The organism is Promicromonospora sp. NPDC110617 (assembly GCF_055598465.1).
In genome coordinates this window covers 164,353-221,185 of sequence record NZ_JBVKBM010000004.1, presented here as the reverse complement: position 1 = coordinate 221,185, position 56,833 = coordinate 164,353, and the positions used below count along the sequence as shown (strand labels likewise).

Genomic DNA, 56,833 nt, shown 5'->3' with positions numbered 1-56,833 from the left:
TGGGGTCGATCGTCATGGACACACCCTCCACGGCGAGGAAGTCGCCGTAGTAGATGTTCAGGTCTTTCACGTCGATGCGCTGTGCCATCGGATCATTCCTTCGTGTGAGCTGCGGCTGAGGCGGGTCTGCGCGTCAGCGCAGCTTCGGGGAGAACCACCGGGTCACGAGGCGCCCGATGAGGTTGAGGAGCATGACGATGATGATCAGCAGGAGGGCGGCTGCCCAGGCCCGCTCGAAGTTGATGTTCACCAGGCAGTCGATCGCATCCTCGCGGCACGGCACCGGGCCCTGCCGGTACTGGCTGAAGATGTAGACCGGCAGTGTCATCATGCGCCCGTCGAACGGGTTGAAGTTGATCGAGTCCGACACGCCGGCGGTGATGAGGATCGGGGCGGTCTCGCCGATCACGCGGGCGATGGAGAGCAGCACACCCGTCGTGATGCCCGCGACCGAGGTGCGCAGCACGACCCGGACGACGGTGAGCCACTTGGGGACCCCCAGCGCGTAGGACGCCTCCCGCAGCTCGTTCGGGACGAGCTTGAGCATCTCCTCGCACGAGCGCACCACCACGGGGATCATCAGCACGCTCAGCGCGACCGCGGCGATGATGCCGAGCTTGGCGCCCGGGCCCAGGAAGATGGTGAACAGGGCGAACGCGAACAGGCCCGCGACGATGGACGGGATGCCCGTCATGACGTCCACGAAGAACGTCGTGGCCCGGGCCAGCGCGCCGCGCCCGTACTCGACGAGGTAGATCGCCACCAGCAGGCCGATCGGCACCGAGATGACCGTGGCGGTCAGCGTGATCATCAGCGTGCCGATGGCGGCGTGGTACGCACCGCCCATGTCCATGCCGCCGAAGACGCCGCGCATCGACGTGAAGAGGAAGTCACCGTTGAACCGCTCGATGCCGTTCACGAGCACGGTCCACAGGAGGGACACCAGCGGGATGACGGCGAGCGTGAAGGCACCGTAGATGAGCACCGTCATGATGCGGTCGGTGCGCTTGCGGCCGGTGTCGGCGGCGGTCAGCAGGGCACGGGTGCGCTCGACGGCGTCGGTGGTGCCCACGGTCGAGGTCGTGGCGCTCATCAGTTGGCTCCCGAGAATTCCTTGCGCCGCGCGACGATCGCGCGGGCGCCCATGTTGACCAGCATGGTGATGACGAACAGCGCGAGGCCGGTGGCGATGAGCACGTTCACCGCGAGCCCGCTGGCCTCGGCGAACCGCGACGCGATGAACGCCGCGATGGTCTGCTGCTGGCCCGAGTCGAAGATCTGGAACGAGTAGAGGATGCCGGGCGACAGGATCATCAGGACCGCCATCGTCTCGCCGAGCGCGCGGCCGAGGCCGAGCATCGCGGCGGAGATCACGCCCGAGCGGCCGAAGGGCAGCACAGCGGTGCGGATCATCTCCCAGCGCGTGGCGCCCAGGGCGAGCGCTGCCTCCTCGTGCAGCGTCGGGGTCTGCAGGAAGACCTCGCGGGAGACCGCGGTGATGATCGGCAGGACCATCACGGCGAGCACCACGGACGCCGTCGCGAGCGACCGGCCCGTGTTCGTCACGTTCACGGTCCAGAACGGCAGGAAGTCGAGCACACCCGCGATCCACACCCACACGTCGCTGATGATCGGGGCCAGCGTGCGTCCGCCCCAGAGACCGAAGACCACCGACGGGATGGCGGCGAGGAGGTCGATCACGTAGCCGATCACCGAGGCCGCGCGGCGCGGCGCGTAGTGCGAGATGAACAGCGCGATCCCGATGGCGACCGGCGTCGCGAGCAGCAGCGCCATGGCCGCGGCCAGCAGCGTGCCGAACACGAGGGGGCCGACCAGGTCCCAGAGCGAGTTCATCCCCGCGGGCAGACCGCCCTTGCCGCTGAGCTCCTCGGGCGAGGCCATCAGCGCGGGCAGGCCGCGCGCGATGAGAAACACCGCGACGGCCGCCAGGACCAGCAGCAGGAACGCGCCGGACCCGGTGGTGATCCAGCGGAACACCCGGCTGAAGCCGCGTTCGGTGTCGCCGTGGTTGCGCCGTCTGGCCGGCGGCTTCAGCCGGCCGGGCTGGGCGTCCGGCGGACTGTCGGTGGTGGTCACAAGAGCTCCTCGATGCTCATCGCTCGTGGTGGGGGGATCGGGATCAGTGACTGACATGGCTGTGCCGGCGACCGGACCTGCGACGCCGTCGGCGCCGTTCGGTCCGGCCGCCGGCCGGTACTCATGTGCTTCGTCAGCCGACCGTGATCGACTCGATCGCGGCGGCGACCTGCTCGGCGGTGGCCGCCGAGATGGGCGCGTTGCCCGCGGCGTCGGCCGCGGCCTGCTGGCCCGCCTCGGAGGCCTGGTAGGCCAGGAAGGCCTTGACGAAGTTGCCCTGCGCCTCGTCGGCGTAGTTCGTGCAGGCGATGGCGTACGACACGAGCACCAGCGGGTAGGTGGCCGGGTCGGTCAGCGTGCGGTCGACCTCGATGGCGAAGTCGTGCTCGGCACGGCCCTCGACGCGCGGGGAGGCGTCCACCGTGGCGGCGGCACCCTCGGCCGAGAACGGCACGAACTCCTCGCCGACCTTGATCGCGGCGGTGCCCAGGGTGCCGACCTTGGAGGCGTCGGCGTAGGTGACGGCGCCCTCGGTGTCGGTCACGACACCGACCACACCGGACGTGCCCTCGGCGGAGTCGCCGCCCTTGAGCGGCCAGACACCGTCGGGCTCGTCGGTCCAGGCCTCGGGGGCCGTCGCCGAGAGGTACTCGGTGAAGTTCTCGGTCGTGCCCGAGTCGTCGAGGCGGTGCACCGGCGTGATGTCGGTGTCCGGGAGGTCGGCGTCGGGGTTGTCGGCCGCGATCGCGTCGTCGTTCCACTTCTTGATCTCGCCGTTGAAGATGTTGGCGATGACCTCGGAGGAGAGGTTCAGCGAGTCGACACCGGGGAGGTTGAAGGCCACGGCGATCGGGCTCACGTAGATCGGCAGGTCGATCGCGCCGTCGGGGCCGCAGACCTCGGCCGAGGCGGTGAGCTCCTCGTCGTCGAGCGCGGAGTCCGAGCCGGCCCACTGCACGCCGCCCGCGAGGAACTGCTCACGGCCCGCGCCGGAACCGGCGGGGTCGTAGTTGATCGTGACGTCCGGGTTCGAGCTCTGGAAGCCGGCGACCCAGGCCTCCATCGCGGACTCCTGGGACGACGCCCCGGCGCCGGCGAAGTCGCCGGAGATGGCCTCGCCACCCTCGGTCTCCGTGGTCTCGGCGCCGGTCGTCGGGTCAGACCCGCAGGCTGCGAGGCTCAGCGCGAGCGCGCCCACCATGACAGCGGAGCCAACGCGGGGGAATCGGCTGATCTTCACGTGTCTTTCCATCCTGTTCAAGTCGTACGCGCGGCGAGCGCCGCGGCGTCAGTGGGGACGCTAGGGAGCGGGAATGACCTGATCCCCAGAGTTAGGTAAACGGAGGGTGAACAAGCCATCACAGAGGGGGTGATCCCCGCCACGATCACCATGGCATGACCTCACCCGGTCCACCCACGGTGCGTCCATGGGTCATCCGCCCGCCTGGTCCTCTGGGCGGTCCCGGGTCAGGTAGATGGCCTTCGCGGCCTCGGCGATCCAGGCCTGGACGTCGGGCGAGATCGCGGCGTTGCCCGCCGCCTCGGCCGCGCGCTGCTGTCCCTCGGCCGACGCGACGTACGCGACGAACTCCTTGACGAAGCTGCCCTTCGCCTTGTCCTCGTACCGCGAGCACACGACGAGGTAGGACACGAGCACCAGCGGGTAGGCGAACGACTTGTCGATGGTCCGGTCGAGGGCGAAGGCGAGGTCGTGCTCGTAGCGGTTCTCGATCCGCGGCGAGATGTCGACGACGGCGGCCGCGGCGTCCGCGCTGTAGGGCACGTACTCGTCGCCCACCTGGATGGCGGCGCGCCCGAGGTCGGACGTGCGCGAGGCGTCGGCGTAGGTGATGCCGCCCGGCGTGGAGCGGACCGTGTCCGTGACGCCGCCCGTCCCCTCGGCCGCGAAGCCCTCCGGGAGCGGCCAGAGGCCGTCGGGCGGGTACGGCCAGGCGCCGGGCGCCGTCGCGTGCAGGTAGTCGGTGAAGTTCTCGGTGGTGCCCGAGTCGTCGGACCGGTGCACCGGGGTGATCTCCAGCGCGGGCAGCTGCACGTCCGGGTTGGCCGCGACGATCGCCGGGTCGTCCCACCGGGTGACCTGGCCGGTGAAGATCCGCGCGATGAGGTCCGAGGAGAGGTTGAGCTGGTCCACGCCCTCGACGTTGAAGGCCACGGCGATCGGGCTGATGTAGACCGGCAGGTCGATCGCGTTGCCGCCGTCACAGGCCGGGCCGGAAGCCGCCATCTCCTCGTCGCTCAGCGCGACGTCGGAGGCGCCGAAGGCCGTGTTCCCCGCGAGGAAGGACTCCCGCCCGTCGCCCGACCCGATGGGGTCGTAGCTGACCGCGGCGTCGGGGTGTTGCTCCTGGAACCCGGAGATCCAGGCCTCCATCGCCGACTCCTGGGACGACGCGCCGGCGCCGGCGAACGTGCCGGCGACGACGACCTTCGCCTCGGCGGTGGCCGTCGGCTCCGGCTCGCCGCCGAGGCCGGGCAGCCCGACCGCGGCGCAGCCCGCGAACGGCAGCACGAGGGCGCCGGCGGTGGCAGCGGAGACGAGGCGGGTGTATGGGGAGGTGCTCACGGATCGCGAAACTACTCAGGAGCGCGGTCCCGCGAGCAAACGCCGGGTGAACGGAAGGTGACCGGCGTTCACGTTTCACCCGTGAGGTGCGCCACTTCCAGGGCGCACCTCACCAGGGCTCACCCCTCGTCGTCGGCCAGCTTGTAGCCCAGGCCGCGCACCGTGAGCAGGTACTTCGGGGTGCCCGGGTCGGGCTCGATCTTCGAGCGGATGCGCTTCACGTGGACGTCGAGCGTCTTGGTGTCGCCCACGTAGTCGGCGCCCCAGACGCGGTCGATGAGCTGGCCGCGGGTCAGCACCCGGCCGGCGTTGCGCATCAGGAGCTCGAGCAGGTCGAACTCCTTGAGCGGCAGGGCCACGCTCTCCCCGGAGACGGCCACGGTGTGCCGCTCCACGTCCATCCGGACCGGGCCCACCTCCAGCACGCCGTCCTCGTCCTGCTCCGTGGAGTCGGTGGGCTGCCGGCGCCGCAGCACGGCCCGCACCCGGGCCAGCAGCTCCCGGTAGGAGTACGGCTTGGTCACGTAGTCGTCGGCGCCGAGCTCCAGGCCCACCACCTTGTCGATCTCGGAGTCCTTCGCGGTCAGCATGATGACCGGCACGTCGCCGCGGGCGCGGAGCTCCCGGCACACCTCGGTGCCCGACAGGCCGGGCAGCATGAGGTCGAGCAGCACCAGGTCCGCCCCCTCCGCGTCGTACGCGGCGAGCGCCGAGTTGCCGTCGGCGGCCTCGACCACCTCGAACCCCTCACGGGTCAGCTGGTACGTCAGCGGGTCCCGGTACGACTCCTCGTCCTCGACCACCAGGATGCGCGTCACGCACCTACCTCCTCGTTCTTCGTGGCCGCGGTGTCCGGGGCCTTGTGCTGGTCCTGCTCGTCGTGCTGGTCGTGCTGGTTCGGGTCCTGCTCCTCGCCCTCGCGGACGACGTCCGCCAGGGAGGGCGGGGTGACGCGGCCCGTGCGGCCGGCGCTCACGGGCCGGTCCGCGGACGGGATCCGCAGCGTGAAGGTCGAGCCCCGTCCGGGCTCGGACCACATCTGGACGTCGCCGCCGTGGTCGGCCGCGACATGCTTGACGATACTGAGCCCCAGGCCGGTCCCGCCGGTGTCGCGCGAGCGTGCCGGGTCCACGCGGTAGAAGCGCTCGAAGACGCGGTCCTGCGCGTCCTCGGCGATGCCGACGCCCTGGTCCACCACGGCGATCTCGACCAGGCCGCCCCGTTCGTTGACCCCGACACCCACCCGGCTGGCGGGTCCGGAGTAGGCGACGGCGTTGTCGACCAGGTTGCGGACCGCGGTGACCAGGAGGTTGTGGTCGCCGTAGACCTCGGTGTCCAGGTCGCCGCCCATGGTGATCGCGATGTTCTTGGCCTGGGCCGTGGTCCGCGCCCGGTCGACCGCCTCCTCCACGACCTCGCGGATCGGGACCGGAGTCAGCTTGGGCACCGCGCCGGCGCCCTGCAGCCGGGACAGCTCGATGATCTCCTGCACCAGCGCGGACAGCCGCACGGCCTCGCGCTGCATGCGCTCGGTGAACCGGCGCACCGCGACGGGGTCGTCGGCGGCGTCGGCCACCGTCTCCGCGAGCAGCGCCAGCGCGCCGACCGGGGTCTTCAGCTCGTGGGAGACGTTGACCACGAAGTCGCGGCGGATCGCCTCGACGCGGCGGGCCTCCGTGCGGTCCTCGGCGAGCACCAGCACCCGGTCCAGGCCGAGCGGCGCCACACGCACCTGCAGCAGCACCGTGCCCTGGCCCACCGGGCCGCGGGGCAGCTCCAGCTCCTGCTCGCGGATCACGCCGTCGCGCCGCACCAGGGCGACCAGGTCCGTGATGGCGGCGTGCACCAGGGCGTCGTTGCGCACCACGCCGAGGGCGTAGGCCGGCGGCGACGCGCGGATCACCTCGTCCTCGCCGTCGAGGACGACGGCGGCGGAGCGCAGCACGGAGAGCACACGAACGAGGCCCGCGTCGAGCTCGTCGGGTTCGGTCGGGGGCAGGGCGTGCTGATGCCGTTCGGAGACGCGGAACGCCACGGTGGCGACCACGCCGACGATCACGCCGAGAATTCCGGCGACCAGCACCGGTACCCCGGAGATGATTCCGTCCACGCCTCCAGGGTAGGTCGACGTTTCAACCGCTGACGGACGTGGGCGGGCGGTCGGAGGATCGCGTCGCCTACTGTTCATGTCGGGGAGGAAGAGCGTTAACCTCCCAGTACATCGCGCCGTCGAACCTGGGTGGGTGCGGGCGGTAGCTGTGCCGTGCGCCGTTCCGGGACGTGTCCGGGCGGCCGGCCCGGCCGCGCGTCGGCCCCTGCCCGCCCTCCACGGCGGCGCGACAGCGGACGCGAACCGTCCGCGCGCCCCGAGTGCGAGAGGAAACCGATGCGACAGATCTTCGAAGCCGAGCTCCAGCAGGTCGGCGAGGACCTGACCGAGATGAGCAGGCTCGTCGAGTCCGCCATCACCCGCGCAGGAACGGCGCTGCTGGAGGCCGACCTCCAGCTCGCGCAGGAGGTGATCGCCTCCGACAAGACCATCGACGCCATCGAGGACTCGCTCGACGAGCGGTGCGTGCACCTGCTCGCGCAGCAGGCCCCGGTCGCGACCGACCTGCGCGTGGTCGTCAGCGCGCTGCGCATGAGCGCCTCGCTGGAGCGGATGGGCGACCTCGCCCGCCACGTCGCCCAGGTGGCGCGTGGGCGCTACCCGGCCCAGGCGATCGTCCCCGAGGCCCGCGACACCTTCGCCAAGATGCACGACGCCGCCGTCCGGGTGGCGCAGCGCACCACGAAGCTGCTCGCCACGCGCGACCTGACCGTGGCCGAGGCGATCGAGCGCGACGACGACATCATCGACGAGCTGCACCAGGAGACGTTCAACACGCTCCTGGCGCCCGGCTGGCAGGGCACCGTGCAGGAGGCCGTCGACGTCACCCTGGTGGGCCGCTACTACGAGCGGTTCGGCGACCACGGCGTGTCGGTCGCCCGCCGCGTGACCTTCCTGGTCACGGGCGACTTCCCGGAGGAGTGACCCACTCACCCCCAACACAACTCGTTGAGTGCTGGGTATTTGCGCTTCTGAGCCTGTCAGAAGCGCAAATACCCAGCACTCAACGGTTTGGGGGTCAGCGGCCCTGGTTGGCGACCGCGGCGATCGCGTCCTTCGCGGCCTCCGGGTCCAGGTACGTGCCGCCCGGCTTGACCGGCGCGAGGGTCTCCTCGTCCAGCTCGTAGACCAGCGGGATGCCCGTCGGGATGTTCAGCCCGGCGATGGCCTCGTCCGAGACGCCGTCGAGGTGCTTGACGAGGGCACGCAGGGAGTTGCCGTGCGCGGCGACCAGCACGGTCTTGCCGGCCTTGAGGTCGGGCACGATCTCGCTCTCCCAGTACGGCAGGGCGCGGTCGAGCACGAGCTTCAGCGCCTCCGTGCGGACGACGGGGGCGTCCGCGTAGCGCGGGTCCGCGTCCTGGCTGAACTCGGAGCCCAGCTCGATCTCCGGCGGCGGGACGTCGTACGAGCGGCGCCAGAGCATGAACTGCTCCTCGCCGAACTCCTCGAGCGTCTGCTTCTTGTCCTTGCCCTGCAGCGCGCCGTAGTGGCGCTCGTTCAGGCGCCAGCTCCGCTTGACCGGGATCCAGTGGCGGTCGGCGACGTCGAGCGCCAGGTTCGCCGTCATGATGGCGCGGCGCAGCAGCGACGTGTGCAGGACGTCCGGGTTCACCCCGGCCTCCTTGAGGAGGGCGCCACCGCGCTTGGCCTCCTCGACGCCCTTCTCGGAGAGGGCGACATCCACCCAGCCGGTGAACAGGTTCTTGGCGTTCCACTCGCTCTCGCCGTGGCGGAGCAGCACGAGGGTGTAGGTCATGGGCTCCATCCTGCCGCACTTTTCCGGGGCCGATGTTGCCGCCGGTCCCGTGGTCTCAGAGCGTGGACGGGCCCCGGCCGCAGGCCCGGCGGGCCTCGGCGTGGTGCTTGCGGGCCCGCTCGTACACGTCCAGCATCTCGTCGGCGGCACGGTCCCAGCCGAACCGGGTCGCCGAGCCCCGGGCGCCGACGGCCAGGCGTGCGCGCAGCTCGTCGTCGTCCAGAAGGCTCTTGAGGACCAGCGCCCAGGTCTCGGGCTCGTGGTCGGGCACGAGGACACCGGAGACGCCGTCCTGGACCACCGTGCGCAGGCCGCCCACGGCCGCGGCGACGACCGGCGTGCCCGACGCCTGGGCCTCGGCCGCGACCAGCCCGAACGACTCGCTGTGCGACGGCACGGCCACCAGGTCGGCGGCGCGGAAGTAGTCGGCGAGCGTCTCCTGCGGCACCGGGGGCCGCACTCGCACATGGGCGGCCACGCCCTCCTGGTAGGCGAGCGCCTCGAGCTCGCGGACGGCGGTGGGCCGCCCGGACGCGCCGCCCAGCACCACGAGCAGCGGCGGCTGCCCGTCGCCCTCCGACCAGACCCGCTCCCCCAGCGCCCGGACCAGCACGTCCGGCCCCTTGAGGAGCTGCACCCGGCCCGCGAACAGCACGATCTTGCGGTCCGTCGGCAGTGCGAGCCGCTCCCGCAGCTCGGCCCGCTGCCGGGCGCACGCGACGGGGTCGTCGGCGTCGTGCGGCGGCGCGAACACCCCGAGGTCCACACCCGGCTGCACCACGCGCACCAGGGCGGGATCGGCCTGGTAGTCGCGCACGAGGTCGGCGGCCTCCTGGTCCGTGTTCGCGACCAGCGCGTCGGACTCGGCGACCACCTGCTCCTCGCCGATGATCCGGCCCTGCGGCTCGGGGGCGTCCCCCGGCGCGAGGGAGGCGTTCTTGACGCGCGCCATGGTGTGCATGGTGTGCACCAGCGGCACGTCCCAGCGCTCCGCCGCGACCCAGCCCACCTGGCCGGAGAGCCAGTAGTGCGTGTGCAGCACGTCGTACCAGCCCTCGGGGCGGTGCGCCTCGGCGCGCAGCACGCCCGCGGCGAAGGCGCACAGCTGCCCCGGCAGGTCGTTCTTGTCGAGGCCCTCGTACGGCCCGGCGGCCACGTGCACCACGCGGACGCCGGGTTCGGCGTCGGTCACCTTGGGCTGGGCCGACGTCGTCGCCCGGGTGTAGATCTCCACCTGCGCGCCCCGGCGGGCCAGCGCCTTCGACAGCTCCAGCACGTACACGTTCATGCCGCCGGCGTCGCCCGTCCCGGGCTGCTCCAGCGGCGACGTGTGCACGGAGACCATCGCGATCCGGAGCGGACGGGGGGCGTCCGGCTCCACGAGACCGGGCGGCAGGCTGTCGCGCATCACGCCTCCAGGACGCACGCGGGCACGGGCAGCTCCAGTCGGTCGGTGATCTCGCCCTGGCCCGACGCGCGGTCGAGCCGGACGGCGACGAGCTCGTCCGTGTTCTGCGCGGCCACGACCACGACCTCGCCGTCGGCCAGGACCGCGTGGTGGCGCGGCCAGGCGCCTGCGCCGAGCTCGACGTCGGCGACGTTCTCGATGGTCAGGTGGCCGACGGCGCGGCTGTCCTGCGCCGCGTCGGAGGCGACGTCCGCCGCGCGCACCCGGAGCACCGCCAGGACGTCCGGGCCCCGGACACCCACGTGCACGAGGTCGCCGGCGACGGTGATGTGCGAGGGGTACCCGGGGGCGCCGTCGGGCAGGGTGCGGGCGGTGATCGCCACCGAGCCGACGGGCTCCAGGCGTCCCGGGCCCGACGGGACCAGCACGTGCAGGCGGCAGTCCAGCTCGCCGGCGAGCAGGATCGTGCCGTCGGGCAGCTCGACCAGGTGGCGGGGTCCCGTGCCCGGCGGCAGGACGGCGGCGATCTCGCCCTCGGCCGGTCCGGAACCGTCCAGCGGGTAGGTGCGCAGCTCGTCGGTGCCGAGGTCGGCCACGAGCACGCGGTCGTCGCCCCACGGGTGCACGAAGTGGGCGTGCGAACCCTCCTGGCGGTCCGTCACCGGGCCCGTCCCGTCGTGCGGGAAGGTGCGGGCCTCGCCCGGCACCCCGGAGTCGGTCAGGGGTACGACGGCGGCGACGCCGTCGACGTAGTTGGCGACCCAGGCCGCGGAGCCGGTGGCGACGACGTGGCAGGGACTCGCGCCGCCCGAGGCGGCCGTGCCCGCGAGGGCGAGCGAGCCGCCGTCGGACACGTGGAACGACGTGAGCAGGCCCGGCTCGGTCTCGCCGACCGCCAGGAGCGTGCGCCCCGACGGGTCGAGGGCGAGGAACGAGGGCGAGGCGACCGGGGCGGCGAGCATGGCGCCCGCGAACCGTCCGGCCGCGTCGATCTCGGCGCGCCAGACGCCCTCACCGGTGCCTGGCTCGGACCCGGCCGTCGGATAGGTGCCGATCCACAGGGCGGTGGTGGGGTTGCTCATGCGAGCAGCCTAATGACGTCCGACGGGTGCTCCGGCCAGGAAAGCACGGCGCCCCGGCCGCCCCTCGTCGAGGGGTGCCGGGGCGCGATGTGCCGTCGTGAGTACGTCGGCGTCAGCCGTTCGCCTTCGCGTAGGCGTCCTGCACCTCGGCCGAGATACGCCCACGGTCGCTGACCGTGTAGCCGTTGGCCTTGGCCCATTCACGCACCGCTGCGGTGTCGCTTCCGGAACGGGACCGGCGCGTGGTGGCGGTCCGCGCGACCGCGGACTTCACCTTGCGAGCGTGGCCGACCCACGAAGCGAGCGAATCACGCAGCTGGGCCGCGTGCTCGGCATTGAGGTCGATCTCGTAGGAGACGCCGTCGAGGCCGAAGTTCACGGTCTCGTCGGCGGCACCGCCATCGATGTCGTCTTCGAGAACAAGCTGAACCTTCTGAACCATACGGGTACTTCCCTTCCGCGCCACAAATTCCGGGGTTAGTTCGCGAGCATGCCGCACTCAATATTGACATGTCAATAATGAGCATGTGACACCGATCACGAAAACTTCACCCGGGTTCGTGAAGTGCGTGGATTTGATCCGTGAAGGCCGGTGCGGATAACCTCACCCGCGCGGATCAGTGCGAAGCGGAATTCCTGGTGTTTTCCGCCGTCGCCGTCATGCCCTCGCGATCCATTCGCTCGAGAGCCTCACGCTCGTGGCGGTCCGCCCGGAGGATCTTTCGCATCGCAAACCAGAACAACAGGCCGACCCCGACCGAGGGCGTCAGCCCCGCGAGCACCGCAAGCGTCGTATCCATCACAAGATCCTCACATACTCGTCTGCGCGACCGAAATCCTCAGGCCTGCGGCTTCACCAGCGGGAAAAGGATGGTCTCCCGGATACCGTGGCCCGTCAGGGCCATGAGCAGGCGGTCGATGCCCATGCCCATTCCGCCCGAAGGGGGCATCGCGAATTCCATCGCGGTCAGGAAATCCTCGTCGAGCAGCATGGCCTCGTCGTCGCCGGCCGCAGCCATCCTGGCCTGCGCCTCGAAGCGCTGGCGCTGGATCACGGGGTCGACCAGCTCGGAATAGCCCGTGGCCAGCTCGAAGCCGCGCACGTACAGGTCCCACTTCTCGACCTGACCCTTTTCCGAGCGGTGGTCGCGCGTGAGCGGCGACGTCTCGACCGGGAAATCCCGGACGAACGTCGGTGCCGTCAGGTGGTCGCCCACCCGGTGCTCCCAGAGCGTCTCGACGAGCTTTCCGTGATTCAGGATCTTCTTGTTGCCGACCTCGACATCGAGTCGCTCGGCGATCTTCTCGAGCTCCTCGACGGAGGTGTCGGCGGTGATCTCCTCGCCGAGGCTTTCGGAGAGCGTGTCGTACATCCGCAGATTTGCCCATTCCCCGCCCAGCTCGTACTCGGAGCCGTCGGGAAGGGTCACCAGCGTGGTGCCGAGAACGTCCTGCGCCGCGGTCTGCACCAGATCCTGGGTGAGCGCGCCGATGGTGTTGTAATCGCCGTAGGCCTCGTACGCCTCGAGCATGGCGAACTCCGGCGAGTGCGACGAGTCCGCGCCCTCGTTACGGAAGTTGCGGTTGATCTCGAAAACCTTCTCGACGCCGCCGACGACCGCCTTCTTCAGGAAGATCTCCGGCGCGATCCGCAGGAAGAGCTCCAGGTCGTACGCATTCATGTGCGTCGAGAAAGGGCGCGCCGTCGCGCCGGAGGCAATGGTCTGCAGCATCGGCGTCTCGACCTCGAGAAAGCTGCGCCGATAGAAGTTCTCCCGCAGGGAACGCACCACGCCGGAGCGCAGGCGCACCATGTCGCGGGCCGCGGGACGCGCGATGAGGTCCACGTACCGCTGCCGGACCCTCGCCTCCTCGGACAGGTCCTTGTGCAGCACCGGGAGGGGCCGCAGGGACTTGGCCGCCATGCGCCACTCGTCCGCGAAGATGCTCAGCTCGCCCCGCCGCGACGCGCCGACGCGGCCGTGCAGGAAAAGGTGGTCGCCCAGGTCGACGTCGGACTTGAAGGCGGCCAGCGCCTCCTCGCCGAGCACGGCCAGGCTCAGCATGCCCTGGAGGCGGTTGCCCTCGCCGTCCTGCAGCGTGACGAAGCACAGCTTGCCGCCGATCCGGATGAACACGACGCGGCCGGCCACGCCGACGACGTCGTCCGTCTCCTGGCCCGCCTCGAGGTGCCCGTACCTCTCGCGGACCTCCGCGATCGTGTCGGTGACCGGAACGCTGACCGGATAGGCCTCGGTGCCCTGCGCCAGAAGGCGCTCACGCTTCTCGCGCCGGATCCGCAGCTGCTCGGGCAGGTCGTCGGTCGGCGGGGTCGCGGCGTTCTCGGCAGCGGGGTTCTCGGTCGTCACGGAGGCGATTCTATCGGTGCGCATCACCCGCCGAGTTCTCTTTATCCGCCCGGTTGGACACACCGGACCGGGCGGATATCCCGGAATCCCGGAGAAAAAGGATCAGGCGCGCAGGTCCAGGGCCAGGTCCAGGATGGGCGCGCTGTGCGTCAGGGCGCCCACCGACAGGAAGTCCACGCCCGTGCCAGCGACCTCCCGCGCCTTGTCGAGCGTCAGGTTGCCCGTCGCCTCGAGCTCGACGTGCGCGGGGACGCCGTCCTTCCCCTCCCGCGCACGGACGGCGGCGACCGTCTCCGCGAGACGGGCCGGCTCCATGTTGTCGAGCAGCAGGAAGTCCGCGCCCGAGGCCAGGGCCTCCAGCGCCTGGGCCGTCGTGTCGGCCTCGACCTGGATCTGGACGTCGGGGAACATCTCGCGCACGGCGCGGATCGCCGCGGCGACCGAACCGGCCGCGACCACGTGGTTGTCCTTGACCATGGCCACGTCGTACAGGCCCATGCGCTTGTTGGTGCCGCCGCCCGCGCGCACGGCGTACTTCTGCAGGGCGCGCAGGCCCGGGGTGGTCTTGCGGGTGTCGAGCACCTGGGCGCCCGTGCCCTCCAGCTCGCGGGCGAACGCGCGCGCGGCGGTCGCGACGCCGGACGCGCGGCTGGCCAGGTTGAGCAGGGTGCGCTCGGCCACGAGCAGCACCTGGGTGCGACCCTCCAGGCTCGCCAGCACCTGACCCGCGGTCACGGCGTCGCCGTCCTGCGCGTGGAAAACCACGCCCGGGGCGGGGAGGTCCAGCCGGGCGGCCACCTGGTCCAGGACCTCCTGCACCACCACAAGCCCTGCGACCACGCCCTCCTCGCGCGCCACGAGATCGGCCACGCCCGCCGCCGACGGCGGGATGGTCGCCTGCGAGGTCACGTCGCGGCCCGGGGCGAGGCCCAGGTCCTCGTCGAGGGCGACCTCGACCGTGCGGGCGACCCAGGCGGGGTCGAGGCCGGGGGTGACCGTGGAGGGGGTGGCGAAGACGGGGAGGGTGCTCACGGGGTCACCGTATCCGGAGCGGGGCGGGCGCCGTCCGCATCGACGATCGACTGGAGCACCCGCTGGGAGTCGGTGAGGTACCGGTCCAGGTCGGCCGCCGCTCCTTCCGGATCACCGCCCGCGAACCGGCGCAGCAGGCCGGCGTTGCGGTCCACGAAACCGTCGAAGAACGCACCGTCGTCGCCCAGCAGGGCGAACGACAGGCGTAGCTCCGCCGAGAGGTTCGCGTGCAGCCGGTCGAGGCGTGGGCTGCCCGCGAGCGCGACGATGCCCGCGTGGAACCGCATGTTCGCGGCGGCGATGTCCCGCCAGTCCCCGCCGAGCCGGGCGGCGAGCGCCGCGTCGACGGCGTCGCGCATGGCACGAGCGCCCGGGTGAGCCGGATCGCCCGCGGCGAGCGCCGGTACCTCGATGAGCCGCCGGACCCGGTAGATGTCGACGATGTCGGTCAGGGTGGGCCGCGTGACGGCGACCCCGGCGTTCGGCCGGCGGACCAGGAGCCCCTCGTGGACCAGGATCCGGAAGGCCTCGCGCAGGGTGTTGCGGGACACGTCGAGCGACTCGCTCACCGACTGCTCCGAGAGCCGCTGCCCCGGGGTCAGCCGGCCGGTGACGATGAGCTCGCGGATGGCGTCTGCGCTGCGTTCGGCGCGGTCCGGCTTCACGGCCCCAGTCTATGGAGCGCCGGGCCGTGGCGGGCCGGGTGTCCGCCGCCCGCGGACGTCGGACACCCGGCCCCGCTGTCAGTCGACCGTGTCCGCCACCGCGTGGACCAGGTTGCTCCCCTGGGCGACGATCGCGGTCCGCCAGGCGTCGAACGTCGGGTCGGTCACGGCGAAGTCGGTCTCGAAGTGCTGCATGTCCGGGGTGTGGATGTGCCCCGCCGGGATGTCGAGGCCGGCCCGGTCGCGCAGCAGCGTGTTCCGGTAGGCGCTCTCGTTCGACAGGTAGTTGCCGCCGCCCCCGCTGTAGGAGCAGGAGCCCTCGGCCGGGGGCACGGGCGGCGTCGCCGGCGGGTACGTGACCGGCGGCGGGTTGTTGAAGGTCTCGCGCGCGGGCGAGGCGCAGTCGGGGAACTGCGTGTAGTTGGTGTGCCAGACGACGCCGAACGCCTCGGACTCGTCGGGCCAGGTGTCGCCCGGCGGTCGCGGCACGTCGGCACCCGTGTCGGCCGCGATCATCTCGGCGACCGGGAGGGTCGCGCTCGTCCACTGCGGCGGGTCGGTGAGCCCGTCGCCGCCGCCCCAGCGGTCGACCACCTGGATGTTGCAGCCCGGGTTGTCGACGGCGAGCTGCGGCACGCCGCCGACGGCGGGGCACGGTGCGGTGCGGTCGTTGCCCAGCGAGACGCCGTGGTACCGGCTGTTCCACTGCTCGAGGTTGAACTGCGCCCCGCCGGCCTGGCTCACCGTGATGGACGCGTCCACCTGCCGGGGGCCGGGCTCCATGAACGGTCCGACCGTGTCCTCGAGGTACCCGCGCTCGAACTCCGGGTAGCTCACGGGCAGGGTGTAGGCCTCGACGTAGGCGGTCCGGCCGTCGTCGGTGCGGTAGGTGGTGCCGTCGAGGGCGAGCGCCGTCGCACCCGACGGGTTGCCGTGCCGGATGTTGTTGCCGACCGTGCCCTGCGCCGGCCCGCTGGTGCCGCCGTCGAGCGTGTAGACGTCGAACCCGCTGACGAGCACGCGCACCACGTGCTCGCCGCGCGGCAGGTCGATGTCGTCCATGCCCCGGGCGGCCTTCTCGAACGTCTCGACGAGCGCGGCACGTTCTGCCTCGTCGAGGCCGCCGCGCGGGTCCCACTGGCGCAGCACCGCCATGGCCTCGGTGCGGGTCCAGTACAGGGGACGGTCGTCGCTCGCGGGCAGGTCGCCCCGGACCGTGCCCCGTCCCTGCGCCCTGGCGACGGCGGCGTCCCACAGGTCCTGGCCCGCCCGCTCGGCGAGCCTTGTCGCTGCGCCGAGCGACCGGGTACGGCACAGCGCCGCGGTGAGGTCGGCGGTGAACCGGCCGAACCCGCCGCCCTCGATGATCGTGCGCGCGTAGGTCTCGTCGGCGGCGACGGTCGGGTCTGCGGCGTCGGGCAGGTAGGCGGCCAGGCGGCTCTCCTCGGCGGAGAGCGGGAGGCGCGGGTCGAGGCAGTCCGGGCCGGACCCGGGTGCGGGCAGGGCGGCGGCGGGGCCGGCCAGGGCGGTGGTGGCGCAGAGAGCGAGGGCGGTGACGCCCGCTCGCATCCGCACGCTGGTACGTCGTCTCGGCATGGTGGATCCCTTCTTCCGTCGGAAGCGGTCGCCATCGACCGTAAAGGTTCGTTGAACAATCCGACAGAGGAGCGCGCGTTAACATCTCGTGTCCCGGCCTAGGCAGCACTGTTCAAGCCGTGTCATGATCGACCTGGTCTCGCAATACGGGTGAAACAACCAATCGAGACCATCCTGACTGTTGAACAATCCGGCTCTGCACAACGACCAGGAGGACACCATGTCCGACACGAGCCACGAGCCCACGACGACGTCCACGCAGACCCCGCCGGACAGGGCGCCCGGGGAGGTACGGCAGTTCGCATCGGCGCGACGCCGTTCCCTGCTGGGCGCGCTGTTCCTCATGGCGACCTCGGCCATCGGCCCCGGCTTCATCACCCAGACCGCCACGTTCACGCAGCAGCTCGGCGCCGCGTTCGCGTTCGGCATCCTGGCCTCGATCCTGCTCGACCTGGCCGTACAGATGAACGTGTGGCGCATGATCACGCTGACCGGCAAGCGGGCGAGCACGCTGGCCAACGCGGCGCTGCCGGGCAGCGGCTACCTGCTTGCCGTCCTCATCGTGTTCGGCGGCCTCATCTTCAACATCGGCAACACGGCGGGCGCCGGGCTGGGCCTGAACGCCCTGTTCGGCCTGGACCCCCGGCTGGGCGGGGCGATCAGCGCCGTCATCGCGGTCGCGATCTTCCTGGCCAAGCGCGCCGGGGCGGTCGTCGACCGCGTGGTGATCGTCGCCGGCCTGGTGATGATCGTGCTGACGGTGGTCGTCGCGATCCTCTCCGGGCCGCCCGTGGGCGACGCGCTCCAGCAGACCGTGCTGCCGGACACCATCGACTTCGCCGCGATCACGACGATCGTGGGCGGCACCGTCGGCGGTTACATCACCTATGCGGGGGCGCACAAGCTCCTCGACTCGGGCACCACTGGCCCGGAGCACATCCGTGAGGTCAACCGGGCCGCGGTCAGCGGAATCCTCGTCACCGGGATCATGCGGTACGTGCTGTTCCTGGCCATCCTCGGGGTCGTCGCCTCCGGCGTGGTGCTCGACGTCGCGGGGAACCCCGCCGCCGACGCCTTCTCCGCCGCGGCGGGCGAGACGGGGCTGCGCATCTTCGGAGCCGTCTTCTGGATCGCCGCGATCACCAGCATCATCGGCTCCGCGTACACGTCGGTGTCGTTCCTCCCGGTGTTCTCGGCCAGGATCACGGGGCGCGTCGCCGACCTGTGGACGGTCGGGTTCATCGTGGTGTCGCTCGTCGTCTACCTGGTGGTGGGCACGGCGCCGGCCACGCTGCTCGTGTTCGTGGGCGGCGTGAACGGCCTCATCCTGCCGATCGGCCTGACCCTGTTCATGTACATCGGCTGGTTTCGAGGCTCGCTCCTGGGCAGCGCGCGGTACCCGCGCTGGCTCCTGGTGGTCGGCACCCTGGCCACCGTGGTCACCTGGTACATGGCGGTCAACGCGGTGGGCCCGATCTTCGACCTGCTGTCCGCCTGAGCCCTGGGCCCGGGCGACCCGCACCACGAAAGGAACGCACCATGAGCGCCGTCGACCTGAACAGCGACCTCGGCGAAGGGTTCGGCCGCTGGACTCTCGGCGACGACGAGCAGATGCTCGGCATCGTCTCCAGCGCCAACGTCGCCTGCGGCTTCCACGCGGGCGACCCCGCGTCCATCCGGCGCACCCTGCGCTCCGCGGTGGCGCACGGCGTCACCGTCGGGGCGCACGTCGGCTACCGCGACCTGGCCGGGTTCGGCCGGCGCAACATGGACGTGCCCGACGACGAGCTCGAGGCCGACGTCGCCTACCAGATCGGCGCGCTGCGCGGCCTGGCCGACGCCGAGGGCGCGGCCGTGACGTACGTGAAGCCGCACGGCGCGCTCTACAACACGGCGGCGGTGGACGAGCGCGTGGCGCGGGCGGTCGCGACGGCCGTCGCCGCCGTCGACCCCGGGCTGGTGCTGCTCGGGCTGCCCGGGAGCGTCGCCCTCGCCGCGGGCGAGGCCGCCGGGCTCGCCACCGCCACCGAGGCCTTCGCGGACCGCGCGTACACCCCGGAGGGGCGGCTGGTCTCGCGGCGCGAGCCCGGCGCGGTGCTGCACGACGCCGACGACGTGGCGCGCCGCATGCTCCGGCTGGTCACCGAGGGCGTGGTAACGGCCGTGGACGGCACCGACGTCGCAGTGCGTGCGGACTCGGTGTGCGTGCACGGCGACTCCCCCGGCGCCGTCGCCATGGCCCGCCGGATCCGCGAGGTGTTCGACGCCGAGGGCATCGAGCTCGCGGCCTTCGCCCCGGCGGCGGGCACCGGCAACCCGGCGTGATGCGCCTCCTGACCGCGCGCGACGACGCGCTTCTGGTCGAGCTCGACGACCTCGACCAGGCCGTCGCGCTGTACGAGTCCCTCCGGGCCGACCCGGTCCGGGGCGTCGGCACGCCGGTGCCCGGCGCGCGCACCCTGCTCGTGCCGTTCCGGCCGTCGGCGATCACCGCGCGGGACCTGGCCGCCGAGCTCCGGACCCGGCCGCTGGAGCGCGGGGCCCGGACCACGGCCCGCACGGTGGAGATCCCCGTCGTGTACGACGGCGCGGACCTCGCCGAGGCGGCCGCGCTGCTCGGCTGGAGCACCGACGAGCTGGTCCGGCGGCACGCCACGGCGTCCTGGACCGTGGGCTTCGTCGGCTTCGCGCCCGGGTTCGCCTACCTGACCAGCGACGACCCGGAGCTGGTGGTCCCGCGCCGACAGTCCCCGCGCACGCGGGTGCCCGCGGGGTCGGTAGCCCTCGCCGGTCCGTACAGCGGCGTCTACCCCCGCCAGAGCCCCGGCGGCTGGCAGCTCCTGGGCCGCACCGACGCCCCGGTCTGGGACGTGACCCGCGAGCGCCCGGCGCTGCTGCTCCCAGGCGACGAGGTCCGCTTCACCCCGACAGACAGCCTGTCGCCCGCGCCCTTGCCTCCCCCGCCGACGGCGACAGCGACAGCGGCGGCGGCGACGGCGGCGACCGCCGTTGACCACAGCGGTTGCTGCCACGGCGGCCCCAGTCCTGGCAGCAACCGCTGTGGTCAACGCCTCGGGCTGGAGGTCGTGAGCAGCGGTGTGCAGGCACTCGTCGAGGATCTGGGGCGGGTCGGGGTCGAGGGGGCCGGGGTGTCGGCGTCCGGGGCGCTCGACCGGCCGAGTCTGCGCGCGGCCAACCGGGCCGTCGGCAACCCCGCGGACGCCGCCGTGATCGAGTCGGTGGGCGGCCTACGGCTGCGTGCCCGGGGCCCGCAGGTGCTCGCGGTGACGGGGGCGGCGGGCGACCTGGTGGTGCGGCCCGGGGCCGAGGGCCCCGGCGTGCGCCGGCCGCGGCCCGGCGAGCCGTTCGCCCTGGACGACGGCGACGAGCTCCGACTCGGCGCGCCCGCCCGCGGGGTCCGTGCCTACGTCGCCGTGCGCGGCGGGATCGACGCGCCGGAGGTGCTCGGCAGCCGCGCCACCGACGTGCTGGCCGGGCTGGGTCCCGAACCGCTCGGCTCGGGCGACGTGCTGCCGGTGGGCGCGACGGACCGTGGCCTGCCCGCCGCCGCGGCGCCGTCGTGGGTCGGTTCGCCGGCGGTCGGCACGACGGCGCCGTCGGACGACCTCCCGGCACCCGGGGCGACGACGGAGCTGACCGTCGTGCTCGGGCCGCGGGACGACTGGTTCGACGCCGCCGCGATCGACCGGCTCACCGGCCAGGACTGGCTCGTGACACCGCGGTCCAACCGGATCGGCCTGCGGCTGGAGGGCGACCCGCTCGTGCGCCTGCCCGAGCGGGCAACGGCCGAGCTGCCGAGCGAGGGCTGCGTCACCGGCGCGATCCAGGTGCCTCCGGACGGCCTGCCGGTCCTGTTCCTGGCCGACCACCCCCTGACCGGCGGGTACCCGGTGGTCGGAGCGGTCGTGGCGGACGAGGTGCCGCTCGCCGGCCAGCTCCCCGCGGGCGCCCGCGTGCGCTTCGTCGTCCGCGACCGTGCGCCGGGCACCCGGACGGACGACACCACCCCGAACACCCCAGGAGGCACCTCATGATCCGCACCGTGCTCGTCGCGAACCGAGGCGAGATCGCGGTCCGCGTGATCCGCGCGTGCGCCGACCTGGGCATCCGTTCCGTGGCCGTGTACGCCGACGGCGACGTCGACGCGCTTCACGTCCGCCTGGCCGACGAGGCCTGGGCGCTGGACGGGCGCACCGGCGCGGAGACATACCTGTCGGTGGACAAGCTGCTCGACGTCGCGCGCCGCTCGGGGGCGGACGCCGTCCACCCCGGCTACGGCTTCCTGTCCGAGCGGGCCGCGGCGGCACGGGCCGTCGAGGAGGCCGGGCTCGTCTGGGTCGGGCCGGCGCCCTCGACCATCGAGCTGCTCGGCGACAAGATCGCGGCGCGCGACCTGGCCCGGAAGGTCGGCGCTCCGCTCGTCCCCGGTTCGGACGGCCCGGTGGCGGACGCCGCGGCGGCGCTGGCGTTCGCCGAGGAGCACGGCCTGCCGCTGGCGATCAAGGCCGCGCACGGGGGCGGCGGGCGCGGCATGCGGGTGGCGCGCACGCTGGAGGAGGTGCCCGAGCTGTTCGAGGCCGCGCGGCGGGAGGCCGAGGCCGCGTTCGGCCGGGGCGAGTGCTTCGTCGAACGGTTCCTGGAGCGCCCGCGGCACGTGGAGGCCCAGGTCATCGCGGACGACCACGGCCACGTGGTGGTGGCGGGGACCCGGGACTGCTCGCTGCAGCGCCGCAACCAGAAGCTCGTCGAGGAGGCGCCCGCGCCGTACCTGGACGACGCCCTGCGCGAGCGGGTCCACGAGTCCGCGCGGGCGCTGTGCGGCGCCGCCGGATATCGGAGCGCCGGGACGGTGGAGTTCCTGCTCGGCGCGGACGGCACCCTCTCGTTCCTGGAGGTGAACACCCGGCTGCAGGTGGAGCACCCCGTCACGGAGGAGACCACGGGGCTCGACCTCGTGGCCGAGCAGCTCCGGGTCGCGAGCGGGCTGCCACTGTCCGTCACCGAGGACCCGGCCCCGCACGGGCACGCGATCGAGCTACGGCTCAACGCGGAGGACCCGGCGCGTGGGTTCCTGCCGGGCCCGGGCCGGGTCGAGCGCTTCGTCCCGCCGTCCGGTCCGGGGGTCCGGGTGGACGCCGGGATCGAGTCGGGGTCGGTGATCCCCGGCGAGTTCGACTCGCTCTTCGCCAAGGTGGTCGTGTGGGGCCCCACCCGCGAGGCGGCACTCGCCCGCGCTCGGCGGGCGGCCGCCGAGACGCTGGTGGAGGGGGTACCCACGGTGCTGCCGTTCCACCGCGCCGTGCTCGCGGACCCTGCCTTCACCGGGGCGGACGGCCACGGCTTCGCCGTCCACACCCAGTGGATAGAGACGGAGCTGCTCGCCTCGATCGACCCGCAGGTGCTCGCCGCGCCCGCCACCGAGCCGGGGATCGTGGATACCTGGGTCGAGATCGACGGACGTCGGCACCGGGTCCGGACGCCAGGCGGGATCGGGCTGGCGGCAGCCGGTATCGCCCCGCCCGCCGGCGACGCTCCGGCCCGGGTCCCGGGCACTGCGCCGGACGACGGCCGCACACCACTGCTCGCCGCGATGCCCGGCACCCTCGTCCGCTGGCTGGTCGCCGACGGCGGTCAGGTCACCGACGGCCAGCCGGTCGCCGTCGTCGAGGCCATGAAGATGGAGTCCCAGCTCGTCGCCGAGGCTCCGGGCGTCCTGCACCACGAGGCGACGGAGGGCGCCCACATCACCCCGGAGACCCCGATAGCCCACGTCATCAGGACTGACCCAGATTCAGCAGGCCCCGGCTGACCATTACCCGGCCCGTGACGGTCGGCTGCGGCCTGCTGAACGAAAGTCAGTCCCGGGGACCCGGAAGCGGCGACGGCGCCGCCGTCAGCACCCCGTCGTCGTCCAGCCGCACCCGCACCCGGCGCCGCCAGGCGTCGTCCGGCCGCGGGAAGTCCGTGCGGTAGTGGCCGCCGCGGGTCTCCTCGCGCAGCCACGCCGCCCGGGTCAGGGCGCGGGCAACCATGTGCACGTTCGTGGTCTCCCACTCCGCGGCCTGGGGCTCGGCCACGACGTCGGCCGCCCGGTGCGCGTCGGCGCGCACGGCGCCGAGCCGCTCGTCGACCTCGGCCAGGGACCTGGCCGACCGGATCACTCCCGCCCCGGCCGACGTCACCTTCTGGATCCGGGAACGCGCCGCGGCCGGGACGAGCGCTGCCCCGCCCGGTCGGGAAGCCGGCTCCTCCGGCTTCAGGTCTCCGGTGTCGATTCGCTCGACGATGTCCCGCGCCGCGCGCGAGGCGAACACGATGCCCTCCAGCAGCGAGTTCGACGCCAGCCGGTTGGCCCCGTGCACGCCGGTGCAGGCGACCTCGCCGACCGCGTACAGCCCGTCCACCGAGGACCGCCCGTCCAGGTCGGTCACCACGCCACCCGAGTGGTAGTGCTGGGCGGGCGCCACGGGCACCGGCTCCTCGGACCAGTCGATGCCGGCCTGCAGGAGCCGCGCGTTGATCGTGGGGAACCGCGTGCGCAGGAACTCCCGGCCGAGGTGACGGGCGTCGAGCAGCACGTTGTCCGCGCCGGTGGCGGCCATCTGCCGCACGATCGCGTGCGCGACGACGTCCCGCGGCGCCAGCTCGGCCATCTCGTGCACGCCCGGCATGAAGCGGTGCCCGTTGACGTCGAGCAGCAGCGCGCCCTCGCCGCGCACGGCCTCGGAGATGAGCGGGAGCTGCCCCTTGGCACCCGAGCCGAGCCACAGGACGGTCGGGTGGAACTGCACGAACTCCAGGTCGCCCAGCACGGCGCCCGCCCGGAGCGCGGCGGCGATCCCGTCGCCCGTCGCCCCCGCCGGGTTGGTGGAGGACCGGAACACCTGCCCGATCCCGCCGGTCGCCAGCACGACGGCGGGGGCCAGGACGGCGCCGACGCCGTCGCGCGAGCCCGTGCCCCGCACGTGCAGGGTGACGCCGCAGGCGCGCCCGCCCGCCGTGGTCAGCACGTCCAGCACCAGCGCGTTCTCGACCACCTCGATGCCCGGGTCGTGCCGCACGGCCTCGATCTGCGCGACCAGCGCGCGGGAGATCTCCGCGCCCGTGGCGTCGCCGCCGGCGTGCGCGATGCGGTCGGCGTGGTGGCCGCCCTCGCGGGTGAGCGCGATGTCGCCGTCGGCCGCCTTGTCGAAGACGGCGCCCCGCGCGACGAGCTCCCGCACGCGGGCTGGGCCCTCGGTGACCAGCACCTGCACGGCGGCCGGGTCCGACAGGCCGCCGCCCGCGGCGAGCGTGTCCGCCAGGTGCGCCTCGGGCGAGTCGGACGGGTCGAGCGCGGCGGCGATGCCGCCCTGCGCCCACACGGTCGAGCCGGAGGACAGCTCGCCCTTGGTCACGAGCACCACGCGCGGCACGCGCGTGCGCAGCTCCAGCGCCGCCGTCAGGCCCGCGATCCCCGAGCCGACGACGATGGCGTCGGCCTCGACGGTCCAGCCGGGCGCAGGGGCAGCGAGGGACCGCGCCAGCCGCGGCCCCGGTCCGGGCGTGGTGCTCACGCCCGGCCCGACGCCGTACGCACCAGGCCCGCGTACTGGAACGGCTCGATCGGCAGGCCGCTCTCCTCCAGTCCGTAGCCGTCGGGCACGTGCCCGGGCTCGTCGTTGATCTCGACGATGCGGTTGTCCCCATCGACGAACACGACGTGCGGCAGGAACGTGCGCGCGTCGTGGTCCGAGAGCATGCCGTAGCCGATCAGGATGACGACGTCTCCCGGGGCGACCAGGTGCGCGGCCGCGCCGTTGATGCAGATCTGGCCGGAGCCGGGCTCGCCGGGGATCACGTAGGTGGTCAGCCGGGCGCCGTTGGTCACGTCGACCACGTCGACCTGCTGGCCGGGCACGAGGTCGGCGGCGTCGAGCAGGTCGGCGTCCACGGTGATGGAACCGACGTAGTGCAGGTCCGCCTGCGTCACGGTGGCGCGGTGGATCTTGGAGATCATCATCGGCCGCTGCAGCGAGGCGGGGCGGCCGACGGGCGGACGGTGCTCGGTGGTGCTCATGGTGTTACCTCTGGACCTCGGGCGAGACCTCGACGGCCTGGTTGTCGATCAGTCGGGTGGAACCCACCCGTGCGGCCACGAGCAGCAGCGCGGGGCCGGAGAAGTCGTCGGTGACCGCGTCCACGGTCACCGGATCGACGAGCGCCAGGTAGTCGACCACGACGCCGTCGGCGCCGTCCAGCACTTCGCGCGCGTCGTTGATCACACCCGCGGCCCCGCGGTCCGCGGCCGCGGCCCCCGCCCGCAGCGCGCGCGACAGCGCCAGGGCCCGCTCGCGCTCCTCCGGGGAGAGGTACGCGTTGCGCGAGGACAGGGCCAGGCCGTCGGCCTCGCGCACGGTCGGCACGCCCACCACCTCGACCGGCACCTCCAGGTCGCGCACCATGCGGCGCACGGCCAGGAGCTGCTGGGCGTCCTTCTCGCCGAACAGCGCGACGTCGGGCCGCACCAGGTGCATCAGCTTGAGCACCACGGTGAGCACGCCGTCCAGGTGCCCCGGGCGGGACGCACCCTCCAGCACCTCGCCGATCCGGCCGGCGGACACCCGCACCACGGGATCGCCGTCCGGGTAGACGACGTCGGGCGTGGGCGCGAAGACGACGTCGGCACCGACGCCGGCCAGCTTGGCGACGTCGCCGTCCAGGTCGCGCGGGTACGTGTCCAGGTCCTCGCCCGCGCCGAACTGGAGCGGGTTCACGAAGATCGTCACGACCACCTGGCCGTTCGGCCCGGCCTCCGTGCGCGCCCGGCGCACGAGCTCCAGGTGCCCCTCGTGCAGCGCGCCCATGGTCATGACGACGGCGCGCTGCCCCGGCCCGGCGTCGGCCCCGGCGCCCTCCACAGGACCGGTGAGGGCCCAGCGCATCTGCGCGTCCTGCAGCTCGGGGCGGGTGCGGACCACGAGCGGGGTGCGCTGCGCGGTCTCCGCCTCGGACGGGGTCGTGGTCATGGTCTCTTCCTTCCGGCGTGCGACTCCCCGCTGGCGCCGTCGAGCGCGTCCAGCAGGGCCTGTGCGGTGGTGTCGCCGATGCGGTGGCTCGCCAGCGCGCGGCGCGTGGCCCCGCGGGCGAGCTCGGTGTAGCTGTCGGGGATGTCGGTGGCGCCGCTGGCGGCGGCCAGCGCGCTGAGCTCGGTCAGGTGGCTGCGCACGGTGCCGACGTCACCCCGGGAGACCGGTCCGGTGAGCGCGGAGATGGCGCCCGGCCCGACGCCGTCGCGCGCGTCCGCGGACCGCGTGGCCTGCTCCAGGGCCGCGGACAGCAGCGGGGCGAGCACCCGGCCGGGCAGCTCGACGCCGGCCGCCTCCAGCGCCTGCGCGGCCTGCGCCACGAGCACCACGAGGTGGTTCGCGCCGTGCGCGAGGGCCGCGTGGTACAGCCCGCGCGCATCCTCGTCCACGACCACGGGCTCGCCGCCGATCTCGACCACGAGCGCCTGCCCGATGGGCAGCACGGGCGCCGGCGCGGTCACGGCGAACGTGCAGCCCTCCAGGCGCGCCAGGTCCAGGCTGGTCCCGGTGAACGTCATGGCGGGATGGATCGCGAGCGGGATCGCGCCGCCCAGCCGGGCGGGCTCCAGGACGGCGGTCCCGTAGCGGCCCGACGTGTGGATCACGAGCTGTCCCGGCTGCCAGGCCCCGGTGTCGGCGAGGCCGGAGACCAGAGGGCCCAGGGCGTCGTCCGGCACGGCGAGCAGGACCAGCTCGGCCCGCTCCACGACGTCGGGCACCTCCAGGTTGGGGACGCCGGGCAGGAGCGTCTCGATGCGCTCCCGGGAGTCCTCCGAGATGCCGCTCGCGCCGACCACAGCGTGTCCCGCGGCCCGCAGTGCGTTGCCGAGCACCGCGCCCACGCGTCCCGCGCCCACCACACCAACGCCCAGCCGACCGGGCCGGCGGCCCGCCTCGTCGGGGTCACTCAACGGTCACTCCCCCTGTCTTTCCATCCATCGTTCGGGGCCCGCCGCCGCGCGCGCCGTGCGCGCACGCCGGGCCTGCTCGGTCATGAGCAGAGCCGCGTCAGCGGCCTCGAGGTGCGGCACCTCCGGGTGCACCGGGCCCTCCGTGGAGTGCACCTGGAACGACGCCACGCCCAGCCGGCGCTGCCACGGCCCCTGGCTCAGGGCCAGCGACTGCGTCCGCTCGTGCGGCACCACGTCCAGCACCTTCACCACGCGGCCCCGCCGCAGCAGCAGCGCGCGGCCCGTCACGGTGAACCCGTTGCGGCGCCACGCCACCGGGTCCAGTATGCGGGTCCGCCGGGGCGCCGTGACGTAGACGCTCTCCGTGCGGGAGTCGCCGTCCAGGCCCGCGTCCAGGACGCGGCGCGGCTCGTCGACGCCGAGGTCGGGCAGCACGAGGGAGAGCACGGTCAGCGCCTCCTCGCGGGTGCCGACGGGGAGCAGCACGCTGTTCTTCTCCTCGCTCTCGCCGCCGTAGCCCGCCACGTTCACCTGGACGCGCCACCAGTCGCGGTCGCGCCACAGCAGGCTCTGCACCAGGCGGACGGCCTGCACGCGGCCGGGCGGGATGGTCTGGGAGCGGGTCTCGAGCATGCCGTGCCGCAGGCGGACGCCGTCGGGCGAGATGGCCACCCGGAAGTCGAACTCGCCGGTCAGCCGGTTGAACAGGTACCCGCCCGCGCCCAGCACGGCGGGCAGCGAGGCGGAGATGACGGCGAACTCGCCCGTGACGATCATGACCACCACCACGCCGAGCGCCCACAGGAGCAGCGTGATCATCGCCCCCGAGCGCACCACCGAGGCGATGAGCCGGCCCAGGGGCACGGTCAGGACGGGCACCTGCGGCGCCTCGAGGCTGCCGGCGGGCACGGGCTGCGGCACGTCCTGGACCGGGCCGCCGGCCTCCTGGGGCGCCGCCCCCTCCGGGACGGGCTCGGTCACCGCGTCGGACGGCGCCGGGCCGGCGCCGGCCACGTGCCGCGTGCCGCCCACCTTGAGACCCGCGGCGCGGGCGAGGAGCTCGGCGCGCAGCTCGTCGGCGTCGGCGCCCTTGAGGAAGCCGATGGCGACGCCGGAGTCGGTGCCGCCCGCCGTCTCCAGCGTGAGCTCGCACAGCCCGAAGAACCGGGCCACGAGCGGCTGCCGGATGTCCACCGACTGCAGCCGGTCGAGCCGCGCGTGGCGCTGCTGCCGGAACAGGATGCCGCGCCGCAGGTGCACGGTCTCCTCGCCGACGGCGAACGTCGTCATACGCCAGGCCAGCGCCGAGTAGCCCCAGCCCACGAGGGCCACGGCCGCCAGGGCGGCGAGCAGCGTCCACCAGTACTCGCTGGACACCAGGGCGACGAGGCCGCCGCGCGGCCCGCCCTCAAGGCTCTGCTGCCCCAGGATCACGACGGCGGCGCCGACCACCGCCCAGCCCCGCACCAGTGGGGTGATCGGGTGCACGCGGCGCCACTCCAGCGTCTCCGGCGAGTCCGGTCCGAGGCCGTCGAAGGCGGAGCGCCCCGGGTCGACGTCGTGCTCCGGCATGGTCACAGCCCCGCCAGCCGGGCCTCGCCGCGGGACGCCAGGCGGTCGCGCAGGCGGGCCGCCTCGTCCGGGGGCAGGCCCGGGATCTGGGCGTCGGTACCGACGGACGCCGTGTGGAGCTGCACCTTGGCCAGGCCCAGCCTGCGGTCGAGCGGACCCGCCTCGACGTCCACGTACTGCATGCGGCCGTAGGGCACCACGACCATCGAGCGGAACATGACGCCCTTGCGGATGAGCAGGTCGTCGTCGCGCTCGGCGTACCCGATCGCCCGGACCTGGCGCGGGACCAGGAGGAACGACCACAGCAGGAAGACAGCCGGGACCCCGGCGAGGATCCAGAACCAGGGGCTCACGGTGACCGCGAGCACCACGCCCACGACCAGCGGGATCCCGAGGCTGATCGTGCCCGGGACCAGGCGGGCCGTCACGAGCCGCGGGGACACGCGGTTCCAGGTCACGTCGTGCGGTTCGAAAGGGCTGGTCATGTTGGCCATTGTTCCGCAGACCCGTGCCGGTGGGTAGCGAGGCGTCAGGCAGGCGCCGGGGACTCGCCCTCCTCGGAGCCGCTCCGGTCCTTGTCGGACGGCGGCAGCTCGCAGAACTTCTCCACGACCAGGCCGACCACGGCGAGCGCCACCGAGCACAGCACGGCGACCCCGGCCGCCACCGCGCGGTCCCGGCGCGGCTCGACCGCGAGGTCGCCCAGCACCACCAGCACCTGCGCCAGGTACCAGCCGCCCAGGAGGGACCCGGTCAGGGCGGCGGCCTTCGCCAGGACGAGCGTCCGGGCCGCCCGGATGCCGTCGAGGTTGGGCCGCTTGCCCTTCTGGTAGGCCCGCACGCCCCAGCCCAGCCAGAAGATCGCCCCGGCCAGCGCCAGGATCGCGATGTCGACGAGCCACGGCACCACCGGCAGGTACACGGCGCGCGACTCGAGGGCACGCAGCACGAGCCAACCGACGACCGCGACTGCGACCAGGACTGCGATCAGGGATCTGACCGGGGTTCTGCGCATGTCAGGCGTCGCGCCCTCGCTCGTCCCGGACCGGCACCCACGAGGGCACCGAGTCGATCGGGCCGTCCGACGCCGGGAGCGACTGCTCGGTCGCGTAGCCCGGCACCCGGATCACGGTGTGGTCGTTGTCGTAGGTGTCCCGGATCCCGTTCGAGTGGCCGTTCTGGGCCGGGTCGGGCGTGCCGTTCTGCGGTGTGCCGACCGGGGCGAACACCGGCGCGGCCGGTTCCTGCGGCGCGCCGCCCATCGGCGGGAACACCCCGCTCTGCTGCCGCGACGGGTTGACCGGGGCGAAGACCGGCTTGGCCGGCGCCGAGGACGCCGGGGGCAGCGGCTCGCGCTCCGGTTCCTCGTGGGCCGTGTCCCGGACCGCGCGGGGTGCGATCGGCACCGGCGGGGCCGGGACGAGCGCCTCCTCGGGTGGCGGCACGACGGACCCGTTGCCTGGCACGCCGATCGGCGCGGCCGGACGCGGGGCCGCGGGGGCCGCCTGCGCCTGGTGCGGGATGGGTACGGAGCCGCCGTGGCCCGGCACCTGTCCGCTGGGGTAGCCCTGCGGGTGGGCGGGGTCCAGGTCCACCGGACCGCTGTGGTGCGCCTGCGGCTGACCACCGCCCGGCACCTCGACCACGGGGCCGCCGGGCGACGCCTGCGGGCGCCCGCTCGGCGGGAGCGACGGCGGCAGGGCCGGCGGCATCTCGGCGACGTGCGTGTCCTGCCCGCCGTCGTCGGGCACCGCGGCGTGGCCGGAGCCGGTGACCCCGCCGCCCTGCTCGGGCTCGGGGTCGGTCAGCCAGTCGAGCGCGAGCCAGCGGATGCCGGTCCGGTCGGGAGCCGTCGCCGCGAGCTGGGCCACGGGTCCGCCGCCCAGGCCGGGCAGCACCGCGTCCGGCGCGATCTGCGACCACGGCTCCAGCACGAAGGCACGCTCGTGCGCGCGGGGGTGCGGGATCTCGAGGTCCTCGGCGGAGTCGGTCAGGGTGCCGTAGGTGATCAGGTCGACGTCGAGCGTGCGGGCGCCCCAGCGCTCCTCGCGGGTGCGGCCGTGCAGGTTCTCGACCTCCTGGCAGGCCTGCAGCAGCCCGCGCGCCGGGAGCGTGGTGCGGGCCAGCAGCACCGCGTTGAGGTAGTCGGGCTGGTCCTCCGGACCGCCGACGGCGGCGGTGCGGGCCAGCGGCGACACGTCGGTGATCTGCACGCCGGGCACGCGGTCGAGCTCGGCGACGGCCGACCGCATGGTCGCCTGCGGGTCGCCGAGGTTCGCGCCGATCGCGATGACGACGTCCACGTAGCCGGCGGGCACCTCGTCGAACCGGTCGCGCGGCTCGGCCTGGTACGGCTGCTCCTGGGCGTACTGCTCCTGCGCGAACGCCGGCTCGGGCTGCCCGACGGCGGAGTCGGGGACGGCGGCCGAGACCCGGGTCGCCTCCATGTCGCCCTGGTCGTACTGCGGCTCGAACATCTGGTCGTACTGGTTCGGCTGGGCGTCGCGCCGCGGCTGCTCGTACGGCTGCGGCTCGAAGCCCTGCTGAGGCTGGTCGTACGCCGGCTGCTCGAACTGCTGCAGCTGCTGGTCGAAGCTGTTGTGCTGGTCGATCCCGGGCCGTTGGTCGAGCCCCTGGACGGACTCGTACTGCTGGATCGGCTCGAACGCGGGCTCGGGCTGGAACGCCTCCGGCTGGAACTGCTCCTCCGGCTGGAACGGCTCGGGCTGCTGGAACACCGGCTCCTTGGCGGGGACGTCCCGCTGCTCGGCGGGCGCCGGGGCCTCGGCCTGCAGCTCCCACGGCGCGGGGATGACCTGGAGCGGCTCGGGCGCGATGAGCTCGGGCTGCGGGAGCGGCTCCGGCTCCTCCGCGAGCGGCGCGACGGGGGCCGCGGCCGGTACCCGGTCCACGAGCGGCTCCGCCTCGAACGGCTCGGCCCCGAACTGCGCCGGCTCGGCCGGCTGGTAGGACTCCGTGGCCTGGTACTGCTCGGGGGCCTGGTACTGCTCGGGAGCCTGATAGGTCTCGGGCGCCTGGTACGACTCGGCCGGCTGGTAAGGCTCGTACGGCTCGGGCCGGAACTGCTCGGGCTCCTCGGCGACGGGCCGGGCCACGGGCTCGAAGTCCTGCGGCTCGGGTGTCTCGGCGGGGGCCGGCTCGGCCGCGGGCTCCGGCACGGAGCCGGCCGCGAGCAGGCCCGCCGGCACCGCCACGACGGGCATGCGCGTGCGGTCGCGGCGGATCGCCACCTCGACGTCGGCGAACGGCACCGGGATCGGCGCGTGCGGCTTGTGCACCCGCACGTCCACCGCGTCGATCTGCGGGCGGGCCAGCACCGCTGCGGCGATACGCTCCGCGACCGTCTCGATCAGGTCGGCGGGGTCGCCCTTCAGGATGTCGTGGACGTCCGCCGCGACGTCCGCGTAGCTCACGGTCTGTGCCAGGTCGTCACCGGCGGCCGCCGGGCGCGTGTCCATGTACAGCACGACGTCGGCCCGGAACTCCTGGCCCGTCTGCCGTTCCGACGGCAGCACACCGTGGTACCCCCGCGCGCTCACGCCGCTCAGCTGGATCTGGTCCAGCGCGCGGCCGTCCGGGCCTGTGACGCCCGTTCCGAACGCTGTGGTCACCGTGGTCCTCCCCCATCGTCGTTGCGTGCACCGGAATCCTGCCAGGTTGGCATGTCTTGTCCCCCGGCCGTCCACGATTCTGTGGTCAAGGCCACGGTGGAAGTCAATGCCTCCGGTGCGGAAGGGGAAGAGGTACCCGGAGACCCTACCCGGGCCGGGCCGTCCGCGGCGGTCCATGCGGCGGCGACCTTGACGGCGTCCGCGCTCGCCCGGACGGTGTGCACGCGCACGCACCAGGCGCCCGCGGCGGCCGACAGCGCCGAGATCGCGGCCGTCGCGTCGTCGCGCGCCCGCGGCGGCGCCGGGCGCCCGGCGGAATCGGCGAGCAGGTGGCCCAGGAACCGCTTGCGGGACGCGCCCACGAGCACCGGGCGGCCGAGCTCGTGCAGCGCGTCGAGGTGGGCCAGCAGGGGCCAGTTGAGCACGCCGGCCTTGGCGAAGCCCAGCCCCGGGTCGAGGATCAGCTGCTCGGGCCGGACCCCGTCGTCGTGCAGCGCGGCCATGCGGGCCGCGAGCTCGTCGCGGACGTCGGCCACGACGTCGTCGTACACCTCGAGGTCGTCCATGACGTCGGCGTGCCCGCGCCAGTGCATCGCCACGTACGCGGCGCCGGACTCGGCGACCGCGCGCCCCATCTCGGGATCGGCGAGGCCGCCCGAGACGTCGTTCACGATGCGGGCGCCGGCGGCCACCGCCCGCTCGGCGACGGCCGCACGCGTGGTGTCCACGCTCACGACGGCGCCGCGCGCGGCGAGCTGTTCGATCACGGGCAGCACCCGCGCCAGCTCCTGGTCCTGCGGCACCCGCACGGACCCCGGCCGGGTGGACTCGCCGCCCACGTCGAGGATGTCCGCGCCCTCGCCGAGCAGCTCCAGCCCGTGGGCGACCGCGGCGGAGGGCTCGAACCACTCGCCGCCGTCCGAGAACGAGTCCGGGGTGACGTTGACCACACCCATCACCAGGGCGCGGCCCGTCCCGGACAGCTCCGGCAGACCCTGCACCCGGGCGTCCCGGGCGGGGTACCGGACGGCGGCGGACACCGTCACTTCCCGAGGATGAGGCTCATCGCCTCGGCTCGCGTCGCGCCGTCCCGCATGACGCCGCGCACCGCGGAGGTGATCGTGCGCGAGCCGGGCTTGCGCACGCCACGCATCGACATGCACAGGTGCTCGCACTGGACCACCACGAGCACGCCGCGCGGTTCGAGGATCTCCACCAGGGAGTCCGCGATCTGCGTGGTCATCCGCTCCTGCACCTGCGGGCGGCGGGCATAGACCTCGACCAGCCGGGCCAGCTTGCTCAGCCCGGTGATGCGCCCGTCCACGTTCGGGATGTACCCCACGTGCGCGACGCCGTGGAACGGCACCAGGTGGTGCTCGCAGGTGGAGTACACCTCGATGTCCTTGACCAGCACCATCTCCTCGTGCCCGAGGTCGAAGGTGGTGGTCAGCACCTCCTCGGGCTCCTGGCGCAGGCCCGCGAAGATCTCCCGGTACGCCCGGGCGACGCGGGCCGGCGTCTCGCGCAGGCCCTCCCGCTCCGGGTCCTCGCCGACGGCGAGGAGGAGCTCGCGGACGGCCGCCTCGGCCCGTGCGGCGTCGTACGGCGGGATGTCCGCCGCACGCCGCACGGGCGTGGACAGGGGTGTGATGGACCCGTCGGTCATGGTGGTGCTCCGGTCAGTTCGACGGGTCGGGGTGTACGTCGTCAGACGGTGTCGGAGCATCCACCACGGCCTCGTCCTGCGGCACCACGGCGGGGTGGCCGTTCTGGGCCGCCAGCTCCTTGGGCGTCAGCACGGGGCCGCGCGTGTGCACGGTGCGCTGCTCGCTGGAGAGCCAGACGTCGCGTGCGGCGCGCTTCTCGACGGGCGCGAAGACGTCCGCGAGCTCCTTCTGGTTCAGCGTCTCCTTCTCGAGCAGGCGCAGCACCAGGTCGTCGAGCACGTCGCGGTACTGGGTCAGCACCTCCCACGCCTCGTCGTGCGCGGCCTCGACGAGCTTGCGCACCTCGTTGTCGATGGTGCCCGCGACCGCCTCGGAGTAGTCCCGCTCGTGCCCGTAGTCACGGCCCAGGAACGGCTCGCCCGAGCTCGTGCCGAGCTTGATGGCGCCGACCCGCTCGCTCATGCCGTACTCGGTGACCATCTTGCGGGCGATGGCCGAGGCCTTCTCGATGTCGTTCGAGGCGCCCGTGGTGGGGTCGTGGAACACGATCTCCTCGGCCACGCGCCCGCCCATCGCGTAGGCGAGCTGGTCGAGCAGCTCGTTGCGCGTGGTCGAGTACTTGTCCTCCAGCGGCATCACCATCGTGTAGCCCAGGGCGCGGCCGCGCGGCAGGATCGTCACCTTGGTGACGGGGTCCGTGTAGCGCATCGCCGCGGCCACCAGGGCGTGCCCGCCCTCGTGGTAGGCGGTGATCTTCTGCTCCTTGGACTGCATCACGCGGGTGCGCTTCTGCGGGCCGGCCACGACGCGGTCGATCGCCTCGTCGAGCGCGCGGTCGTCGATGAGCTGGGCGCCGCTGCGCGCGGTGAGCAGGGCGGCCTCGTTCAGCACGTTCGCCAGGTCGGCGCCCGTGAAGCCCGGGGTACGGCGGGCGACGGCCGCGAGGTCCACCTCGGGGACCATCGGCTTGCCCTGCGCGTGCACGTTGAGGATCGCCTCGCGGCCCTTGAGGTCCGGGGCCTCCACGGCGACCTGCCGGTCGAAGCGGCCCGGACGCAGCAGGGCCGGGTCCAGGATGTCGGGCCGGTTGGTCGCGGCGATGAGGATGACGTTCGTCTTGACGTCGAAGCCGTCCATCTCGACGAGCATCTGGTTCAGCGTCTGCTCGCGCTCGTCGTGCCCGCCGCCCATGCCGGCACCGCGGTGGCGGCCGACGGCGTCGATCTCGTCGACGAAGATGATCGCCGGGGAGTTCTGCTTGGCCTGCTCGAACAGGTCGCGCACACGGCTGGCGCCCACGCCGACGAACATCTCGACGAAGTCCGAGCCGGAGATCGAGTAGAACGGCACGCCGGCCTCGCCCGCGACGGCGCGCGCGATGAGCGTCTTGCCGGTACCGGGCGGCCCGTACAGGAGCACGCCCTTGGGGATCTTGGCGCCCACGGCCTGGAACTTGGTGGGCTCGGCGAGGAACTCCTTGATCTCCTGGAGCTCCTCGACGGCCTCGTCCGCACCCGCGACGTCGGCGAAGGTCACCTGCGGGGTGTCCTTGCTGACGAGCTTCGCCTTGGACTTGCCGAAGCCCATGACCCGGTTGCCGCCGCCCTGCGCCCGCGACAGCAGGAACCAGAACACGACACCGATCAGCAGGAACGGGATCAGCACCGACAGCATGGAGGACCAGAAGCTGGGCTGCGGCACCTCCGAGTCGAACCCGTCGGCCGGGTCGGACTTCACGATCGCGTCCTCGACCCGGTCGCCCTGCGGCACCGTGTAGAAGAACTCGACCGTCTTGCCGTGGTCGACCTCCTCGGCGGCGTCGCCGTCACCCTCGGTCGACTTGTATGCCTTGGTGAGCTCGAGCTCGACCCGCTGCTCGCCTTCGACCATGAGGGCATGCTTCACCGTGCTGCCCTCGAGCAGCTCGATCCCCTGTGACGTCTCGATTCGCGAGACGTTGGGCTGGTTCAGTGCTGAGATGGCCAGCGTCACCACGACCAAGGCGACCAGGATCCAGATGACGGGCCCACTCAGAAGCTTCTTGATGTTCATCGGCGACGGGGACTAGGCCCCGTTTCCCTCCGCTCGCGCAAGATGTATCCGTCGAAACTACATGGTCTCCCTGAGAGGAGCCCCGAGTGTTCGCCCAGAGCATGTGACTCCTGGGCCACACTCGCCCGGACGCGACGAACCGTCCGGGACGGGCACCGTTCAGCCGCCGTAGACGTGCGGTGCCAGGGTGGCAACGAACGGCAGGTTGCGATAGTTCTCGGCGTAGTCGAGGCCGTAGCCCACCACGAACTCGTTCGGGATGTCGTAGCCGAGGTACTTCACGTCGACGTCGGCCTGCGCGGCGTCCGGCTTGCGGAGCATCGAGGCGATCTCGACCGACTCGGGGCCGCGCGAGCGCAGGTTCGAGACCAGCCATGACAGGGTGAGGCCCGAGTCGATGACGTCCTCGACGATGAGCACGTTGCGGCCCGTCAGGTCGGACCGGAGGTCCATCAGGATGCGCACCACCCCGGAGGACTTGGTGCCCGAGCCGTAGGACGACACGGCCATCCAGTCCATCTGCGCCTTGTGGTGCAGGCGGCGGGACAGGTCGGCCATCACCATGACCGCGCCCTTGAGCACGCCGACCAGCAGCAGGTCCTTGCCCGCGTAGTCCGCGTCGATCTGGGCAGCCATCTCGTCGAGCTTCTTGCTGAGCTGCTCCTCGGTGAGCAGCACCTCTGCGAGGTCGGATCCGACGTCGGACTTGTCCACGGGTCACTCCTGAGTCGTTGTGGGGGGTCTGACGCCGGTCCAGCCGTCCGAGGTCCCGGTCGGCGCGGCGCGCAGGAAAAGCCTGCCACACGCACGACGCGCCCGTGCGCCGCCCGGGAGCCCGGCCGGGCCCTGGCCGCTCCAGGACACAACGAACGCGTCGAGCGCGTCGACGTGCCGCGTGGTGGTGTCCGTGGGCCGGCAGCCGGCCGCGAGCGCCGCGAGCCGCAGGGCCCGGCGCCGCAGGGCCGGGTGGGCCGCGGCGAGGACGCCGACGTCGAGGGCGCGCTCGCCGGGTTCGGGTGCCGCGCCGTCCGGTGCCGCGGCGCCGTCCTGCGCCGTCGTGTCGCGCACCGTCCTGTCCTGCGCCGTCGTGTCCTGCGTCGCCGCCCCCGCCTGCGCCAGGAGGTCGGCCGCGAGGGAGTCCAGCAGGTCGGCGTCGTCCCGGGCCTGGTCCGCCGTGCGGGCGAGGGCCTCGGCGACGCCCGGCCCGAGCGTCGCCTCGAGCACCGGCAGCACACGGCCGCGCACCTGCGAGCGCAGCGGCGTGAACCCGCCGTCGCCGCCCGGCCGGTCGGGCCCGCCGCTCGCCAGGTCAGGCCCGCCGGGCCTGGCGTCGGGCAGCAGGTTGGTCGGGTCGGTCCAGAAGTCGAGGCCGGACGCCGCGCACACCGCCTCGGTCTGCGCGCGGCGCAGGCCGAGGAAGGGCCGGGCGAAGATGCCCCGCTCGCGCGGCATCCCGGCGAGCGAGCGTGCGCCGGCGCCGCGCGCGAGGCCGAGCAGCACCTGTTCCGCCTGGTCGTCGAGGGTGTGCCCGAGCAGCACCCGGCGGGCACCGGTCTCGGCGGCCGCCTCCTCGAACGCGCCGTACCGCATCGTGCGGGCGGCGGCCTCGGGTCCGGCGGGGTCCGGGCCGTCCGGCCGGTCGGGGCGCCGCACCAGCACCGGGTCCAGGCCCAGGGCACGGCACTGCGCGGCGGCCCGGGCGGCGACGTCGGCCGACCCCGCCTGCAGCCCGTGGTCCACGATCACCGCGCCCGCCCGGACGGCGTGGCCGCGCGACCGCACCGACCGCCCGACGCGGCGGGCCTCGAAGGCCACCGCGGCGGCCAGCGCGAGGCTGTCGGCCCCGCCGGAGCAGGCGACGAGCACGAGGTCGTCCGGGGCCAGGCCGGACAGCGCCGCCCGGACCGCGGTACGGGCCGCGGCGACGGCGGGGTCGACCCTGGCCACGGTCAGCCGTGCACCCGGCGCACCCACGCGCGGGCGTCGGCGATCTCCCGCGCGGTCGGCAGGTTCTCGGGCCCGGTCCAGACGGCGTTGAGCCCCTCGCGCCCCACGGTCCGCTCGACGGACCGCACGAACGCGGCCCCGTCGCGGTACTGGGCGAGCTTGGCCTCCATGCCGAGCAGCTTCTGCACGACGACGTCGAACGTGCTGCGGCCCTCGCCGTCGCGCCGCCGCTCGAACTTGGCCCGGATGCGCCGCACGGACGGCACCACCCGCGGCCCGACGGCGTCCATCATCACGTCGGCGTGCCCCTCCAGGAGGGCCATGACGGCGGTGATGTCGGCGAGCTCCGCCTTCTGCTCGTGCGTCAGCACGCCGTCCATGATGGTGCCGCCCTCACCCCGCAGGGCGTCGAGCACGCTCCGCCCGATCACGGCGATCTTCCGGTCGAACCGGGCCTTGGCCAGCTCAGCCGAGGTCCGCGCCATGCCCGTGACCAGGCCCCGCGTGCGACCGCTCAGGTGCCCCGAGAGCCAGGGCGCCGCGGCGAACTGGAGGGCGTGCGTCTGCTCGTGCAGGCAGACCCAGAGGCGGAAGTCCGCTGCCGGGACCTCCAGCGCGCGCTCGGCCTGGAGCACGTTGGGGGCGACGAGGAGCAGGCGCCCGGGCCCGGAGTAGGGGTCGAACTGGCCGAGCACCCGACCGCTGAGCAGGGCGAGCACCGCCCCGATCTCGGCGGCGCCGGCCATCTGGGCGCCGGCCGAGGTGGCGCCCTTGGAGACCTCGGCGACGACGGCGCCGATCCCGTCCGTCATGACGGCCATCGACTGGGTGTTCGCGCGGGCCCAGGTCGCCCGGTCCACCACCGCGACCGGGCTCAGCGCGGTGCCACCGGCGGGCTGTGCGGCCGGCGTCATGCGCGTGGTCTCCAGCACGTGCCCGACGGCGTCGCCCGCCGCCGTCCGCAGGCCGCTCACCAGGGAGTCGAGCTCGTCCCGGTCCGCGCGGGGGCCGGGCGCGGCGAGACGGGCCGCGATCTGGGCGGCCGCCGACCAGTCGACGATCTGAGGGGTTGCGGAGGCCTGGGTCACCGGACCACGGTAACGGCCAGGAGCGGTCGCGCGTCAGCCCTGGGCGGAGTACGCCGCGAGGTCCCCGACGAAGTCGTCGTAGATGGACGTGGCGCCCGCCGTCTGCTTGGCCGGGATCGAGTCGGCGAGCACGGAGAAGACGAGCAGCCGGTCGTCGGCGGTGATCACGGTCCCGGCGAGCGCGCGCACCTTGGGCAGGCTCCCGGTCTTGGCCCGCGCGAGCCCCTGGGCGGGGTTGTCGCCCGTGAACCGGCCGTGGCTGGCCGCGAGCGTGCCCGTCAGCCCGGCGATGGGCATGCCGGCGGCCTCGCTGCGCAGCTCGGGGTTCGTGGGGTCGACCATGACCCCGAGCAGGTCGGCGAGCTGCTGCCCGCTGAGGTAGGAGCCGTCGCCGAGCCCGGAGCAGTCCCGCAGGCGCGCGCCGGTCATGTCGACGCCGAGGTCCTTCGCGGCGGCGATCACGGCCTGCGTTGCGCCGTCGTTGGAGCCCGGCAGGCCGGCGTCCACCGCGACGAGCCGCCCGAGCACCTCGGTGATCGTGTTGTCCGAGTACTGCATGGCGAACCCGACGACCTCCGCGAGCGGGGCCGAGCTGACCTCGCCGAGCACCCGCGCGTCGTCCGGGGCGTTCTCGTCCACCACGGCCCCGGCGGTCTTGAGCCCCTGGTCCTCCAGGGCCGCGGAGAACGCCTCGGCGGCGTACTTGCCCGGGTCGGACGCGCGGGGACCGTTGTCGGTGTAGCCGTCCGACAGCAGGCCCACGTTGATCCCGACGGACGAGACGGGCGCGATGTAGCCGGCCGCGATGTCGGGGCTGGCGACGGTCGGCGCGATCTCGTCACCGGTGAAGAGCGTGTCGTCGAGCGCGACCCGCACCTCGGTGTCACCTGTGACCTTGATCTTGGCGGCGACCTGCTGGGCGAGATCCGCCAGCCCGGCCCGGCCGTTAACCGCGTTTGGGTCGCCCTTGCCCTCGGCCAGCATCATGTCGCCGCCACCGACCAGCACCACCGTGTTGTCGTCGACGAGCACGGCCTTGGTGTCCAGGGTGCTGTTCGCCATGGACGACCGCAGCGCGGCGACGCCGGTGAACAGCTTCTGCGTGGACGCGGGGGTCATGAGCTTGTCCGGGCTCGACGAGCCGAGCACCTCGCCGGTCGCGCCGTCCGCCACCACGACGCCCACGCGCGAGCCGAGCCGCTTGTCCTTGGCCAGGTCGCTGACCAGGCGCTGCATCTCCACGCTGTCCGGCACCGGGGCGTCGTCCGGGAGGTCCTCCAGGAGCGCGACGGGCGCGGGCCCGTCGACCGCCCCCGGGGCCGACGGGAAGGGACTCGGCTCGGGCCAGGGCGCGGCGGTCGTGAGCATGCCGGGGACCATGTCGTACGCGTCCGCCACCAGGTACCCACCGAACAGTGCGACGACCGCGGCGACGGCAGCGCCGGAGCGCAACCCCCACTCCATGGGCATCCTCTCGATCGTCACGTGAAAGCCATCGCCAACTCTAGTCGCGGCAAACCACGCGGCGTGTACGACAGCGGCGATTCACGGGAAATTTCACCCACACCTGCCACCGGTTCCCGCGCGCGTCGCGCACGCTGCGAATTATGCCGAACACGGACAGTGGTTCTGACCACAGGTCACGGTCGGGACACAGGACACATGGCACACTGGACAGGCGCAAGACCGCCGCCGCGGTAAGACACTTCGGCGACCATCATCGAGAACTGGAGCACATCGGCGTGGAGTTCGACGTCACGATCGAGATCCCCAAGGGTCAGCGGAACAAGTACGAGGTGGATCACGAGACCGGACGCATCCGCCTCGACCGCATGCTCTTCACCTCGACGCGCTACCCGGACGACTACGGCTTCATCGAGGGCACCCTCGGCGAGGACGGCGACCCCCTGGACGCGCTCGTCCTGCTGGAGGAGCCCACGTTCCCCGGCTGCCTGATCAAGTGCCGCGCCCTCGGCATGTTCCGCATGCGCGACGAGGCCGGCGGCGACGACAAGGTGCTGTGCGTGCCGACCGGTGACCAGCGCGCGGCGTGGCGCCAGGACATCGACGACGTCTCGGACTTCCACCGCCTGGAGATCCAGCACTTCTTCGAGGTCTACAAGGACCTGGAGCCCGGCAAGTCCGTCGAGGGCGCCCACTGGGTCGGCCGCGCCGACGCCGAGGCGGAGATCGTCCGCTCGATCCAGCGCGCCAAGGACACGGGCTACTACGACAAGCACTGAACGGCCCGCACCCCGCACGCGTCAGACGCACAGGTCACTCCGGTGACCTGTGCGTCTGACTCGTCTAGGGCCGGCCCGCGTACGGCATCGCGCTCGACAGGCGCAGCGGGTTCTCCGACAGCGGGTGCCCCGGCAGCGTCGCCTCGATCATCATGCCGCCGCCCGTGTACATGGCGACGTGGTAGATCGACGACGGGTCGCTCGGGTCCGAGCCGTAGAAGATGAGGTCACCTGGCCGCAGCGCCCCGTAGCCCACCTTGCCGACCGCCAGGTACTGGGAGCGCGACGTCCGCGTGATGTCCACGCCCTGGCTCGCCCACGACATCATCGTCAGGCCCGAGCAGTCGTACGACGTCGGCCCCGCGGCGCCGAGCAGGTACGGCGCGCCCAGCTTGGTCCGGGCCCAGGTCACGGCGCCGATCCCCCGGCCCGCCGACCCGGCGGAGACCCCTGAGGTGGGCGGGACGGCCGGAGCGGGTGCGGGCGCCGGCGGTTCCGACGTCGTGCCGCCGCCACCGCCTGAGCCGGAGCCGGAGCCGGAGCCGCCGCCGGAACCCCCGGAACCGCCCGAACTGCCCGACTCCCCCGCGGGCTCTTCCTCGGCCCGGGCCTCCGCCCGAGCCGCGTCGCGGGCCTCCTGCTGCCGTTCGAGCTCCGCCCGCGCCGCGGCCTCGCGCGCGGCCTCCGCGGCGGCGGCCCGGGCGGCCTCCCGCTCGCGCTCGATCCGCACGCTCGTCTGCCGCAGCTCCGCGAGCCGCTCCACCAGGGCCTGCCGCTCCACCTCGGCCGCCCGGGTGCGCGTCTCCAGGTCCGCCGCCGCGGCCTGGGCCGCGTCGAACGCGGTCCCGGCCCGCTCGGCGGCCGCGTCGAGCTCCTTCTTCGCCGCCGTCCAGCGCGCGTCGGCGGACTCCGACGTCGCCCGCGCGTCCTGGTACTCCGCCAGGGCCCCACCGATCTTGCGCTGCACCGCGCGCTCGGCCGCGCTGCGGCCCACCATGTCGGTCACCGAGTCCGCCCGGAGCGCGACGCCGAGCGAGCCCAGGCCGTCGTCGCGCGACGACGCCCGGTACACCTCGGCCAGGCTCCCCCGCGCCGCCACCTCGCCCCGGTGCGCCTTTGCGGCCGCGGACCGGGCCTCCGCCACCTCCCGCTCCGCCTGCTCGACGGCCTGCTGGGCCTCGGCGTAGTCGGCGGCCGCGACCTGTACGCGGACCTGTGCCGCCTGGAGCTCGGAGCGGAGCGTCGCGAGCGCGGCCTCGGCCTGCTCGACGTCGAGGGTGCCGGCAGCGACCGCGTCGCGGGCGGCCTGCGCCTCCTGGGCGGAGGGTGGGTCGGCGGGCGGGTCTGCCTGCGCAGTCGGACCCCACGGGAACACCAGCCCCAGAGCGAGGACCGCGGCCCCGAGGGCCCGGAGTGCCAGCACGGCGTGAATCCGTCGCATGATCCCCCTTCCGATCCGCACCCCTTCGGCGTGTCGCCTTGCGCGGATCCTGTGAATCACTTCGTTGTTACTACCGGTCCAAATGTGCCCCGAGCATCCGAAGTGCGCATCCGGAAGGCAAAACGGCGCATAGGACGACACGGGCCCGGAGTCGCCCGCGGTGTCTCATTTCTGCATCTCACGATTCAAGACATGTCTTTCGACCTCGCCTTGGTGCGTCTACGGTCACACCATGACTCGTCGAATGTGTTGTTGCTGATCCAGCGCACGTTCGCCTGCCCTCGGCCGGTCGGCCGACCTCCGCGTGCGCGCCCTCGACCCCGCCGCGGACCCATCCCCTGATGCGCAGGCCCTCCGGGGCACGCCGCGGCACCGCTCGGTCAGTTCAGCCAGAAGCACGCCACACCGCAGAGGAAGCAGGGAGAGCCATGACTCAGCCCCAGTGGTCGTTCGAGACCCGCCAGATCCACGCCGGCCAGGAGCCGGACCCCACCACGGGCGCCCGCGCCCTGCCGATCTACCAGACCACGTCGTTCGTGTTCCCTGACGCCGGGGTCGCGGCGGACCGGTTCGCCCTGAAGGACCTCGGCCCGATCTACACCCGCATCGGCAACCCCACGCAGCAGGTGGTGGAGGACCGGATCGCCAGCCTGGAGGGCGGCGTCGGCGCCCTGCTGGTCGCGTCGGGCCAGGCCGCGGAGTCGCTCGCGATCCTGAACCTCGCCCAGGCGGGCGACCACATCGTGGCCTCCGCGAGCCTCTACGGCGGCACCTACAACCTGCTGCACCACACGCTGCCCAAGTTCGGGATCGAGACCACGTTCGTGGACGACCCGCACGACCTCGACGCCTGGCGCGCCGCCGTCCGCCCCGACACCAAGGCGTTCTTCGGCGAGACCATCCCGAACCCGCGCTCCGACGTGCTCGACATCGAGGGCGTCGCCGCGGTGGCCCACGAGACCGGCGTCCCGCTGATCGTGGACAACACCGTCGCCACGCCGTACCTCATCCGCCCGTTCGAGCACGGCGCCGACATCGTCGTCCACTCGGCGACGAAGTACCTGGGCGGCCACGGCAGCGCGATCGGCGGCGTGATCGTCGACGGCGGCCGGTTCGACTTCGCGGCCGACCCCGAGCGGTTCCCCGGTTTCAACACGCCGGACCCGAGCTACAACGGTCTGGTGTTCGCCCGGGACCTCGGCGTCGACGGCGCGCTGGGCGCCAACCTGGCGTTCGTGCTCAAGGCGCGCGTCCAGCTCCTGCGCGACCTCGGCGCGGCGATCTCCCCGTTCAACGCCTTCCTGCTCGCCCAGGGCCTGGAGACGCTCTCGCTGCGGGTCGAGCGGCACGTCGCCAACGCGCAGCACGTCGCCCGGTGGCTGGAGGCCCGGGACGACGTCCGCGGCGTCCACTACGCGGGCCTGGAGAGCTCACCCTGGTACGGCAACGCCCAGAAGTACGCGCCGCAGGGCGCCGGCGCGGTGCTCGCCTTCGAGCTCGACGGCGGCACCGAGGCGGGCCAGGCGTTCGTCTCCGCCCTGCAGCTGCACTCCAACGTGGCGAACATCGGCGACGTCCGCTCGCTCGTGATCCACCCCGCGTCCACCACCCACTCCCAGCTCACGCCGGACGAGCAGGCGCTCTCGGGCGTCACGCCCGGCCTGGTCCGCCTCGCGGTGGGCCTGGAGAACGTGGAGGACATCCTGGCCGACCTGGAGCTCGGCTTCACCGCCGCCAAGAACCTCCTGGGCGGCGAGACGGACTGATCCACCCGCAGTACCCGGGGCGGGCACCGGAAACCCTTCGGTGCCCGCCCACCACCCCGAGCCGCAGGAGGAGCCATGGCCGTCACCACCCCGAAGGCCGCTCACGGTGCCCTTGACCCGAGCATCCGCACCACGAGCGTCCCCTTCTCCGTGCCGCAGGACACGCACGGCGGGGGCGACGTCACCACGCCCGGCCCGGCCGGACCCGTCGAGACCTCGCGCGCCCGGAGCAAGCCGCCCGTGCCGCCGAGCGGCGCCTGGCGCGAGGGCGACGACCCCGGGCGCCGGCAGTTCGCCGACGTCGGCGCGTTCGAGCTGGAGGCCGGCGACCGCCTGCCCGCCGTCCGCGTGGCCTACGAGACCTGGGGCACGCTGAACGCCGACGGCTCGAACGCCGTGCTCGTGCTGCACGCCCTCACGGGCGACTCGCACGTCACCGGCGAGGCCGGGGCGGGGCACGTGACCGCCGGGTGGTGGAGCGAGATGGTCGGCCCCGGCCGCCCCATCGACACGGACCGGTACTTCGTGGTGGCGCCCAACGCGCTCGGGGGCTGTCAGGGCACGACCGGACCGTCGTCGACGGCGGACGACGGGCGCCCCTGGGGCGGCCGCTTCCCCTACGTCACGACCCGCGACCAGGTGGCCGTGGAGATCGCGCTGACCCGGGAGCTCGGGATCGGGTCGTGGGACCTCGTGATCGGCGCCTCGATGGGCGGGCTCCGCGTGCTGGAGTGGGCGCTGCTGGGGCCCGAGTCCGGCATCCCCGTGCGCAACGTCGCGGCCATCGCGACGACCGCCCAGACCGGCGGGGACCAGATCGCGTGGGCGCACCCGCAGCTCGCCGCCATCCGCGTGGACCCGCGCTTCCGCGGCGGCGACTACTACGACGCGGCCGACGACGACGGCCCGCACACCGGCCTGGGCATCGCCCGCCAGATCGCGCACACGACGTACCGCACGGGCTACGAGCTGGACCAGCGCTTCGGCCGCCTCCCGCAGGGTGGCGAGGACCCGTTCGCGGGCGGCCGGTTCGCCGTGCAGTCGTACCTGGAGCACCACGGCGACAAGCTCGCGCGCCGGTTCGACGCCAACTCCTACCTGGTGCTCACCGAGTCGATGCTGTCGCACGACCTGGGCCGCGATCGCGGCGGGGTCGAGAACGCGCTGAGCCAGATCGCCGCACGCACCCTGGTGGTGGCGGTGGACAGCGACCGGCTGTTCCCGCCCGCCCAGTCCGCGCGGCTCGCGCGCTGGATCCCGCGGGCGGAGTCGCTGCGGATCGTGACGAGCGACGTGGGGCACGACGGGTTCCTGGTCGAGGCGGACCAGATCGGCCCGATGGTGAGCGAGTTCCTCGGGTAGCCGTCGCGCGGTCCGTGAGCCCCAGGCTTAGCGTGGCCGTATGGCAAAGCTCAACCCGTACCTCAGCTTCAAGTCCGAGGCCAAGGACGCCCTGGACTTCTACCAGTCCGTGCTCGGCGGCGAGCTCGCCGTCAGCACCTTCGGTGGAACCCCGATGGAGGGGATGCCCACACCCGACGAGGACAAGGACCTCGTCATGCACGGCCAGCTCGACGCCCCGGGCGGCCTCACGATCATGGCGGCCGACACGCCGTCGTTCATGGAGTACGTGGCGCCCACCAGTGGCGTCACCGTGTCCCTGACCGGCGGCCCGGACGACCACGACTACATCAAGAGCGCCTACGAGAAGCTGTCCGACGGCGCGACGCCGGGCCAGCCGCTCGAGCTCGCCCCGTGGGGCGACTACTACGGGGCGCTCACCGACAAGTACGGCATCTCGTGGATGTTCGACATCGGCACGGAGCAGTCCGCCGGGTGATCTTTCGTTACTGAACCTGGCTCCAGTAACCTTCGTCGGGCCGGTCGACGCCGACCGGCCCGACGAAGAGGAGCGTCCAGTGACACAGCGCCGTGCACTCTCCATCCTTGCCTCGCTCGGCCTCGCGACCTCGGTCGCGGCCACCGCCGCCGTCCCGGCGCAGGCCGACCCGCCGCCGCGGGAGGTGCTGTTCGTCGCCAACAACTGGGACGGCACGGCCTCCGTGCTGTCCTCGGGCCCGGACCTCACGCCCGTCGGGCAGGTGGACGTGATCCCCGACCGCGAGCAGCGGATGCGCGAGATCTACCGCGACCCGGTGCGGCTGGCGGCGTTCCTGGTCATCCGCGAGACCGTGGGCGAGGGGCACGACCAGTTCGCGGACGACATGTACACCACGCCCGACGGCTCCTCCCTCGTGGTGTCGCGGCCGAGCTTCGCCGACGTCGTCTCCCTGAGCCTGGCCACGGGCGAGGTCGAGTGGCGGTTCCCGGTGTCCGGGCTGCGGGCCGACCACATGGCGGTGTCCCCGGACGGGACCCAGGTCGCCGTCTCGGCGTCGACCGGGAACCGGGTGCACGTGCTGGACATCGAGACCGGCGCCGAGGCCGGCTCGTTCCCCACGGGCGACAAGCCGCACGAGAACGTCTACACGTCCGACGGCCTGATCTGGAACATGTCCATCGGCGAGGTCAACAACGACCTCGACGACCCCGCCCTCGACTTCCTCAAGGGCGACCGGGTGATCACCGTGGCCGACGCCGAGACGTTCGAGGTGGTGCGCGAGATCGACATGCGCGACCGGCTCGACGCCGCGGGGCTGGGCACCCTGTCCGACGCCGTCCGCCCCGCCACGTTCAGCCCGGACGGGTCGAAGCTGTACTTCCAGGTGTCCTTCTTCGGCGGCTTCCTGGAGTACGACGTCGCGAGCGACCGGATCACCCGGGTCAAGACGCTGCCGCGCGTCTTCGAGGGCCGCCGCGACGAGATGGTGAACGACTCGCGCCACCACGGCCTCACCATGCAGCCCTCGGGCGAGCACCTCTGTGTCGCCGGGACCATGGACGACTACGCCGTGATCGTGGACCGGGCCACGCTCGCCGAGGGCCCGCTGGTCGACGTCGACAAGCCGTACTGGACCACCGTGACGGGCGACGGCACGGCGTGCGTCGTCTCGGAGTCGGGTGCCGACCAGGTGACGTCCGTCGACTTCGCGACCGGGCGGAGGATCGCGTCGGTGCCGGTGGGCGACCATCCGCAGCGGGTGCGGCTGGGCAGCGTCCCGGCCGGCTGGTCGGGCCTCGGCTAGGGTCGGCCGCATGCTTGCCGCCTACGTGACCCGCTTCTCGCCCGACAGCCCGCTCGACGGCCTGGAGGTGGGCGAGCGACCCGAGCCGGAGGCCCCGGAGCACTGGACCACCGTGGAGGTCCGGGCCTCGTCCCTGAACCACCACGACCTGTGGTCGCTGCGCGGTGTAGGCCTGCGGGAGCAGCAGCTGCCGATGATCCTGGGCACCGACGCCGCGGGCATGGCCCCGGACGGGTCCGAGGTGATCGTGCACGGCGTGATCGGGGCCGACGGCCACGGCGTCGGGCCGAAGGAACCCCGCTCGCTCCTCTCGGAGCGCTACCCCGGGACCCTCGCCGAGCGGGTCGCGGTGCCCACCGCGAACCTGGTACCGAAGCCCGCCGAGCTGTCGTTCGAGGAGGCCGCGTGCCTGCCGACGGCGTGGCTCACCGCGTACACGATGCTGTTCACGCAGGGCGGCCTCACGCCGGGCGACCGCGTGCTGGTGCAGGGCGCGGGCGGCGGGCTGGCGACGGCGGCGGTCGTCCTGGGCGCGGCGGCGGGCCTGGAGGTCTGGGTGACGTCGCGCTCCGCCGAGAAGCGGGAGCGGGCCGTCGCGCTGGGCGCGGCGGGCGCCGTCGAGACCGGCGCCCGGCTGCCGGCACGCGTCGACGCGGTGCTCGAGTCGGTGGGTCAGGCCACGTGGGCGCACTCGATCCGCTCGGTGCGGCCGGGCGGCTCGGTGCTGGTGTGCGGCGCGACGTCGGGCGACGCTCCCCCGGCCGAGCTGACCCGCATCTTCTTCCAGGAGATCCGGGTCCAGGGCGTCACCATGGGCTCGCGGGAGGACCTGGGCGCGCTCGCCCGGTTCTGCGCCCGGGCCGGCGTCCGCCCGGTGATCGACGCCGAGGTGCCGCTCGCGAAGGCCGCCGAGGGCCTGGCACGCCTGGACGAGGGCGGACAGTTCGGCAAGGTCGTCGTCCGGCCCTGACCTGGCTCCGACCGCCCTCACTTACAGGTCGGTCAGCAAAGTTCGTCGAAAGCCTTGACCGGGGTCCGGAATGTCCGCGACCATCTCAGAGAGCGCTCTCTCAGATGGCTCAACGTGCCAGACCGACGTTCGAAGGAGCACGTCACATGCGCAGACACGTCCGCACGCTCGCGGCGGCCACCACCGCCGCAGCCCTTCTCGCCCTGGGGGCGATCACCCAGGTCACCACCGCTTCGGCCGCCGCCGAACCGCTCTCCCAGGGCCGGCCGGTCACCACCTCCAGCACCGAGTTCGACTGGAGCACCGGCGCCGCCGCCGTCGACGGTGACCCCGGCACCCGCTGGTCCAGCGCCGCCGCCGACAACCAGTGGATCCGCGTCGACCTGGGCTCCGTCCAGGCGATCGACCGGGTCGTCCTCGACTGGGAGACGGCGTACGCGTCCGGCTTCCGCCTGGAGACCTCCGCCGACGGCGCGGCGTGGTCCACGATCTACTCGACCACGACCAGCACCGGAGGGGACCAGAACCTCGACGTCGACGGCTCCGGGCGCTACCTGCGCCTCTGGGTCACCCAGCGCGCCACCCAGTGGGGCGTCTCGCTGTGGGAGCTGCAGGTGTTCGGCACCGGAGGCGGCACGCCCACCGACACCTCGCTGCTCTCCTACGGCAAGCAGGGCAGCGCCTCCAGCTCGCAGAACGACGGCAACTGCTGGCTCTGCTCCCCCGACAAGGCCTTCGACCTCGACCCGGCCAGCCGCTGGGCCGTCAGCCCCGACACGGGCTGGGTCGACGAGGGCTGGATCGCCGTCGACCTCGGCGCCGCCGCGCACGTCAGCAGCGTCGTGCTGCAGTGGGACCCGGCGTTCGCCACGACCTTCGACATCGAGGTGTCCGACAACGGCTCGACGTGGCGCACCGTGCACACCACCACGAACGGCACCGGCTTCAAGCAGACCATCCCGCTCGACGCGGACGGCCGGCACGTGCGCGTGCACCTGCGCGACCGGAGCGGGCCGTACGGCTATTCGCTGTGGGAGTTCCAGGTCTACGGCACGGGCGGCGCGCCCACCGCTCCCCCGGCCGAGCCCGCCGACCCCGACTTCGACGACCTCGACCTGGTGTGGAGCGACGAGTTCAACGGCGCTGCGGGCACGCCCGCCGACGGCTCGAAGTGGCACATCGACGCCGGCCTGCCGCAGAACAACGAGCAGCAGGTCTACACCCCGAGCGGCAACGGGTTCCAGGACGGCCAGGGCAACTTCGTGCTCGAGGCCCGGCGGGAGGACCGCGACGGGCGGCAGTACACGTCGCACCGCATGAACACGTCCACCACGTTCCACGCCCAGTACGGCCGGTTCGAGGCGCGCGTGAAGGTGCCGGAGGGCCGCGGCCTGTGGCCCGCGTTCTGGATGATGGGCTCCGACTTCCTGGACGGCCGCCCGTGGCCGTACAACGGGGAGATCGACATCATGGAGTTCATCGGCCAGAACCCGACCCAGGCCCACTCCACCCTGCACGCCCCGGCGTACAACGGCGGGGGCGGCTACGGCGGGGCGTACACCCTGCCTGACGGCTCGAAGATCTCGGACGGGTTCCACACCTGGGCCGCGGAGTGGGACAGCGATGGCATCCAGTTCTCGCTCGACGGCCGCGACGTCTTCTACGCCGACAAGGACACCGTGGAGTCCACCCGCGGGCCGTGGGTCTACGACCACGAGTTCTACCTGATCCTCAACCTCGCGGTGGGCGGTGACTGGCCGGGCCCGCCGGACGCGAGCACCCCGTTCCCGTCCCGCATGCTGGTCGACTACGTCCGCGTCTACCAGTAACCCGACCTCGTTGAGTGCTGGGTATTTGCGGGGTTCGCAGCCTGTGGACCACAAATACCCAGCACTCAGCGGTGACGGGTGGGGGTGGGGGTGGGGGTATAAAGGGCTCGTGCCGAACCGTCCCACCCTGGAGGTCGTCGCCTCCGTTGCCGGGGTGTCACGCGCGACCGTGTCGCGGGTGATCAACGGGGTAGCCACCGTCGATCCCGGGATCGTCGAGGTGGTGCGCCGGGCGATCGACGAGACCGGCTATGTGCCCAACCTCGCGGCCCGGTCGCTCGTGACGCGCCGCACGGGCTCCGTCGCGCTCGTGGTGTCGGAGCCGCCCGAGCAGCGCTCGCCGTTGCCGTTCCTCGAACGCCTCTTCACCGACCCGTACGTGGGCCGCGTGACGGCGGGGGCGCAGGCGGTGCTGCGGCCCCGCAACATCCACCTCGCGATCATCCCGGCCGACCCGCCCGCCCACGAGCAGGTGGTGCGCTACGTGCGGCAGGGGCACGTCGACGGCGTCCTGCTCATCACGTCCAGCTCGGCCGACCCGCTGCCCGCGCGGCTCGCCGGCCTCGCCGTCCCGCTCGTGCTCTCGACCCGCACCACCGTGCCGGACGTCGCCTGGGTCGACCTGGACCAGGCCGCGGGCGGGCGGCTGGCCGCCGAGCACCTCGCCGCGTCCGGGCGCACCCGGCTCGCGGTGGTCGCCGGGCCCGCCGACGCGCCGTTCGGGCACGAGCGGCTGCAGGGGTTCCTGGACGGGGTGCGCGCCGCGGGTCTGCGTGCACCGGAGGTGGTCCCGGCCGACTTCACGCGCCCGGGCGGCGAGGCCGCGGCCCGGGCGCTGCTGGCCGCCCGGCCGGACGTCGACGGCGTCTTCGCCGCGAACGACCTCATGGCGGACGGCGTCTCCACCGCCCTGCGGGCCGCCGGCCGGGACGTGCCCCGGGACGTCGCGGTGGTGGGGTTCGACGACTCGAGCGTCGCCGCGCAGGCCCATCCCCCGCTCACCACCGTGCGCCAGCCCGTCGAGGACATGGCCGACGCGATGGCGCGGCTGCTCCTCGCCGAGCTCGACGGCGGGACCACGGGCGGGTCGGAGACCTTCGTGCCCGAGCTCGTGGTGCGCGCCTCGGGCTGACCGGCCGGCGCAGGCCGTCCGGCCCGCGCCGGCCGGCCCGTACAGGCTCAGGCGAACCGGCGGGAGAACTCCTCCACGAGGGTGGGGCCGGTGTCGCCGATGCGCCACACACTCCAGCCGTCCGCGGTGTACGAGCCCGAGGCCGCGGTGGCGGCCGAGTCCGGGTGCCGGTACCGGGCGCCGTTGGCCAGCTCGATGGCGCCGTCCGGCAGGAGCATCGCCTCGAAGTGCTGGTTGCGCCGCGGGCGCGACCACACGATCCGGGTGGGCATGCCGATGCTGCGGGCCAGCGCCTCCAGGTCGGGGTCGTCCTCCTCCTCGAACAGCATCGGGGTGCTGGCCCGGATGCTCTCGCCCGGCGGCACCGGGCGGGCCGGCGCCTCGGGGGCGCTCGACGGGTAGGGGTCGGCGGCGAACGACGTCTGCCCGTAGCCGTCGTCCGGGCCGGCCAGGTAGCCGCCGGACTCCCACGGGCTCTGCTCCACCACGACCGGCGCCGGGCCGTCGGCGTAGGGCGACTGGTAGCCGGGCTGCTCGCCGTAGCCGTAGCCGCCCTGGTCGCCGTAGCCGGAGGCCTCGGCGGAGTAGTCGTACGCGGGCGCGGCGGACGCGGGCGCGAAGGACGACTCGGACTGGAAGGCGGGCTCGCGCTCGTAGCGGGGCCGGGTGATCTCGAAGTCCGGCGTCTCCGGCTCGGGCGCGGCGGCGTAGGCGGGCGCCTCGTCGTACGGCGCGGGCTGCCAGAGGTTCTCCTCGGCCTGCTGCGGCGCGGGGGGCGGCGGGGGCGCGTACGGCGCGTCGGCGGACGGCGTCGGGCCGGACGCCGGGTAGCCCGGTGCCGGCTCGTCCGGCTGGCTGGAGGCCGCGAACCGGTCGGTGCGCGAGCGGCGGCGCACCGACGGGGCGGGTGCCGGGGCCGGGGCGGGCACCGGCTCGGCGGGGGTCTCCGCGCGGGCCGGCGCGCTCGCGCCGCCCAGGGAGGACCGGCTCGCGGCGAGGCGCGGCGGCGTGCTCGGCGTCGGACGGGACTCCGCACCCGGGCGCACCCGGGAGACCGGGGCGCTCGGCGGGGCCGGCGTGCTCGGCGGGGCCGGCGGGCTCGGCGGCACGTCGGCCGGCGTGACCTGGGCCGGCGCCGCCTCGGACGACGCCGCGGCCTGCGCCCGGCGGCCGGCGCGGGTGCCGGCGGCGCGCTCGGGCGTGCCCCGCTGGGCACCCCCGCGGAGGCTCGACCGGAGGCCGGTCGCCGCGTTGGTGGGGCTGGACGGGCCGTCGGCCACGGGCGGCTTGGGCGGCGCGGGGCGCTCGGACCGGGCCTGCGGGGCCTGGGCGACGACCGGCATCTTGCCCGTGAGGGCGTAGCCGACCTTCACGCCCTCCTCGAAGGCGTCCTTGGGCGCCGAGGCGCCGCCGCCGGTGACCCCGCCGGTCACGCCCGTACCCATGGATGTGCTGACCGAGCTCGTGATGGTGCCGCCGATCGGCGCCGACTTCGGGGCCGGAAGACCGGGCGGCAGGTGCACGACGAGCGGCGACACGTCGAGGAACTTGCGGCCGTCGTTCGAGTTCACGACGCCCATCTTCAGCACCTCGACGGGCATCGAGGGCTGACGCAGGAAGTCGACGGCGTTGAGGATCTCGTCGGGCGCGTTCTGGCAGATGATGATGAGCCGCGCGCCCCCGCCGCCGTTCTTCCCGGCCTGCGTGCGCGTGATCGGCACGCTGTCGTAGAAGGCGGCGACATCGTGCTGGAACGAGCTGGCCCCGCCGCGGTAGCGCGCCGCGAGCTCGGCGCGGGTGAGCCGCCCGGCGGCACCGGCGTGGTCGAGCGCCTTGGCGAGGTTCTCGCGGTCCAGGTCTGCCACGAGCTCCACGACGACGGGCGAGCCCGACGCGTCGAGGGCGAGCAGGTGGGGCTCGTCCGGGCCGGAACCCTGCGCGATCGGGAAGACCTCTTCGCCGAGGAGCCCGTCGATGTGGGAGTCGACCACCTGGTTGGCCGTGGTCTTCAGGCCGGGTTCGGAGCCGTCCGGGCCGTTGGCCGACGTCACGAGGAGTGGCCGTTGGGTATCGACCTCGAACAATGGCATCTCGTGATCTCCCCGGGTCCTGCGGCATCGGTCCGCCTTAGCCTAAAGGCCGCTGGCAAGTGTCCGGAAACACGGGGGTGAAGGTGTAGTGAGACTTGTCCCGGGGTCCTGTCACGTCTAGGGTCCCGGGCCATGACGAGCGCCGCGCCCACGCTGTGGCCCGTCCTGCTCGCCGGCCTGGTCGCCGGGTACGCCGTGGCCCTGCCGGTGGGACCCGTCGCGTCCTACCTCGTGGGACTGGCCGCCCGGCACCCGTGGCGGGTGGGCGTGGCCGGTGCCCTCGGGATCGCGACCGTGGACGGCACCTACGCCCTGGTCACCGGCCTCTTCGGCACGATCGTCGCCGACCTGGTGGCACCCGTCGCCGGTCCGCTCCGGGTCGCGTCCGCCGTCGTGCTCGTGGTGCTCGCCGCCCACGGCGCGTGGACCGCGTGGCGCGAGCGGGCGGCGTCGGACGGCGGGACGCGCACCGACCCGCTCAGCGCGCCGCGTGCCTTCGGCAGGTTCGTGGCGATCACCGCGATCAACCCCGGCACTGTCCTGTTCTTCGCCGTGGTCGTGACGGGCGGCGCGCTGCTGCCCGACGCCGCGGCGACCGGCGCCGCGCCGGTCGCCGCGGTCGTGTTCGGGGTCGCCGCGTTCCTGGCGTCGGCGTCGTGGCAGCTCGTGCTGGCCCTCGGCGGGACGCTGCTGGGCCGGGTCCTGTCGGGGCCGCGCGGCAGGCTGGGCACGGCGCTGGCGTCGTCGGGCCTGATGGTGGCCCTGGCCGTCGTCATGCTGCTGGGCTGAGGCCGCGAGGCGACGCCGCGGACGGCGCCCGGCGCCGCGCCGCTCAGGAGGCGCCGCGCCCCTCAGGAGTGGCCGGTCTCCGACTCGTCGGCGGCCAGCCGCTCCTCGACCCGGGCGATCTTGCTGTCGATCTGCCCGGCGGCGGCGCCCGGCCGGATGTCGGCCTTGATGACGAGGGACACCCGGTGCCCGCCGCGCGCGACGGAGTCGGTCGCGCGCTGGATCACCGGCATCACCTCGTCCCAGGACCCCTCGATCTCGGTGAACATCGAGGTGGTCCGGTTCGGGAGCCCGGACTCCCGGACGATGCGGACAGCCTCGGCGACCTGGTCGGCGACGGACTCGCCTGCGGTCATGGGGGCTACGGAGAACGCGAAGACAGCCATACCCCCATCCTGCCCCCTCCGGCCGGGTCCGGGAGGTACGGACCGGGGCGACGCGCACGTAGGCTCGACGCGTGAACGTCACCCTCCTCGCCGGCGGGGTCGGCGGTGCGCGGCTCGCGCACGGCCTCGATCTCGCGCTCGGCGCGGCACCCACCGGAAACCAGGCCTCGGCCCTGACCGTCGTCGTGAACGTCGGCGACGACACCGAGCTGCACGGCCTCGACATCTCCCCCGACATCGACACCGTGCTCTACACCCTCGCCGAGCTCAACGACGAGGAGCGCGGCTGGGGCCTGCGCGGCGAGTCGTACGCGACGCTGTCCGCGCTCAAGGACCTCGGCGAGGACACCTGGTTCACGCTCGGCGACCGGGACCTCGCTACCCACATCGTGCGCACCGCGTGGCTGCGCCGGGGTGAGCCCCTGTCCGCCGTCACGGCGCACCTGGCGGCCGCGATGGGCGTCCGCCCGCGCGTGCTGCCCGCGACCGACGACCGGCTCGCGACCCTCGTGGACACCCCGTCGGGGCGGCTCGGCTTCCAGGAGTACTTCGTGGGACGGCAGCACGCGGACGCCGTCCTCGGCCTGCACTTCGACGGGGCCGACGTCGCCCGCCCGGCCCCCGGCGTGCTCGACGCGCTGGCCGCCGAGCTGGTGGTGCTCGCGCCGTCCAACCCGTTCCTGTCCATCGAGCCGGTCCTCGCGGTGCCCGGGGTCCGGGACGCGCTGGCGACCGCCCCCGGCCGGCGCGTGGCGGTCAGCCCCATCGTGGGCGGGCAGGCGATCAAGGGACCGGCCGCCCAGATCCTGGAGTCGCTGGGGCACGAGGTCTCCGCCCTGGGCGTGGCCCGGATCTACGCGGACCTCGTGGACGTCATGGTGATCGACGAGCGCGACGCGAACCTCGCCGGCCCCGTCGCCGACCTCGGCCTGACCGTGCACGTCACCGACACGATCATGGGCGGCCCGCCCGGCCGCGAGCGCCTGGCCCGAGAGCTGCTGGCGTTCGGATGACCCGCTCGCCCGGGCAGGGCGGGGGCACGACGGCGGTGGTGCCCCTGCGGGACGGCGTCTCGGGCAAGTCCCGGCTCGCCGCGGTGCTCGACGCCGGTACGCGGCGCCGGCTCGTCCGCGTGCTGGCCCGGCACGTGGTGTCCACGCTGCTCGCGGCCGACGGGATCGACCGGGTGGTCGTGGTGACGGCGGACCCGGTCTTCGCGCGCGAGACCCTGGCCGGGCTGCCGGTCGAGGTGCTGGAGCAGCCCGCCGACCGGCCGGGCCTGAACGCCGCGCTGGAGCACGCCCGGGAGGTCCTGGTGGCGGGTGCCGGGACGGGCGACGGGGCGCGTGACGCGGCGGGCGATGCGGCGGGCGACGGGACGGCCGCCGCGGCCAGTCGGGGCCGCCTCCTGGTCGCCCACGCCGACCTCCCGGCGCTGACCCCGGCGGACGTGTCGGCCCTGCTCGCCGAACACGCCCCGGTGGTGATCGCTACAGACCGGTACAAGTCGGGCACCAACCTGCTGCTCCTCCCCTTTGAGGCCCGGGTTTCTCCGCTTTCGACGGCCGCAAAGAGAAGAAACCCGGGCCTCGAAGGGGAGTTCCGGTTCCGGTTCGGCGTCGGGTCGCTGGCGGCGCACCTCGCCGAGGCCGAGGCTCGGGGGCTGGCCGCGTCGGTCGTGGACCGGCCGGGCACCGCCGTCGACCTGGACACCGCCGACGACTGGTCACAGCTCCCGGACGAGGTCCGCTCCGCCGTGGTCGCGCAGGTGCCCGGGCTGCCGGAGGTCGCGAGCTAGCCGACGCCGCCGGCCTTGGGTCCCGCCGCAGGACGTCGCGGCCCGGCCGAAGCCGCCTCGACCGCCGCCCGCAGGCCCCGGATCGCCGCCGGCAGCCGCGCGTCGGCCAGGTTGCCGTAGCCGACGACGAGCACGGTCGAGCGGGCCGACGGCGCGGCCTGGTACCGCCGCAGGTCGACGAGCGCGATGTCCCGGGCCGCCCCCTCGCGCACGACGGCGGCGGCGTCGACGGCGGCAACGTCGACGGCGTCGTCGTCGTCGACCACGGCGGCAGCGTCGACGGCGGCGGCGACCGCGGCAACGTCGACCCCGGCGGCGTCGACCCCGGCCGCCCCGCCCGGCCCGACCCGTACCCCGGCCAGGTCCACGGTCACGTGCATCCCGGCCGCGATCCCGCCGATCCGCGCGCCGGGCAGCTCGCGCTCCAGGGCGGCCAGGAGCGCGGCCCGGCGCCGGCCGTACCGGGCCCGCGCCGCGCGCAGGTACCGCGCATAGGCGCCGTCCCCGACGAACCGCGCGAGCGTGAGCTGGTCCAGCGTCGCGGGGCCGGGTGCGGGTCCCCGGCGCACGGACACGTCCAGCA

The 56,833-nt window shown here is 73.5% G+C and carries 51 protein-coding genes (2 of these 51 running past the window's edge); 16 read left to right on the top strand and 35 right to left on the bottom strand.

What is annotated here, in order from left to right; translation table 11 throughout:
• The 7 genes from pstB to ACZ7LE_RS22775 all read right to left on the bottom strand — a co-directional run.
• Positions 1 to 88, bottom strand: the 5' end (the start) of a protein-coding gene (pstB, locus tag ACZ7LE_RS22805; RefSeq protein WP_470405513.1) for a phosphate ABC transporter ATP-binding protein PstB. Its footprint begins 692 nt before the window's first position; the window shows 88 of its 780 coding nt (coding positions 1–88); the start codon lies at positions 86 to 88; its stop codon lies off the left edge, out of view.
• Between the two features lie 45 nt (positions 89 to 133).
• The gene (gene pstA, locus ACZ7LE_RS22800) at positions 134 to 1,093 is read right to left on the bottom strand and encodes a phosphate ABC transporter permease PstA (protein ID WP_470405512.1); all 960 of its coding nucleotides are present in this window, start codon (positions 1,091 to 1,093) and stop codon (positions 134 to 136) included.
• Entirely contained in the window at positions 1,093 to 2,097 is a 1,005-nt protein-coding gene (gene pstC, locus ACZ7LE_RS22795) for a phosphate ABC transporter permease subunit PstC (RefSeq protein ID WP_470405511.1), read from the bottom strand. The genes pstA and pstC overlap by 1 nt, the downstream gene beginning before the upstream one ends.
• 133 nt (positions 2,098 to 2,230) lie before the next feature.
• Positions 2,231 to 3,349: a phosphate ABC transporter substrate-binding protein PstS gene (gene pstS, locus ACZ7LE_RS22790; protein WP_470405510.1), complete on the bottom strand. Its 1,119-nt coding sequence runs from the start codon at positions 3,347 to 3,349 to the stop codon at positions 2,231 to 2,233.
• Between the two features lie 180 nt (positions 3,350 to 3,529).
• Entirely contained in the window at positions 3,530 to 4,681 is a 1,152-nt protein-coding gene (pstS, locus tag ACZ7LE_RS22785; protein ID WP_470405509.1) for a phosphate ABC transporter substrate-binding protein PstS, read from the bottom strand.
• A gap of 119 nt (positions 4,682 to 4,800) precedes the next feature.
• Positions 4,801 to 5,499 carry a response regulator gene (locus ACZ7LE_RS22780; RefSeq protein ID WP_470405508.1) on the bottom strand — a complete coding sequence of 233 codons (699 nt, stop codon included), beginning with the start codon at positions 5,497 to 5,499 and terminating at the stop codon, positions 4,801 to 4,803.
• The gene (locus ACZ7LE_RS22775; protein ID WP_470405507.1) at positions 5,496 to 6,791 is read right to left on the bottom strand and encodes a sensor histidine kinase; all 1,296 of its coding nucleotides are present in this window, start codon (positions 6,789 to 6,791) and stop codon (positions 5,496 to 5,498) included. Before ACZ7LE_RS22775 ends, ACZ7LE_RS22780 begins: the two co-directional genes overlap by 4 nt.
• A gap of 276 nt (positions 6,792 to 7,067) precedes the next feature.
• Here ACZ7LE_RS22775 and phoU point away from each other — a divergent pair, with 276 nt between their 5' ends.
• Entirely contained in the window at positions 7,068 to 7,715 is a 648-nt protein-coding gene (phoU, locus tag ACZ7LE_RS22770) for a phosphate signaling complex protein PhoU (protein WP_470405506.1), read from the top strand.
• Between the two features lie 94 nt (positions 7,716 to 7,809).
• Here the strand turns inward: phoU and ACZ7LE_RS22765 are convergent, their stop codons facing one another.
• The 9 genes from ACZ7LE_RS22765 to ACZ7LE_RS22725 form a co-directional block, all read right to left on the bottom strand.
• Positions 7,810 to 8,550 carry a phosphoglyceromutase gene (locus tag ACZ7LE_RS22765; protein ID WP_020017958.1) on the bottom strand — a complete coding sequence of 247 codons (741 nt, stop codon included), beginning with the start codon at positions 8,548 to 8,550 and terminating at the stop codon, positions 7,810 to 7,812.
• Between the two features lie 55 nt (positions 8,551 to 8,605).
• The gene (gene mshA, locus ACZ7LE_RS22760) at positions 8,606 to 9,958 is read right to left on the bottom strand and encodes a D-inositol-3-phosphate glycosyltransferase (protein WP_470405505.1); all 1,353 of its coding nucleotides are present in this window, start codon (positions 9,956 to 9,958) and stop codon (positions 8,606 to 8,608) included.
• Positions 9,958 to 11,040: a lactonase family protein gene (locus ACZ7LE_RS22755; protein WP_470405504.1), complete on the bottom strand. Its 1,083-nt coding sequence runs from the start codon at positions 11,038 to 11,040 to the stop codon at positions 9,958 to 9,960. The genes mshA and ACZ7LE_RS22755 overlap by 1 nt, the downstream gene beginning before the upstream one ends.
• A gap of 112 nt (positions 11,041 to 11,152) precedes the next feature.
• Positions 11,153 to 11,482, bottom strand: a complete 330-nt coding sequence (locus ACZ7LE_RS22750) for a histone-like nucleoid-structuring protein Lsr2 (RefSeq protein ID WP_285105368.1) — start codon at positions 11,480 to 11,482, stop codon at positions 11,153 to 11,155.
• 175 nt (positions 11,483 to 11,657) lie between these two features.
• Complete coding sequence (locus ACZ7LE_RS22745) at positions 11,658 to 11,840, bottom strand: hypothetical protein (protein WP_285105366.1); 183 nt, start codon at positions 11,838 to 11,840, stop codon at positions 11,658 to 11,660.
• Positions 11,841 to 11,879: 39 nt separating this feature from the next.
• The gene (gene lysS / locus ACZ7LE_RS22740; RefSeq protein ID WP_470405503.1) at positions 11,880 to 13,433 is read right to left on the bottom strand and encodes a lysine--tRNA ligase; all 1,554 of its coding nucleotides are present in this window, start codon (positions 13,431 to 13,433) and stop codon (positions 11,880 to 11,882) included.
• A gap of 78 nt (positions 13,434 to 13,511) precedes the next feature.
• Complete coding sequence (gene nadC, locus ACZ7LE_RS22735) at positions 13,512 to 14,441, bottom strand: carboxylating nicotinate-nucleotide diphosphorylase (RefSeq protein WP_470405502.1); 930 nt, start codon at positions 14,439 to 14,441, stop codon at positions 13,512 to 13,514.
• Complete coding sequence (locus ACZ7LE_RS22730) at positions 14,438 to 15,106, bottom strand: GntR family transcriptional regulator (RefSeq protein WP_470405501.1); 669 nt, start codon at positions 15,104 to 15,106, stop codon at positions 14,438 to 14,440. Before ACZ7LE_RS22730 ends, nadC begins: the two co-directional genes overlap by 4 nt.
• Before the next feature lie 78 nt (positions 15,107 to 15,184).
• Entirely contained in the window at positions 15,185 to 16,702 is a 1,518-nt protein-coding gene (locus ACZ7LE_RS22725) for a hypothetical protein (protein WP_470405500.1), read from the bottom strand.
• Positions 16,703 to 16,922: 220 nt separating this feature from the next.
• Between ACZ7LE_RS22725 and ACZ7LE_RS22720 the strand changes: the two genes are divergently transcribed.
• From ACZ7LE_RS22720 to ACZ7LE_RS22705, 4 genes are read left to right on the top strand one after another with little or no spacing between them, the layout of a single operon-like run.
• On the top strand, positions 16,923 to 18,200 hold the full coding sequence (locus tag ACZ7LE_RS22720; RefSeq protein WP_470405499.1) for an NRAMP family divalent metal transporter: 1,278 nt from the start codon (positions 16,923 to 16,925) through the stop codon (positions 18,198 to 18,200).
• Between the two features lie 41 nt (positions 18,201 to 18,241).
• A complete protein-coding gene (locus ACZ7LE_RS22715; RefSeq protein ID WP_470405498.1) occupies positions 18,242 to 19,027 on the top strand; it encodes a LamB/YcsF family protein in 786 nt (261 codons plus the stop codon).
• On the top strand, positions 19,027 to 20,757 hold the full coding sequence (locus ACZ7LE_RS22710) for a 5-oxoprolinase subunit B/C family protein (RefSeq protein ID WP_470405497.1): 1,731 nt from the start codon (positions 19,027 to 19,029) through the stop codon (positions 20,755 to 20,757). The genes ACZ7LE_RS22715 and ACZ7LE_RS22710 overlap by 1 nt, the downstream gene beginning before the upstream one ends.
• Entirely contained in the window at positions 20,754 to 22,532 is a 1,779-nt protein-coding gene (locus ACZ7LE_RS22705) for an acetyl/propionyl/methylcrotonyl-CoA carboxylase subunit alpha (protein ID WP_470405496.1), read from the top strand. The genes ACZ7LE_RS22710 and ACZ7LE_RS22705 overlap by 4 nt, the downstream gene beginning before the upstream one ends.
• 46 nt (positions 22,533 to 22,578) lie before the next feature.
• Here the strand turns inward: ACZ7LE_RS22705 and ACZ7LE_RS22700 are convergent, their stop codons facing one another.
• From ACZ7LE_RS22700 to dacB, 15 genes are all read right to left on the bottom strand, one after another.
• Complete coding sequence (locus ACZ7LE_RS22700; protein ID WP_470405495.1) at positions 22,579 to 24,279, bottom strand: L-aspartate oxidase; 1,701 nt, start codon at positions 24,277 to 24,279, stop codon at positions 22,579 to 22,581.
• Positions 24,276 to 24,782, bottom strand: coding sequence for an aspartate 1-decarboxylase (gene panD, locus ACZ7LE_RS22695; RefSeq protein ID WP_470405494.1), 507 nt, complete (start codon positions 24,780 to 24,782; stop codon positions 24,276 to 24,278). Before panD ends, ACZ7LE_RS22700 begins: the two co-directional genes overlap by 4 nt.
• Positions 24,783 to 24,786: 4 nt before the next feature.
• Entirely contained in the window at positions 24,787 to 25,731 is a 945-nt protein-coding gene (gene panC, locus ACZ7LE_RS22690) for a pantoate--beta-alanine ligase (RefSeq protein ID WP_470405493.1), read from the bottom strand.
• The gene (locus tag ACZ7LE_RS22685; RefSeq protein ID WP_470405492.1) at positions 25,728 to 26,702 is read right to left on the bottom strand and encodes a Rossmann-like and DUF2520 domain-containing protein; all 975 of its coding nucleotides are present in this window, start codon (positions 26,700 to 26,702) and stop codon (positions 25,728 to 25,730) included. Before ACZ7LE_RS22685 ends, panC begins: the two co-directional genes overlap by 4 nt.
• 3 nt (positions 26,703 to 26,705) lie before the next feature.
• Positions 26,706 to 28,274 carry a PH domain-containing protein gene (locus ACZ7LE_RS22680; RefSeq protein WP_470405491.1) on the bottom strand — a complete coding sequence of 523 codons (1,569 nt, stop codon included), beginning with the start codon at positions 28,272 to 28,274 and terminating at the stop codon, positions 26,706 to 26,708.
• A gap of 2 nt (positions 28,275 to 28,276) precedes the next feature.
• Entirely contained in the window at positions 28,277 to 28,768 is a 492-nt protein-coding gene (locus ACZ7LE_RS22675; RefSeq protein WP_377228305.1) for a PH domain-containing protein, read from the bottom strand.
• 35 nt (positions 28,769 to 28,803) lie between these two features.
• The gene (locus tag ACZ7LE_RS22670) at positions 28,804 to 29,289 is read right to left on the bottom strand and encodes a DUF3180 domain-containing protein (protein ID WP_470405490.1); all 486 of its coding nucleotides are present in this window, start codon (positions 29,287 to 29,289) and stop codon (positions 28,804 to 28,806) included.
• A 1-nt stretch (position 29,290) separates the two neighbouring features.
• A complete protein-coding gene (folK, locus tag ACZ7LE_RS22665) occupies positions 29,291 to 31,906 on the bottom strand; it encodes a 2-amino-4-hydroxy-6-hydroxymethyldihydropteridine diphosphokinase (protein ID WP_470405489.1) in 2,616 nt (871 codons plus the stop codon).
• Positions 31,903 to 32,862 (bottom strand): dihydropteroate synthase, encoded by a 960-nt coding sequence (folP, locus tag ACZ7LE_RS22660; RefSeq protein ID WP_470405726.1) that lies wholly within the window; start codon positions 32,860 to 32,862, stop codon positions 31,903 to 31,905. The genes folK and folP overlap by 4 nt, the downstream gene beginning before the upstream one ends.
• Positions 32,863 to 32,948: 86 nt before the next feature.
• The gene (gene folE / locus ACZ7LE_RS22655) at positions 32,949 to 33,572 is read right to left on the bottom strand and encodes a GTP cyclohydrolase I FolE (RefSeq protein WP_397397861.1); all 624 of its coding nucleotides are present in this window, start codon (positions 33,570 to 33,572) and stop codon (positions 32,949 to 32,951) included.
• Between the two features lie 13 nt (positions 33,573 to 33,585).
• Positions 33,586 to 35,625, bottom strand: a complete 2,040-nt coding sequence (gene ftsH, locus ACZ7LE_RS22650; protein ID WP_470405488.1) for an ATP-dependent zinc metalloprotease FtsH — start codon at positions 35,623 to 35,625, stop codon at positions 33,586 to 33,588.
• Between the two features lie 159 nt (positions 35,626 to 35,784).
• Positions 35,785 to 36,339, bottom strand: a complete 555-nt coding sequence (hpt, locus tag ACZ7LE_RS22645) for a hypoxanthine phosphoribosyltransferase (RefSeq protein ID WP_285105341.1) — start codon at positions 36,337 to 36,339, stop codon at positions 35,785 to 35,787.
• A 3-nt stretch (positions 36,340 to 36,342) separates the two neighbouring features.
• On the bottom strand, positions 36,343 to 37,572 hold the full coding sequence (tilS, locus tag ACZ7LE_RS22640) for a tRNA lysidine(34) synthetase TilS (protein WP_470405487.1): 1,230 nt from the start codon (positions 37,570 to 37,572) through the stop codon (positions 36,343 to 36,345).
• Between the two features lie 2 nt (positions 37,573 to 37,574).
• On the bottom strand, positions 37,575 to 38,660 hold the full coding sequence (locus ACZ7LE_RS22635; RefSeq protein WP_470405486.1) for a zinc-dependent metalloprotease: 1,086 nt from the start codon (positions 38,658 to 38,660) through the stop codon (positions 37,575 to 37,577).
• 33 nt (positions 38,661 to 38,693) lie between these two features.
• The gene (gene dacB, locus ACZ7LE_RS22630; protein WP_470405485.1) at positions 38,694 to 40,145 is read right to left on the bottom strand and encodes a D-alanyl-D-alanine carboxypeptidase/D-alanyl-D-alanine endopeptidase; all 1,452 of its coding nucleotides are present in this window, start codon (positions 40,143 to 40,145) and stop codon (positions 38,694 to 38,696) included.
• Between the two features lie 257 nt (positions 40,146 to 40,402).
• On the opposite strand from dacB, the gene ACZ7LE_RS22625 reads away from it, so the two are divergent.
• Positions 40,403 to 40,903 carry an inorganic diphosphatase gene (locus tag ACZ7LE_RS22625; RefSeq protein WP_119141774.1) on the top strand — a complete coding sequence of 167 codons (501 nt, stop codon included), beginning with the start codon at positions 40,403 to 40,405 and terminating at the stop codon, positions 40,901 to 40,903.
• 64 nt (positions 40,904 to 40,967) lie between these two features.
• On the opposite strand, the gene ACZ7LE_RS22620 is transcribed toward ACZ7LE_RS22625, so the two are convergent.
• Positions 40,968 to 42,344, bottom strand: a complete 1,377-nt coding sequence (locus ACZ7LE_RS22620; protein ID WP_470405484.1) for a C40 family peptidase — start codon at positions 42,342 to 42,344, stop codon at positions 40,968 to 40,970.
• Positions 42,345 to 42,772: 428 nt separating this feature from the next.
• Here ACZ7LE_RS22620 and ACZ7LE_RS22615 point away from each other — a divergent pair, with 428 nt between their 5' ends.
• The 7 genes from ACZ7LE_RS22615 (at position 42,773) to ACZ7LE_RS22585 (ending at position 51,187) form a co-directional block, all read left to right on the top strand.
• Complete coding sequence (locus ACZ7LE_RS22615; protein WP_470405483.1) at positions 42,773 to 44,110, top strand: bifunctional o-acetylhomoserine/o-acetylserine sulfhydrylase; 1,338 nt, start codon at positions 42,773 to 42,775, stop codon at positions 44,108 to 44,110.
• Positions 44,111 to 44,185: 75 nt separating this feature from the next.
• A complete protein-coding gene (metX, locus tag ACZ7LE_RS22610) occupies positions 44,186 to 45,472 on the top strand; it encodes a homoserine O-acetyltransferase MetX (protein ID WP_470405482.1) in 1,287 nt (428 codons plus the stop codon).
• Between the two features lie 40 nt (positions 45,473 to 45,512).
• Positions 45,513 to 45,950 (top strand): VOC family protein, encoded by a 438-nt coding sequence (locus ACZ7LE_RS22605; protein WP_470405481.1) that lies wholly within the window; start codon positions 45,513 to 45,515, stop codon positions 45,948 to 45,950.
• Between the two features lie 79 nt (positions 45,951 to 46,029).
• Positions 46,030 to 47,256, top strand: coding sequence for a YncE family protein (locus ACZ7LE_RS22600; protein ID WP_470405480.1), 1,227 nt, complete (start codon positions 46,030 to 46,032; stop codon positions 47,254 to 47,256).
• Positions 47,257 to 47,266: 10 nt separating this feature from the next.
• Positions 47,267 to 48,226 (top strand): zinc-binding dehydrogenase, encoded by a 960-nt coding sequence (locus tag ACZ7LE_RS22595; protein WP_470405479.1) that lies wholly within the window; start codon positions 47,267 to 47,269, stop codon positions 48,224 to 48,226.
• Positions 48,227 to 48,372: 146 nt separating this feature from the next.
• The gene (locus tag ACZ7LE_RS22590) at positions 48,373 to 50,055 is read left to right on the top strand and encodes a discoidin domain-containing protein (RefSeq protein ID WP_470405478.1); all 1,683 of its coding nucleotides are present in this window, start codon (positions 48,373 to 48,375) and stop codon (positions 50,053 to 50,055) included.
• 109 nt (positions 50,056 to 50,164) lie between these two features.
• The gene (locus tag ACZ7LE_RS22585; protein WP_470405477.1) at positions 50,165 to 51,187 is read left to right on the top strand and encodes a LacI family DNA-binding transcriptional regulator; all 1,023 of its coding nucleotides are present in this window, start codon (positions 50,165 to 50,167) and stop codon (positions 51,185 to 51,187) included.
• Between the two features lie 47 nt (positions 51,188 to 51,234).
• Here the strand turns inward: ACZ7LE_RS22585 and ACZ7LE_RS22580 are convergent, their stop codons facing one another.
• Positions 51,235 to 53,277 carry a restriction system modified-DNA reader domain-containing protein gene (locus ACZ7LE_RS22580; protein ID WP_470405476.1) on the bottom strand — a complete coding sequence of 681 codons (2,043 nt, stop codon included), beginning with the start codon at positions 53,275 to 53,277 and terminating at the stop codon, positions 51,235 to 51,237.
• A gap of 132 nt (positions 53,278 to 53,409) precedes the next feature.
• On the opposite strand from ACZ7LE_RS22580, the gene ACZ7LE_RS22575 reads away from it, so the two are divergent.
• A complete protein-coding gene (locus ACZ7LE_RS22575) occupies positions 53,410 to 54,066 on the top strand; it encodes a LysE family translocator (protein ID WP_470405475.1) in 657 nt (218 codons plus the stop codon).
• A gap of 62 nt (positions 54,067 to 54,128) precedes the next feature.
• Here ACZ7LE_RS22575 and ACZ7LE_RS22570 read toward each other — a convergent pair whose 3' ends face one another.
• On the bottom strand, positions 54,129 to 54,452 hold the full coding sequence (locus ACZ7LE_RS22570) for a thiamine-binding protein (protein WP_020017921.1): 324 nt from the start codon (positions 54,450 to 54,452) through the stop codon (positions 54,129 to 54,131).
• A gap of 71 nt (positions 54,453 to 54,523) precedes the next feature.
• Here ACZ7LE_RS22570 and cofD point away from each other — a divergent pair, with 71 nt between their 5' ends.
• Positions 54,524 to 55,465 carry a 2-phospho-L-lactate transferase gene (gene cofD, locus ACZ7LE_RS22565; protein WP_470405474.1) on the top strand — a complete coding sequence of 314 codons (942 nt, stop codon included), beginning with the start codon at positions 54,524 to 54,526 and terminating at the stop codon, positions 55,463 to 55,465.
• A complete protein-coding gene (locus tag ACZ7LE_RS22560) occupies positions 55,462 to 56,250 on the top strand; it encodes an NTP transferase domain-containing protein (protein ID WP_470405473.1) in 789 nt (262 codons plus the stop codon). The genes cofD and ACZ7LE_RS22560 overlap by 4 nt, the downstream gene beginning before the upstream one ends.
• Here ACZ7LE_RS22560 and ACZ7LE_RS22555 read toward each other — a convergent pair.
• Positions 56,247 to 56,833 carry the end of an aminotransferase-like domain-containing protein gene (locus ACZ7LE_RS22555; RefSeq protein ID WP_470405472.1) on the bottom strand. It continues 1,045 nt past the right edge of the window, so the window shows 587 of its 1,632 coding nt (coding positions 1,046–1,632); its start codon lies beyond the right edge, outside the window; the stop codon is at positions 56,247 to 56,249. The two genes, ACZ7LE_RS22560 and ACZ7LE_RS22555, sit on opposite strands and share 4 nt — an antisense overlap.

Coding starts and splice junctions, on each gene's coding strand:
- ftsH (WP_470405488.1), bottom strand. CDS start 35,625: ATGAACATCAAGAAGCTTCTGAGTGGGCCCGTCATCTGGATCCTGGTC.
- ACZ7LE_RS22710 (WP_470405497.1), top strand. CDS start 19,027: ATGCGCCTCCTGACCGCGCGCGACGACGCGCTTCTGGTCGAGCTCGAC.
- mshA (WP_470405505.1), bottom strand. CDS start 9,958: ATGCGCGACAGCCTGCCGCCCGGTCTCGTGGAGCCGGACGCCCCCCGT.
- ACZ7LE_RS22725 (WP_470405500.1), bottom strand. CDS start 16,702: ATGCCGAGACGACGTACCAGCGTGCGGATGCGAGCGGGCGTCACCGCC.
- phoU (WP_470405506.1), top strand. CDS start 7,068: ATGCGACAGATCTTCGAAGCCGAGCTCCAGCAGGTCGGCGAGGACCTG.
- ACZ7LE_RS22590 (WP_470405478.1), top strand. CDS start 48,373: ATGCGCAGACACGTCCGCACGCTCGCGGCGGCCACCACCGCCGCAGCC.
- ACZ7LE_RS22560 (WP_470405473.1), top strand. CDS start 55,462: ATGACCCGCTCGCCCGGGCAGGGCGGGGGCACGACGGCGGTGGTGCCC.
- ACZ7LE_RS22755 (WP_470405504.1), bottom strand. CDS start 11,040: ATGAGCAACCCCACCACCGCCCTGTGGATCGGCACCTATCCGACGGCC.
- ACZ7LE_RS22570 (WP_020017921.1), bottom strand. CDS start 54,452: ATGGCTGTCTTCGCGTTCTCCGTAGCCCCCATGACCGCAGGCGAGTCC.
- ACZ7LE_RS22615 (WP_470405483.1), top strand. CDS start 42,773: ATGACTCAGCCCCAGTGGTCGTTCGAGACCCGCCAGATCCACGCCGGC.
- ACZ7LE_RS22595 (WP_470405479.1), top strand. CDS start 47,267: ATGCTTGCCGCCTACGTGACCCGCTTCTCGCCCGACAGCCCGCTCGAC.
- panC (WP_470405493.1), bottom strand. CDS start 25,731: ATGACCACGACCCCGTCCGAGGCGGAGACCGCGCAGCGCACCCCGCTC.
- pstS (WP_470405510.1), bottom strand. CDS start 3,349: ATGGAAAGACACGTGAAGATCAGCCGATTCCCCCGCGTTGGCTCCGCT.
- ACZ7LE_RS22715 (WP_470405498.1), top strand. CDS start 18,242: ATGAGCGCCGTCGACCTGAACAGCGACCTCGGCGAAGGGTTCGGCCGC.
- folP (WP_470405726.1), bottom strand. CDS start 32,862: ATGGGTGTGGTCAACGTCACCCCGGACTCGTTCTCGGACGGCGGCGAG.
- ACZ7LE_RS22675 (WP_377228305.1), bottom strand. CDS start 28,768: ATGGCCAACATGACCAGCCCTTTCGAACCGCACGACGTGACCTGGAAC.
- folE (WP_397397861.1), bottom strand. CDS start 33,572: ATGACCGACGGGTCCATCACACCCCTGTCCACGCCCGTGCGGCGTGCG.
- panD (WP_470405494.1), bottom strand. CDS start 24,782: ATGAGCACCACCGAGCACCGTCCGCCCGTCGGCCGCCCCGCCTCGCTG.
- ACZ7LE_RS22750 (WP_285105368.1), bottom strand. CDS start 11,482: ATGGTTCAGAAGGTTCAGCTTGTTCTCGAAGACGACATCGATGGCGGT.
- pstA (WP_470405512.1), bottom strand. CDS start 1,093: ATGAGCGCCACGACCTCGACCGTGGGCACCACCGACGCCGTCGAGCGC.
- ACZ7LE_RS22575 (WP_470405475.1), top strand. CDS start 53,410: ATGACGAGCGCCGCGCCCACGCTGTGGCCCGTCCTGCTCGCCGGCCTG.
- ACZ7LE_RS22765 (WP_020017958.1), bottom strand. CDS start 8,550: ATGACCTACACCCTCGTGCTGCTCCGCCACGGCGAGAGCGAGTGGAAC.
- lysS (WP_470405503.1), bottom strand. CDS start 13,433: ATGCGCACCGATAGAATCGCCTCCGTGACGACCGAGAACCCCGCTGCC.
- ACZ7LE_RS22620 (WP_470405484.1), bottom strand. CDS start 42,344: ATGCGACGGATTCACGCCGTGCTGGCACTCCGGGCCCTCGGGGCCGCG.
- metX (WP_470405482.1), top strand. CDS start 44,186: ATGGCCGTCACCACCCCGAAGGCCGCTCACGGTGCCCTTGACCCGAGC.
- ACZ7LE_RS22745 (WP_285105366.1), bottom strand. CDS start 11,840: ATGGATACGACGCTTGCGGTGCTCGCGGGGCTGACGCCCTCGGTCGGG.
- ACZ7LE_RS22670 (WP_470405490.1), bottom strand. CDS start 29,289: ATGCGCAGAACCCCGGTCAGATCCCTGATCGCAGTCCTGGTCGCAGTC.
- ACZ7LE_RS22605 (WP_470405481.1), top strand. CDS start 45,513: ATGGCAAAGCTCAACCCGTACCTCAGCTTCAAGTCCGAGGCCAAGGAC.
- ACZ7LE_RS22705 (WP_470405496.1), top strand. CDS start 20,754: ATGATCCGCACCGTGCTCGTCGCGAACCGAGGCGAGATCGCGGTCCGC.
- ACZ7LE_RS22580 (WP_470405476.1), bottom strand. CDS start 53,277: ATGCCATTGTTCGAGGTCGATACCCAACGGCCACTCCTCGTGACGTCG.
- ACZ7LE_RS22720 (WP_470405499.1), top strand. CDS start 16,923: ATGTCCGACACGAGCCACGAGCCCACGACGACGTCCACGCAGACCCCG.
- ACZ7LE_RS22680 (WP_470405491.1), bottom strand. CDS start 28,274: ATGCCGGAGCACGACGTCGACCCGGGGCGCTCCGCCTTCGACGGCCTC.